Source organism: Pseudarthrobacter enclensis (assembly GCF_030811655.1).
Classification (GTDB): domain Bacteria; phylum Actinomycetota; class Actinomycetes; order Actinomycetales; family Micrococcaceae; genus Arthrobacter; species Arthrobacter enclensis_A.
Map to the genome: position 1 here is coordinate 1 of NZ_JAUSRE010000026.1, position 56,728 is coordinate 56,728.

The following is a 56,728-nucleotide window of genomic DNA, read 5'->3' on the forward strand; positions in this document are numbered from 1 at the left end:
CGCCCCACCAAGATCCTCCCCAATGGCCTCCATAACCCCACTCTGCCAGCCACCACTGACAATGAAGACCACCCAAAACCCCTATGTGGAAAACCTGGGCAAGTAGTGCTTAGGCCGCCGAAGCGGTGGAACCGGAACGGGCCGCAGAGGCTTCTTTTTGCCACGGCCAGCGCCCGGTGATCTCCAGCTCAAGGGAGAAGCTGAGGAACGTCCTGATGAGCACGATGATGGCCAGCACGCCCACGCTGACGAACGTTGGGGTGACGGCGACGGTCCGGATGATGTCGGCGGCGACGAGCAGCTCAAGGCCCAACAGGATGGACCTGCCCAGCAGCTGCCGGTACGAGCGGTAGAAGCTCAGCTTCCCAGTGCCTGGCGGGAGCTGCCGGGGCTGATGACCGCGGATCGCCAGCGGGAGGGAGACCACCGCCCCGATGACCATGACCGCCACTCCTGCGAAGTCGACCAGTTGCCCAACCGTCTCTATGATCTGCCGAAAGTCCATTCCCTGCCCTACCCCGGGCCAGGCGTCTCCGCAACCAGCCCGGCAGTGACTAAGGGAAGGCCGACCAGTTACGGATGGCGGACGCCGTTCCCCGCTATAACGTCCCTGTACCCTTCCCTGAAGGTCGGAAACGCCAGGGTGAACCCGGTGCTGCGCAGGAGGTCGTTGCGGCAGCGCTTGTTGCCCCCACGGGCAGGCCCCGCGTCACCGACCCGCCGTGCCGGAAGGCCGAGTTCGCTTGCCAGGAAGCGCAATACGCTGCCCAGGTCGGCAGGCTCATTGTCCACACCCACGTAGATGGGCGCGGGTGCAGCATCCATGGTGGCAAGGTGAACGAGGGCTGCCGCAGCATCGTCGCGGTGGATCCGGTTGGTGTACCGGACGTCCTCGGGAATGACTGCCGACCCGCTCCGCACCTGGTCGATCAGCCGGGTCCGTCCCGGCCCGTAAATGCCGCCCAGCCTGACCGAGACGCCGATAGTGCTGGTTCCTTCAAGCCTGGCCTTCAACAGTTCCTCGGCTTCTACCAGGACACGGCCGGAGAAACCGCCGGGATCGGCCGGCGTGGACTCATCCACCCATCCGCCGCCCGCATCCCCGTACACCGCCGTCGAGGACACAAAGATGATCCGTTCGGGGCTCACAGCATCCCGCTTCAGGGCAGCAAGGACGTTTTCCACTCCGCGTACATACGCGGCCCGGTATGCGTCCTCAGTGGGTGAATCCGCGGCAACAGCGATTACGACGGCGGTGGCATCCTTGGGGACAGGCGGCAGGTTCCCAGCGGTAAGGTCAGCCGCGGCGCCCTCGATTGCGGCCGGCAGTTTCGCCGGGGACCGGCGCCACCCGACAACCCGGTGGCCCAGGGCTGCAAACCGCAGCCCTGCCTCGGTGCCAAGGTCGCCGCATCCGGCCAAGAGAATCGTCATTGCCTACGGTGCCTCCACCGGGAAGAAGACGCGCGGATCCTGCAGCAGCGCCGGGTAGGCGAATGCGGACCGGTCGACGATCTCGGTGACTTCGAAGTTCCTGCCGAAACGGCCGTCATCGAGGGTGATGGGGCGCCCCACGACCTGTCCCACAGCGAACCTTGCCCCGTTCTCGAACGGAACCGCCACGGGTGTCTTTCCGGGAAGGGTCCGGAAAGCCTCCTCCTGTGCCAACCGCTTGCGCGTGGGTTTCTTCGCCTGCGGCCTGGGCGGTGCCTTCTTTGGGGCGCGGGACGGCCGGCGGGAGCCGTCTTCAACATAGACAGGGGAGTAGCCGTCATCCCCGGCGGTCATTGCCGCAGCGGCGGCTGCGCTCCGGTTCACGGGCGGCAGAGCCACCGTCCTTAGGGACTGGGGGTCGACGTCCTCATGTGGCTCCCGCAGGATCCAGAGAATGTCCTCTTCCGGTTCCTGCGGAAGGAACTCGTGCCGGGGCTCGGGCCAGACGTAGTCCATGTCCGGGATCGCGTCGGGAAAGACAGGGGTGTAGAACTTGGGTTCCTTGTGCACCAACTTGGAGCGGTGGCTCAAATGGAAGTCGGGGTCACCCAGCCACGGCGGCATGACGATTTTGGCCGCGTAGTCCGGGTGGGCTGCCTGCGGCGCGAACTCCGCGATGTTCGCACGGGTGTTGTCCGGATGGCCGCGTTCGATCCATTCGTCCACCATGGCCAGGCCGTACATGGTGAGGGCGGGCACGTGGCCCATCCACATCCGGATGGCCGGGTGGGTTTGCCAGCCGTAGCCCGGAATGACCAGCGCGCGCAGGGTTTGCAGCGCTTCAACCCGCTGCTTGCCCAGCCGTGCGGTGTCCAGGGCTGCGGCGCTTTGGCGGAAGTCAGGGTACGGAAGGAAGGTTTGCATCTCTTCAGTCTGACGGTCCCCGGCGGAAGTGCCAATTGCTGTGCCTGCGGCCACACGCAAGGGTCGCGTATGTCCAAATAATGGACGCCTGCATACGTCTTTCAGGTTAAACCACTAAGATCACCGCAACCACCCCCGCGTTTTGGAAGCTCACTCATGACATCTACACCCAACAAAGCCGTCAGCCCATCCCGCACCGCCCTGCCCCGCTACGGGCAGATGCTGGGCCCGGAAGCCCAGGGAATCCTGGTTCTCGACGAGTTCACCATCGATCCTGCCGCCGCCCGCAAAGACCAGCACCGCTTCCGCGATGGCATGGCCACTGTTGCCAGGACTGTGCGCCGGATAGCCGCCCTCCGCGTTGTCATAGCGCTCGTGGCGATTGGCAACCTGCCCTTGTTCCTGCTGGGAAGTGGCTGGTGGATCTACGGCGTCTCACTGACCCTTGTTGTCGCTGTCCACGCTGCCGTGACGCTGCTCAACCGGCACGAGCCCCGGCTCAAGCAGCGCTCCGCCCTGGAGCTGCACATGCACCGGGAACGGAGCGCCAACTACCGCAAGGTGCGCGACGCCGTGAAGTACATGATCGACACCCCCACCCGCATGAACGAGCACCTCTACCTGGAGCTGCTGGCCGTCAAGCGGGTTGCCTTGAACCTCGCCCACGGCACGGTTGCGCTGCTGGACACCAGCGACGAGTCGGCCTGGAAGGTGCGGATCGTCCGCGAACTGCACGCCAGCTGACCGCAGGCTGGCTGCCTGCTCCGGCAGCGGCTGAGGAATTAAAGAACGACGCCGGCACATCCCTTGTGGGGTGTGCCGGCGTCGTTTTTGGTCAACGGAATTTGTCTATCGCCGACCTGTCTGTGTCGCGTTGAAAAGGCGGTGCGGCCAAGGCCGCTGATGGAACATCCGCTGGTATTAGGCGGGGAGCTGAATGACCTGTCCCTCGAATACGAGGTTCGGATCCGAAATAGTGTCCAGGTTCGCATCCGCGAGGTGCTGCCAGCCGCCCTGGAGGCCCAGCTTCTCGGCGACGATGCTCAAGGTATCCCCGGCCTGCAGGGTGTAAGTCTCGCCGCTGAGCGGAACGGACGTCGCGTGCCGCGGCGCCGGCGCCTGCTTTACCGGGGCGCTCTGGACATGGGCGCTCTGGACCTTGACCGGGGCACTCTGCACCGGAGCGCTCTGGACCGGAGCTCCGCCGCCGCCGCTCAGTCCAAGCTGCGACGAGCAGGACGGCCAGGCGCCCCAACCCTGGGAGGCCTGGACCCGCTCGGCTACAGCAATCTGCTGTTCACGGCTGGCGTTCGCCGGGGACCCGGTTCCGCCGTAGGCTGCCCAGGTGCTGGAAGTGAACTGCAGGCCGCCGGAGAAGCCGTTGCCCGTGTTGATGGACCAGTTCCCGCCGCTTTCGCACTGGGCGAGTGCATCCCAGGTGGATGTGGGGGTGGCTGCGTTGGCCGCCGTGGCTGAGAGTGCCAAACCTGCCGCGGAGACGGCGGCCAAGGTGACTCCGCGGCGTGCGGCAGTACGGAATTTGGTGTTTTTCATGATGGTGATGCTCCTGAAGGCCACCAGCGCTGGTTCCGTCCCCGGAGATCGTCGCGCCACTGCCCGCCCCTGACGAATAGAGGTCACTGTCGGTGGCTGCCGCTGGGCAGTTCTGGTGGAGGCAGCACCGGGCAATCAAAAAGCCCGCCGAACGGGCATGCATTTCACGCTAGGACATCGTTTCTGCGTTATCAAATCGAGATTCCGGCGGGCGTGTTGGGTGTGGGCCGGGACGCCCCCGGCGCCTCCCCTCGTAAGCGCGTTATCGCGCGGGCGGGCGCGAAGCCGGGAGGGGCATTATCCTGTCCGGATGGACAATTTAGCCGCTGGCAGCACCATGCCCGAAACCAACGTGGACGCTGCGGAAACCGCCGTTCCCGCCAAGCCCCTCCCGGTGGCCGAACTCCACCTGCACATCGAGGGCACGCTGCAGCCCGAGCTCATCTTTGCCCTCGCCGAGCGCAACGGTATTGAGCTGCCCTACTCCGGGCTGGAGGAACTCCGCGAAAAGTACGAGTTCACGGACCTGCAGTCGTTCCTTGACCTCTACTACGCGAACATGGCGGTACTGCGCACCGAGCAGGACTTCGCCGACATGACCCGCGCATACCTGGAGCGTGCTGCGGCAGCCGGCGTCCGGCACGCCGAAATCATGATGGACCCGCAGGCGCACCTTTCCCGCGGCATTCCCCTCGAAGCATGCGTCAGCGGTGTGGCGTCGGTGCTCGCGACTTCGGAGGAGGAATACGGCATCTCCACCATCCTGATCGCGGCCTTCCTGCGTGACCTGCCCGAGGACTCGGCCCTGGAAGTCCTGGGCAGGCTGCTGGCCATGAACGCGCCCATCGGCGCCATCGGGCTGGACTCGGCCGAAGTGGGAAACCCGCCGTCCAAGTTCGAAAGGTTGTACGCCAAGGCGCGGGAAGCAGGCCTGCGGCTGACGGCGCACGCGGGGGAGGAGGGCCCGGCGTCGTACATCACCGAAGCCTTGGATATTTTGGGTGTGGAGCGGATCGACCATGGCATCCGCTGCATGGACGATCCCGACTTGGTGGAACGCCTCGTGGACGCGCGGATTCCATTGACCGTTTGCCCCCTGTCCAACGTCAGGCTGCGCGCAGTGGACACCCTTGCGGACCATCCCCTGCCGGCCATGCTCGCTGCCGGGCTGAATGTTTCCGTCAACTCGGACGATCCTGCATACTTTGGCGGTTACGTGGATGACAACTTCGCACAGTTGACCGCTGCGTTCGATCTCTCCGACTTCGACAAGGCACGGCTGGCAGCGAACTCCATCCACTCCTCGTTCGCATCCGAGGAGCGCAAGGCGGAACTGCTGGCGGAACTGAACGGGCGGGAAGTGGCCGACTGACCACTTCTGTGTCATGCGCAACAGCAGGCGTCCGCGCCCGGTAAACTAAGTGCCGCAGGCGTGTCTGGGGAGTGCAGGGCAGCACCCATGTCAGCGCTTGAGGGTTATGCAGACAGCCCTTACCCGAGACCTCCGCCTCACTTGCGGCACCATCCGCTTCACAGTCGGTCACGACACGCAGAGTTAACCAATTAAAGTCGCGCGATTTAACGGGCAGTTGGCAAGATGCCTAAGACCGATCGCTTATATAAGGGGAATCATGGCCAAGTCCACCGCAGAAAACACCTACCTTCGACTCAAGACCGTCCTGGATGTCCTGACCGAAGGCGTGTGGTCCGGCGATGCACTCAATGCTGGCCAGGTCCTGGCGGAAGCCACTGCCCGCGTGCCGTTCAACGAGCACGAGGCCGAACTCCTCAGCGGCGGCATCCCGCGCGGCCACAAGACCCTTACCTCTGCCACCGCGAAGCTGGTCAAGGCCGGCTGGCTGATCAAGGGCCGTTCCGGCTGGACCATCACCGAAGACGGCATGCGCGCAACTGTCGCCTTCCCGGACGTGGATTCCTTCGCCGCAGCGCTCGACGCCGGCACCCCGGTCCCTGCCGACACCCCCGTTCCCACGGCTCCCGAAGGATTCGAGCGTCCCGTTTCCGCCGCAGCCGCGACGCTGGAGGTTCCGGCCAAGGAAGAAGCACCGAAGAAGACCACCCGGAAGGCTCCGGCCAAGAAGGCGGCTTCCGCTGTGGGCAAGGCAGCAAAGGCACTGGAGGATGCCGTCGAGCCGGTGGTGAAGGCCGTCCGCAAGAAGTCCTCCTCGAAGGACAAGGCTGAAGCGGCGGCTCCTGCCGAGGCCGCTGCCGCCGAGCCGTTCGAGGGCCCGGATGTGGAAACCCTTCCGCAGCCTGAAGCTGTGGCCGTTGCCGGTGACTTCAACATCATCCTTGGCGCCCCCGAGAACTGGGCTCCACAGTACGACGAAGCACAGATGGAGTTCGACTTCCTGGACCAGCTGTGGAAGAAGAGCGCGGAGCTTCCCGCCGGTTACTACACCTTCAAGATCGCACTGAACCGTTCGTGGGATGAGAACTACGGCGCGTTCGGAACGTTCGACGGCCCGAACCACGAACTGCACCACGCCGGCGGCACGGTGACCATCCGCTACAACCACGCCACCCGCGACATCACCATCAACTAACCAGCCATTCCACCCAGCCGGGTTGCACGGGCTGCCGTTTCGGGTTCCCGGAACATCGGTTCGTGCAACCCAGCGGGCCAGGGACGCTGTCCTACGAGGAGGCCATTATGGGCCGGCATGAAAGTTCAGCGCAGGACAACCCGGCGCCTGAAGGTTCAGGGCAGAATGTCCGGCTGGCCGCCCGGGTTTTCGGGATGGTTCAGGGTGTCGGCTTCCGCTACTGGACCATGGGCACCGCTGAAGAGCTTGGGCTCTCCGGAGAGGTGCGGAACCTCGACGACGGCTCCGTGTCCGTGATTGCCGAAGGCCCGGAACGCAAAGTCCACCAGCTCCTGAAGTGGCTCAATTCCGACCGGACTCCGGGCAGCGTGGAGCGGGTGGACAGTTCCCTTTCGAAAGCGGAGGGAAACCTCCGGGGTTTCCGCGCGCACTGACGTTCTCCGGGCCGCCTTGCTTCCGAAGACTACTGCTGGGCGGCCCGCTCGTGGGGGCTCAGGCCGAGGAAGGCTCCAAGTTCCTCCAGCGCCGCCGGCTTGTGCGGCATGTAATTAGTGAGTTCCGGGGACCGGATCACCACCGCGCGCCACTGGCCGCGGGAGACAGCAACGTTGATGCGGTTCCTGTTGAGCAGGAACTCTGCTCCGCGCGGTGCTTCGGCCACCGCAGAGCACGCCATGGACACCAACACCACCGGTGCTTCCTGGCCCTGGAACTTGTCCACTGTCCCCACGCGGACCTCGGGCAGTCCCGATTCTGCCAGTTGTTTGCGGATGAGGTGGACCTGGGCGTTGTAGGCGGCCACTACCAGCAGGTCCTGCTGTTCCAGCGGACGCGCCGCGCTGCCGGGGCCGGCAATCCACTTCAACCCCAGATGCCGGCGGGCCTGGCGGACAACTTCATCCGCCTCTTCTTTTGAAGCTGTCGTGTTTCCGCTGTGGGATACGAAGACTGTCTCCACACCGGGCGCGAAGGCTTCCAGTTCGCGGAGGGACGCGGCAGGAGCGGACTTCAGCTTCCCCTCGTAGCTGAGGTTGGATACGGCCCGGCACAGCTCCGGATGCATGCGCCAGGTGTCGGCAAGGAAGTAACCCAGGTTCGGCGGAAGGGTGGCGTGTCCGGCCGCGAGCCATCCCAGGGCGGACTCATCAACTGGTTCCGGATGCGCTCCTTGTGAAACCTGCGGAAGCTGCTGCGGGTCCCCGAGCAGGAGCAGCCTCTTGGCAGAGCGGGACACGGCGAGCGTGTTGGCCAGCGAGAATTGGCCGGCCTCATCAATGACCAGGAGGTCAACGGACCCGGCAGGCACCTCCTTGCCGGTCATGGTCCACGCCGTGCCGCCCACCAAGCAGCCGCCCGGGGCCGACAGCAGGCGGCCCACATCTCCTTCCGCCGTTAGCTGCCACGGAACATCATGAGGAGAACTTAGTTTCTTGCCCACGACAGCCGGGTCCACCCCGCCTGTCTGGATGGCCCGGCACAGGAGGTTTTCCACCACATTGTGGGACTGGGCCACCACGCCGATCTTCCAGCCCTCGGCCACGAGCCTGCCGATCACATGGGCGCCAACGAACGTCTTTCCCGTACCCGGAGGGCCCTGGACGGCCAGGTAGGAGCGGTCAAGGTCCCGCAGGGACTCGGTGATGGCGCCGGCATAATCTGCCTCGGCGTCCTCCCCGCGCGCCACTTCCACCGGCCGCGGGCGGGAGAGGAAACGCGGTGGCAGCTTGCGCAGGATGTCCAATGCCGGCTGAGCGGGAAGGGTGGGCGCCGAGGCTCCCACTACCCGGGCTATGTCAGCTATGGCGGCCTCGATGTTGTCCGTGGGTATCGGGGTGTCCTCGGTCAGCGCTACCGGAAGGTGCGCGTAGGCAGCGACCTTCCTGGACTCCTTCTCGGAGATGGTGATGATGGTGTGTTCCGGGTTGTCGGGAGCTGCCTTGAGCTCGTCGATGCGGGTCTTGAAGGTATACGCCCGGGTGCTCGGCGCTGCGTTTGAGCCGGCCATGCCGTCTGGGGCTGGGGGATCGTACAGCCGGCACCACGTGGAATCGGGACGGAAATCGGAACCCTCCGTCATGGTGCCGCGCAGGTGCAGCACCCGGGTCCGCATCCGTTCGGTGGGCTTCGCCAGCGCCCAGTCGGAAGAGACCTCGGCGGACTCAACGATGAACACGTTCCGTTGGTCTGACCAACTGTCCAGCGGCGCCTCGACGCGGTCGAAGTGCTGCCACCAGAACTGCTTCCGCTCGCGCCGGTGATATCCGGTGGCGGCAGCGACCATGGCAAGGGCCCGCTCGTCGTTCGTCCAAGGCCGGTTGTCCGGCAGTTCGTCCAGGTACTCGCGAAGGCGCCGTTCTTCCTGGGTCTCATTCCGTCCGACCGGGGATCCGTCGGCTGCGGGACCCGCGAGAGGAGCAACTGCCGAAGACCCGTCATCAGGATCTTCCGTGGGGGACTGGGCGCCTGCGGGGGCCTGGGAAGCGATCTGCAGCAGCCAGTCCCGCAGCCGCAGCGTGGAGAGGCAGTCGTACTGGTTGTAGTCGGAGATGGAAGCCAGGATGGCAGCGGCTTCATCCCGTTGCCCTTCATCCCGGGCGGCGCAGTAGGCGGCATAGGCCACAACAGAGGCGCCTGCATCCTTGACATCCCCTGAGCGCAGGTTGTTTCCCATGTACAGCGGTTCGAGCTTCTTGATGGAGTAGGACGCTTCCGAGATGCGGACGGAATGCCGCACCGTGGCGTACAGGTCCACCAGCAGACCCTGTCTCAGCCAGTCGTCCACGATGTCCTCACCGGCCTGGTGGGCCAGGGAGAGGTTGCGGAGAGCCGTCTTCTCGTACGGGGCATAGTGGTAGACGTGCATGTCCGGGTAGACGGCACGCCTCTGTTCCACGTAGTCCAGGAAGCCAAGGAATGCGCGGCGCTCCTCCGAGCGGGAGTGCGCCCAGAACGGCCGGAAGACCGGATCTGTCTGATCCCCTTCAACCGGTGCCTCGATGACGCCGAAGAGGTACTCGATGCCCCATGCGCCGGTGGCAGGGTCCTGCCACAACGGATCGCCTTCGAAGTCGAAAAAGATGTCTCCCCTGCTGGGGGCGGGAAGATCCCGGATGGTGTTGTCCGGAAGGACGGTGTAGGAAACCGTGCGTGTTTCTCCGTCCTTCGTAAACGTGCGGGAACCGGCCACCGAATCCAGGCCCAGTTGCATCCGCGCCTGGGCGCGCAGCCTGACCACGGAGTTTTTTGCCTGGGCGGCGGGCATCGCCGCCAGTTGGTCGATGGTGGTGATGTTCGCTGCATGGAGTTTCCGCCGCTGGACCACGGACATGCCGGCTACCATCAGCAGGTCCCGGTGGAGTTTCACCTGTTCCGCGCAGTAGTCGCACCGTCCGCAATGGACGACGCCGGGCTGCTGCCACTGCACAACTGCCTCGGCGGCGCGGTGGCTGGCCGTGAGTTGGCGGAAGCGCCGCCGTCGCTCGCGGAAGACGGGCAGCAGGTCCGGCAGGGAGTGGCTGCTCCGCAGCCAGTCCTCTCCCACGCGGGTGCCCAGCACGAGCGTGACGACCGGCGAGGGGTCCAGCCCCATGCCCAGTAATTGGTCGCCGTACGCGGCCAGCTGAAGAAGCGCGCCTGCCTTGGCGTGCCGGGCAAGTTTCGTGTCCCAGACTTCGTACCGGCCCGGGTCCCCGGTGCCTGCGGCCTCGTTGACCAGGAAGTCCGCGTAGCCCAGGAATTCGCCATCGAAAAAGGTGGCTTGGAAGACGACGTCCGCTCCCGACCGGAGGGCGAGCTCTGTTTCGGCATGTTTAGCCTGAAGGTCGCTGCGCAGGGTCTGGCCGCGTTCCAGGGCGTAGACGCCCGACCCGCGGCTGGCGTCCCACTCGCCGTATTTCTCTACGAGACTGGCAAGCACCGTGCGCTCGTGCCGGTCTCCCAGCTCGCCGGCACGCTTCTGCATTTCGTCGGCGGGAAACTCGGCCTTGGGGGAGCGTCCCAGCTTTTCGTCCAGTATCCGGAGCGTGCGGTACTCGCATTCGGACGCAGCCACCAGGTCGCTGGCCGAAAAGACCAGGTCCGGCGGGGGACTGGAGCCCGAATCAGTGCCGGCGGCGTCGAGCAGAAACACGTGGCCTCCCCAACTGTTGGCGGGCCGGGGGACGGTTTCCCCAGCCTGGAATCAAACGTAGCAAGAGGGACTGACAAAGGCTCCCGGCCGGGAGTCGGGCCGGCGGCCCTGAAAAGCTGTTGCTAGGCGAGGCGTGTAACGCTCCGTCGTGAAGGGCGCCGTGCGGCGCCATCGGAAAACAGCTCCGGAGTCGCTTCCTGGATGCGTTGGACGTCCTCGAATACGGCACGCAGATGCAGGCGCAGCCTGCTGTCCGCATCGGACAAATTGTGCGCTTCCAGCGCGTCCACAACGGCAGTGTGCTGCTCAATAAGCGTGGAGACAGGCCTGGTGTCCAGCAAACTCAGCCGGCGTGCCCGGTCCAGGTGCGCCTTGGCGGAGTTGACTGCGGCCCAAGCGGACTCATGTCCGGCCAGACGTAGGAGTTCCCGGTGGAAGTCCTCATCAAGTCGGAAGAATTCCTCGACGTCACCGCACGCATCCGCATCAGACTGGGCCCGGAGAATCTCCCGCAGGCCGGTGATGCCTGCGCTGTCCGCGGCAAGGTCTCTTAGGGAAGCGCACTCGATCGCCTCCCGGACGAACTGAGCTTCAGAGACGCGGCCCAAGTCCACTAGGGAGACGAAGGAACCGATCTGCGGGAAGACCTGGACCAGACCTTCCTCGCGCAGAAGTATCAGGCTCTCACGCACCGGCGTGCGACTGACCCCCAGTTCCTGCGCCAGTTCGTTCTCGGACAGCGGCTCTCCGGGGGGCAGCTGCAATGAGATGATCCGGCGGCGCAGCGTTTCAAGAGTCTGGTCTCGCACCGAAAGCCGCCGGGAATCGTCTCGTTTATCGGTTGCCATGGAACCAGTCTAACCTGTTGACACACTAGAATGGTAGTGCTTGTATGGTAGTTGGAATCAAGGTGCTGCTGGTTACTTCCGCCTCGTCCGGGGGCTGAGGCGGGCCCGATCCAGACCACAGCGGTTCAGCTGTTCACTTCTCTCCTCCAATGGACTTAACCCCCTTCGACAGCATCACATGCAAAGGAGCAACTGATGACCGAAAGCATCGCGCCGCCCACCAGTCCACAAGCTGAGGCCGGCAACACTCGCGATCTCGCCAAAGTGGCCGTGTCCGGTTGGCTTGGCACCGCCATGGAATTCATGGACTTCCAGCTGTACTCCTTGGCGGCCGCCATCGTGTTCAACAAGATCTTCTTCCCCGACGTCAGTCCCGTCATCGGCCTGATTGCAGCCATGGCAACGTACGGCGTGGGCTACGTGGCCCGCCTTTTCGGTGCCGTCTACTTCGGCAGGATGGGTGACCGCATCGGCCGCAAGAAGGTCCTCTACATCACCATCGCCCTGATGGGCGCTTCCACTACCCTGATCGGCGTGCTTCCCACCTACGCCATGATCGGCATCTGGGCGCCGATCCTGCTGGTGGCCTTGCGGCTCATCCAGGGCTTCGGCGCCGGGGCGGAAATCGCCGGCGCCACGGTCATGCTCGCTGAATTCGCATCCGCCCGCCGCCGCGGCATCATCTCCTCCCTGGTGTGCCTTGGCACCAACTCGGGCACCCTGGGCGCATCGGCCCTATGGGCCATCCTGGTCGCCTCGCTCTCCCAGGAGGACTTGCTGAGCTGGGGTTGGCGAATACCTTTCCTCGCCAGCTTCCTGATCATGATTTTCGCTATCTGGATCCGCCGCTCGATCAAGGAAAGCCCGGTCTTTGAACAGCGCGCCGATGTCGTGGATGGTGTGGCCCTGACCAAGGACAAGATCAAGAACTCCGCGAAAGCCCCCGCGCTTGCCGGAACCAGCACCATCGAGGCCGCCCTGCACCAGAAGAAAGGCAAGTCGTTCCTCATCGCCCTGGGCCTGCGCTTCGGCCAGGCCGGCAACTCCGGCCTGGTGCAGACCTTCCTGGTGGGCTACCTGGCCACCGTGCTGCTCGCCGACAAGACCGTGGGCACCAACGCCATCATGTACGGCTCCCTGCTTGGCTTCATCACCATCCCCCTGGTCGGGCTCCTGGGTGACCGCTTCGGCCGCCGCCCGCTGTACCTGGTGCTGAGCGCCCTGACCGCTGTGTACGCCGTCCCGATGATGCTGATGATCACCAGCGGCAACGCCGCCGTTATCACTGTCGCCATGGTGATCGGCCTGAACCTCGGCGTGCTGGGCCTGTTCGCCATGGAGAGCGTCACCATGGCCGAGTTCTTCGGGGCCCGGACCCGCTTCACCCAGCTGGCCCTCGCCAAGGAAATCGGCGGCATCCTGGCCACCGCCATCGGGCCCATCCTGGCAGCCACGCTCACCGCAGTCACCGGGCACTGGTGGCCCCTCGCCGCCATGCTGATCGGCTACTCGCTGATCACCCTGGTTTCCGCCGCCGTCGGCCCGGAGGTCCGCGGCCGCGACATGGTCCGCCTTGAGGACGCCGTATGAAAGCCGTTGTCGTCCACGGGGCCAACGACCTGCGCATCGATGAGCGGCCCGAGCCGGCAGCGGGGCCCGGGGAAGTAGTGCTCGACGTCGAATGGGGCGGCATCTGCGGAAGCGACCTTTCGTACTGGCGCCACGGAGCGTCGGGGACGGCGGCGCTGAAGTCACCGCTCGTCCTGGGCCACGAGGTGGCGGGCCGGATCGCTGCGCTCGGCGCCGGCGTCGACCACCTTGAGGTGGGACAGCCCGTCACGGTGCACCCGGCCGAACTGGTGGGGGACGGCACCATGCCGGAGCGCCTGCGGGGACGCACCAACCTGTACCCGCAGATCCGCTACTTCGGCTCGGCGGCCTTCGACCCGCACACGGACGGCGGCTTCAGCGAACGCAAGCTCGCCAAGGCATTCCAGGTCCGTCCGCTGCCCGACGGCGTCGACACCCTCCGGGGCGCACTGGCCGAACCGCTGGCCGTCGCCATGCATGCCGTCAGCCGGGCGGGCAATCTCGAAGGGCGCGACATCCTGGTCAACGGTGCGGGACCCATCGGATCGCTCGTAACCGCGGCCGCCAAGTATGCCGGGGCCCGGACCGTAATCGCCACGGACATCAGCGATGCGTCGCTGCAAATCGCCAAGGCCATGGGGGCGGATGAGGTCCTCAACGTCGCCCGCAATCCATTGCCGGCAGACATGGAACTGGTCTTCGAAGCCACCGGCATCCCGGCAGTGCTGGGCAACGTCCTGATGGCCACGGCCCGCGGCGGCACCATCGTCCAAGTGGGGAATCTGCCCGGCGCGCCCGCGGCCTCCGCGCTGGGCGACCTGGTGACCCGGGAAATCACCTGGATCGGCTCTTACCGGTTCGTGGACGAGATCACCGATGCCCTGCAAGCCATGGCCAACGGCCTGGACGTCTCGCCCGTCATCACCCACACGTTCGGCATCGACGATGCCGAGGAAGCCATGCAGACCGCCGCGGACCCGGCCGTCGGCAGCAGCAAGGTCATGCTCCGTCTCTCCACCAGCCAGCCCAATTAAGTAGCAGTAACTGTCGTTTTGGGGTCCCAAAACGACAGTTACGGCGACCTGCATCGCTCACCACCATTTGAAGGACTCCCAGTGAAGATCACCGACGCACGGGTTGTGGTTTCGTCGCCCGGACGGAACTACGTCACGCTCGTTATTGAAACCGAGGACGGCATCACCGGCATCGGCGACGCCACCCTCAACGGCCGCGAGCTGGCAGTGGCGTCCTACCTCAGCGACCACCTCTGCCCGCTGCTGATCGGCCGCGACGCCCGCCGGATCGAGGACGCCTGGCAGTACTTCTACAAAGGGGCCTACTGGCGCCGCGGACCGGTAACAATGACCGCCATCGCTGCGATCGACGTCGCGCTCTGGGACATCAAGGGCAAAGCCGCCGGCATGCCGGTCTACGAACTTCTCGGCGGGGCCGCGCGCGAAGGCGTGATGGTGTATGGCCACGCCAGCGGCAGCAGCCTGGAGGACCTCAGCGCGGACTTCCAGCACCACCTGGACCTGGGCTACAAGGCGATCCGTGCCCAGGCCGCCGTGCCCGGGCTCGACAAGACCTACGGCATCGCCCCGGTGGACGGAATGCTCTATGAGCCGGCGAGCAGCAACGTTCCGCAGGAAGACGCCTGGGAGACTACCGCGTACCTGGACTTCGCACCGAAGATGATGGCCCACGTCCGCGAGCAGTTCGGCTACGGCGTCCACATCCTGCACGACGTCCACCACCGCCTCACCCCGATTGAGGCGGCCCGGCTGGGCGCCTCGCTGGAGCAGTACCGGCCGTTCTGGATCGAGGACCCGACGCCGGCTGAGGACCAGTCCGCGTTCCGGCTGATCCGCCAGCACACCACCACGCCCATCGCTGTCGGTGAGGTGTTCAACTCCATCTGGGACTGCCAGCAGCTGATCACCGAGCGCCTGATCGACTACATCCGCACGTCGGTCTCGCACGCCGGCGGCATCACGCACCTGCGCCGGATCTTCTCCCTCGCGGACCTTTACGGCGTCCGTTCGGGCTCGCACGGCGCCGGCGATCTGTCCCCTGTCTCGTTCGCCGCGGCGCTGCATGTGGACCTGTCCATCCCGAACTTCGGCGTCCAGGAATACATGGGCCACCGTGACCCGGCCAACGAGGTCTTCACCACCTCGTACAGCTTCAACGACGGCTACATGCACCCCGGCGACGCACCGGGGCTGGGCGTAGAGTTCAACGAGGAAGCCGCCGCGCGCTTCCCCTTCGACCCTAAGTACCTGCCGGTGAACCGGCGCCTGGACGGATCGGTGCACGACTGGTGAACGGGATTCACGACGCTTTCGATGTGGTGGTGATGGGCGAGATCCTCGTCGAAGTCGCCACCGACCAGCCCTTCGGCCACGGCGTGCCCGCACAGCTGGGCATCTCCGGCGACGCCCTTAACGTGGCCGCAGCCGCCGCCGCAGCGGGTGCCAGGGTGGGGCTGCTGTCCGTGCTCACCGACGACGACCTGGGGCAGGCCATTGCAGGCCGGATCGCCGAGCTGGGCATCTCCACCCGCCTGTTGAAGTTCCGCCGTGGGCAGCAGGGCGTCTACCTGGTGCACAGCGACCCCGACGGCGAACGCGAATTCTCCTACGCCCGCAGCGGCAGCGTCGGCTCCACCCTCGGACCGGACGACGTGGACCCCACGGTGTTCAGCTCGGCCGGCGCGGTGGTGGCCGGCGGCATCGCCTGCGCCATTTCGACGACGGCACGCGCCGCCGTCGTTAAGGCCGCCTCGCTGGCCGCCCGTTTTGTCTACGATCCCAACTTCCGGCCCCGGCTCACCACCGTGGCGGACGCGGCGGCGGCACTGACCGAACTTGCCCCGCTGGCGTTCATGGTGACGCCTTCCTTCCCGGGCGAGACGGCAGCCCTGCTGGGGGTGTCCACTCCGTCCGAAGCCGTGGCCACACTGCGCTCGCTGGGGGCCGCCAATGTGGCAGTCACCTGCGGTGCCAAGGGAGTCCAGCTCGACTCGGGCGTGGACTCCGTGTGGGTCCCGGCCATTCCGGCACCCGCGGTGGTGGACCAGACCGGCGCCGGGGACGCGTTCGTGGGCACGCTCACCGCACGCCTGGTGCTGGGCGACGACCTCCCGACGGCGGCCCGGTACGGTGCGGCGGCGTCTTCATTGGTGGTCGGCGGTAAGGGCGGCACCGGCTTCATCCCCACCTTCGAGCAGACCCGTGCCCACGCCGCGGCGTCCGCGCATGCCGTGGAAGGGGCAGTGTCATCGCACTCCTGAGTTCTTCATCCGTTGCCGCCACCGGCCATCAGGTCCTGTTGCCGCGGGAGAAACTGCAGCCCGGGATCGTCCACCTGGGCCTGGGCGCCTTCGCCCTGGCCCACACCGCCGTCTTCACTGAGGACGCGATGCTGGCTGCCAATGATCCACGGTGGGGGATCGTCGGCGTCACCCAGCGCTCGGATACTGTGGCCCGCCAACTGGTACCGCAGGACGGGCTCTTCACCGTTGCCGAACGCGGCGAAGGCGCCGTCCCACTGAGGGTGGTCTCCAGCATCGTCGAAGCCATCTCCGGCCGGGACACTCCCGAACGGGTGGTGGCACGGATCGGCGCACAGTCCACGAAAATCGTCACACTCACCATCACCGAGAAGGGCTACCGGTTCGATCCTCAAACGCGGACGCTCGATGTGGCGGACGAGGATATCCAGGCGGACCTCGCCGGCCGGCCGCCGGTGACCGCCATCGGGCAGATCGTCCGCGGCCTCCAGCAGCGGGCAACGGGCGGCGCCGGACCCGTCACGGTGCTTTCGTGCGATAACCTCCCAGCCAACGGGGAACTGACGGCGACCCTCGCCACGGGTTTTGCGGCGGCCTTGCCCGCGGCCGAAAGCGGACCCCTGCTGGCGTGGATGCGGGACAACGTGACGTTCCCGTCCACCATGGTGGACCGGATGGTGCCTGCCACCACCGAAGGCGACCTGGCCGCCATCGAACATGAACTCAGTGCACGGGACGAGGCGGCCGTGGTGGCCGAACCCTTCAAACAATGGGTCATGGAGGACAACTTCCCCGCAGGCCGCCCGCGCTGGGAGGACGCCGGAGCCCTGTTCAGCGACGACGTCGCCGCCTGGGAATCGGCCAAACTGCGGCTGCTCAACGCCAGCCATTCGATGCTGGCCTACCTCGGCCTCCTCGCCGGCAAGGAAACCATCAGCGATGCCGTGGCCGTGGAGCCGTTCCACACCGCCTGCCGGCGCATGATGCTGGAGGAAGCACTGCCCAGCATCACCCTCCCAGCCGGGCTGGACGGGGAGCAGTACTGTGATGAGGTACTCCGCCGGTTCGCCAACCCGGCGCTGGGCCACACCACGGCCAAGGTGGGCAGCGACGGTTCACAGAAAGTCGGGCTGCGGCTGCTCACCACCGTCCGGGGAACGCTCGACGCCGGCCGCGCGCCACGGTGGGCGGCGCTCGCCGTTGCCGCGTGGATGCACCATGTGGCCGGCACTCCCGCAGCAGACCTGAACGACCCCCTGGCGCAGGGACTTCAGGCCGCGCTCCCCGTGGACCGCACCGCGGACACCGTGGTGCCGGCACTGCTGGGGTTCCGGCCCGTCGTCGACCTTGCCCTCGCGGGGAACGAGGACTTCCGGGACCTGCTGCTCCACTGGTACCGCATCATCGAAACCAACGGGCCGGACGGCCTGGGAAATGAGATCAACCATGGCTGACGCGTCAGGCGTCCTCAGCGTTTCACCGGTCATCCCGGTGGTCACCATCGACGACCCGCAGGACGCAGTGCCCCTGGCACGGGCGTTGGTGGACGGCGGCGTGAAGATCATCGAGCTGACCCTGCGGACCGATTCCGCACTGACCTCGCTGAAACTGATCGCCGAAGAGGTCCCGGACATCCTGGTGGGCGCCGGTACGATCCTCACGCCTGCCCAGGCCGATGCGGCAGTGCAGGCTGGCGCCAAATTCCTGGTCAGCCCCGGTATCACCCCCGCGCTGCTCACCTCCATGCTGTCGCTGGACGTCCCGGTGCTGCCCGGCGTGGCCACCGTTGGCGAAGTCCTGGCAGTCCTGGAAGCCGGACTGGAGGCGATGAAGTTCTTCCCCGCCGGGCCGGCAGGCGGTCCGCCCTACCTGGCCGCCATTGGCGCGCCCATCCCGCACGTCCAGTTCTGCCCCACCGGCGGCATCAGCCTGGCCACCGCTCCGGACTACCTCAAGCTGCCCAACGTGGCCTGCGTGGGCGGCAGTTGGCTCACCCCGGCAGACGCCGTCGCGGCCAAGGACTGGGGCCGGATCACCAGCCTGGCCGGCGGCGCAGCAGCCCTCACCCGTTAGTCAGCGCCCGGCGGCAGCGGCGCGCACCTGGGCCTTGTCATGCTCGGCGTGGGCGCTGTGGATCAGGTCCATGAACTCCGTTTCGTGCCGGACCAGCCGTTTGTACTTCTCGGGAAGCTTGTGGATCTGGTCTTCTTCGCGGCACATTTTGGCGAAGATCCTGTCGCGCTCGGCCATGTCCGTCTCATAGTTGAGGTCCAGGTACTCGGTGGCGTGCCGCCGGGCGCCGGACACTGCATTCTTGGCTTTGCCCTTGGGGCTGAAGATCGACGCAAGGATGGTCACCACCAGAACGCCCAGGATCACGCCCAGGGAAACCCCGGTGCTGACCTCCACCACGTTCACGTGCCCGCCCTCGTTAATGAATGGCAGGGTGTTTTCGTGCAGGGCGTGCAGGATGAGCTTGACCCCGATGAAGCCCAGGATGACTGCCAGGCCGTAGGAGAGGAAGATCAGCCGGTCCAGCAGTCCGTCAATCAGGAAGAACAGCTGGCGCAGGCCCATCAGGGAGAACGCGGTGGCAGTGAATACGATGAACACGTTCTGGGTGAGGCCGAAGATGGCCGGAATGGAGTCCAGTGCAAACAGCATGTCCGTGCCGCCGATGGCCACCATCACCAGCAGCATCGGCGTGAGGACCCGTTTGCCGTTCTCCACTGTGAAGAGCCTGTCGCCGTCGTAGTGCTGCGACGCGGGCAGGAGCTTCCTGGCGAGCCTGACCACCAGGCCTTCGGAATCGTCGTCGTGGTCGTCCGGCTTGAGCAGGTTGCCGGCCGTGACAAGCAGGATGAGCCCGAAAATGTAGAACACCCAGGCGAAGCTGCTGATCAATGCCGCACCGAGGAAAATGAACACCGTCCGGGCGATCAGCGAAAACACGATGCCGAACAGCAGCACCTTTTGCTGGTCCGCCCGTGGCACCCTGAAGCTGGCCATGATGATGAGGAAGACGAACAGGTTGTCCACCGACAGCGCCTTCTCCGTGACGTAGCCCGCGAAATACTCGGTGCCCATGTCAGGGCCGCCGAAGAGCAGTACGCCCAGTCCGAACAACACGGCAATGCCCACGTAGATCGCCGACCAGGCGGCGGATTCCTTCAACTTGGGCGTGTGGGCCTTCCGGACGTGGAAGAAGAAATCGAAGGCGAGCAGCCCTACGATTCCCGCTATTGTCAGGGTCCAGACATACGCAGGTACTTCCACGCCGGGCCTTTCGTTGGAGGTTCCCCCAGCCTACCTAAGCGGGCTTCAGGAGTTTGTTCTCCACGACAGCTGACCGGGACAGCGTCTTGTACCCTTCCTGCTCGAAGAGCACCGTGATGACATCGTCCTCGTGCCGCATCACCAGGCCGGGCCCCCACTCCTTATGGACCACGGCTGACTGAAGCGGGAACGGCTCCTCTTCCCCGGTGCCCGCCCCACCGCCGTCGTACGCCTTACCCTGCTGTTTCCTGCCCCGCTTGTCTTTGGGCTGGTCCTTCTTGCCCTGCCGTTTCCTGCCCGTGGGCTCTCCATTTTCGGGAGCGGAGGCAGCAGCGGCGCACCCATCGCAGTTTCCGCACGGCTCCGGCAGTTCCTCACCGAAGTAGCCCAGCAGGAACTGCCGCCGGCAGCCGTCCGTCTCTGCGTAGGCGCGCATCATGGTGAGGCGGGACTGGTCCACGCGCTGCCGGGCTTCGGCGAGTTCGACGGCGTCACCCACCAGGGTGGGCAGCTTCGCCTTGGACGTCAGCCGGACGCCGCGCTTGCCGACGGCCACCGCGCCGATCTCCTCCAACTGGTTCACGAGGCCGGTGACGCGGCGCGGCTTGAATCCGGTCAGCTCCGCGAGCGAGGACTTGGGAGTGGCCGCATGGGCAGCCTTTAGGGCCTTCAACACGGCGAGCAGGGAATCTGGATCAGGGGAGTGGGTGCCGAAGAATTTGCGGATGCCCAGATCCTCCGACCGGTAGTGCAGCACGGCGGACGCGGGTTTGCCGTCCCGGCCTGCCCGGCCGATCTCCTGGTAATAGGAGTCCAGGGATTCGGGAATGTCGGCGTGCACCACAAACCGGACGTTCGGCTTGTCGATGCCCATGCCAAAGGCCGTGGTGGCCACCACCACGTCCAGCTGGTCGTCCAGGAACAGCTCGTGGATGCGTTCGCGGTCTGCGGCTGACCGGCCGGCGTGGTAGGCCTCCGCCCGCAGCCCTTCCTTGGCCAGCTTGGCCGCGTATTTCTCCGTGTCTGTCCGGGTGGCAGCGTAAAGGAGCCCCTGCCCGTCCCTCGCCAGGGCCGCCACCTGTTCCAGCACGGCCTTGCGCTTGCCCTTGTCCTCATGGTGAGGGACCACGTCCAGGCTGATGTTGGGCCGGTCGAAGCCGTGAACCAGCACCAGTGGGTTCTTCATGGCCAGCCGCTCCACGATCTCGTCCCGCACCGGCGGAGAGGCGGTGGCGGTCAGGGCAGCCACGGGCGGATTTCCCAGCTGCTCCCGCACATTGCCCAGGCCCAGGTAGTCCGGACGGAAGTCGTGGCCCCAGGAGGAGACACAATGTGCCTCGTCAACCACGAAGAGCGAGATGTCCAGTGCTTTGATCCGGTCCACGGTTGACTGCTTGGCCAGCTGCTCGGGGGCGAGGAACACGAACACGGCCCTGCCGTCCTCGGCGGCCTGCCACGCGGCCTCCACTTCGGCGTCACTGTGAGAGGAATTGATGGCCACCGCGGTGTCCGGCCCCAGGTCCTGGGACAGGCTGTCCAGCTGGTCCTCCTGCAAAGCGATCAGCGGTGAAACCACGACGGCGGGACGGCCAAGTGCCTGGTGCAGGTGCAGGGCCGCGACCTGGTAGATGGCCGACTTGCCATAACCGGTGGGCATCACGGCCAGGACGTCGCGGCCATCGGCAAGGGCGGCCATACCGGCCAATTGGCCGTCCCGAAGGCGGGGCAGGGAGAAGGACGAGGCAGCAAGGGCCCGGAGGGCAGGTTCGTCGGACATGAAACGGGACTCCGCACAGAAGAAAACCGCGGCCGCTTGCTTCAGCCGTAGGAACCACCCTACGCCAGCCCCGCCCCGCCGTCGTGCACCCCGGGCCCTGTGTGGAAAGCCCTGGCTACGTGTCGATGGTGGACATGTTGGGGTAGCGGTCACCGGCGGTGGCACCGGCCGGCGCCAACTGGTCCAGCAACTGCAGCTCGTCCTGGCTGAGCTCGACGTCTACGGCGCCCAGGTTCTCGCGCAGCCGTTCACGCTTCTTGGTGCCCGGAATCGGGACGATGTGCTCACCCTGGGCCAGCAGCCAGGCGAGGGCCAGTTGGCCGGGCGTGCACTGTTTCCGGTCGGCCAGCTCCTTTACACGGTCCACAAGTTCGAGGTTCCGGGTGAAGTTCCCGCCCTGGAAGCGGGGGGAGTGCTTGCGGAAGTCGTCATCGGCGAAATCATCCACGCTGCGGATCTGGCCTGTGAGGAAGCCGCGGCCCAGCGGGCTGTAAGGGACAAACCCGATGCCCAGCTCCGCCAGCACGGGAAACACCTTGGTCTCAGGCTCCCGCTCCCACAGCGAATACTCCGTCTGCAGGGCCGTGATGGGGTGCACGGCGTGGGCCCGCCGGATGGTGTCGGCGGAAGCTTCGGACAAGCCCAGGTGCCGGACCTTTCCGGCCTGGACCAGTTCCGCCATGGCGCCCACCGTGTCCTCGATGGGGACGGTCTTGTCCACCCGGTGCTGGTAGTAGAGATCGATGTGGTCCACGCCCAGGCGCCGCAGGCTGGCGTCACAAGCGGAGCGTACGTACTCCGGACGGCCATTGATGCCCACCCAGGAACCGTCCGCGCGGCGTTCATTGCCGAACTTGGTGGCCAGTACCACGTCTTCGCGGCGCCCGGCGATGGCGCGGCCCACCAGCTCTTCGTTGGTGAAGGGGCCGTACATGTCCGCCGTGTCCAGCAGGGAGCCGCCGGCGTCCAGGAATTCGTGGATGGTGGCGATGGATTCCTGCTCATTGCCCTCGCCATAGAACTCGCTCATGCCCATGCAGCCAAGGCCCAGGGCAGAAACCGTCAGTTGTCCAATAGTGCGCGTCTTCATGCGGTTCTCCTCAAAGGTGGAACTTGCCTGGGACCGGTCCGCCGGCGTTCGTTCATCACAGCGGAAACCAGGTGGTGCGGCGTAGGCCACTGTAGGCACCTACCCTGTGGGAAGCCTCGGTAAACAGGGGCCTCCTACCCCTAGACCACTGTGGGGGGCGTGCTTAGACTGGGCGGGTCCCCACCCGGGAACGGGTACCTGACCATGCCAAACATCAGGAAAGCACCATAGGGCCAGGGCTGTTCCCCAACACGAGGGATGTCTCACCTACCCAGATCATGGCCGTCCCACCGGACGCCTGACTATAGGAGCAATTGATGACAGGGAACAAAGCCGTTGCCTATAAGGAAGCCGGCAAGGTTGAAGTAATCGACATTGATTACCCAACGTTCGAGCTCAAGGACGGGCCCGGGGTCAATCCCGCGAACGTGGGACGCCCGGTGAACCACGGGGTGATCCTCAAAACAGTCGCCACCAACATTTGCGGATCGGACCAGCACATGGTCCGCGGCCGCACCACGGCCCCGCCCAACCTGGTGCTGGGCCACGAGATCACCGGCGAAGTGGTGGAAGTTGGCCGCGACGTCGAGTTCATCAAGGTGGGCGATCTCTGTTCCGTGCCGTTCAACATCGCCTGTGGACGCTGCCGGAACTGCAAGGAACGCAAGACCGGCATTTGCCTGAATGTGAACCCGGACCGGCCCGGCAGCGCCTACGGTTACGTGGACATGGGCGGCTGGGTGGGCGGCCAGGCCAACTACGTGCTGGTGCCGTATGCCGACTGGAACCTGCTGAAGTTCCCGGACAAGGACCGGGCCATGGAGAAGATACTGGACCTGGCCATGCTCTCGGACATCTTCCCCACGGGATTCCACGGCGCCACCACGGCAGGCGTTGGCGTTGGTTCCACCGTGTACATTGCCGGTGCTGGTCCTGTGGGCCTCGCAGCGGCAACCAGCGCGCATTTGCTGGGTGCCGCCGTCGTCATTGTTGGCGATATGAACGAAGGCAGGCTGGCCCAGGCGCGCAGCTTCGGCTGCGAAACCGTGGACCTGACCCAGGGTGAGCCGAAGGACCAGATCGAGCAGATCCTGGGCGTGCCGGAAGTGGACTGCGCTGTGGACGCGGTGGGCTTCGAAGCGCGCGGCCACGGCAAGGGAGCGCACGAAGCACCCGCAACCGTGCTGAACAGCCTGATGGACATCACAGCTGCCGGCGGTGCCCTGGGTATCCCCGGACTGTACGTCACCGGCGACCCGGGCGGCATCGACGAAGCAGCCAAGAAGGGTTCGCTCAGCCTTAGCCTGGGCACCGGATGGGCAAAGTCGCTGAGCTTCACCACGGGCCAGTGCCCCGTCATGAAATACAACCGGCAGCTGATGATGGCCATCCTGAATGACAAGGTCAGCATCGCCAAGAACGTCAATGCCAAGGCCATACCGCTCGAGGATGCACCCAAGGGCTACGCGGAGTTCGACGCCGGCGCAGCCACCAAGTACGTCCTCAACCCGAACGGCTACTTGAGCTGACACGACGGCGGACGGGGATCGCCGCCAGGGAACCACCGCTTGCGGAAATAAGTGCCCACCGGGCCGGGTTAGGCTGTGCACGGGCAGCACACCGCAAACGAAGGAGTACCCCTTGAGCGACATCACCGTCCGCCACAACCCGGAGCGCGAACGCTTCGAGATCCTCGACGCCGGCAACGTGATTGGCAAGGCGGCATACAAGGAGTACGACGGCGGGGAGTCGCCGCAGCGCATTTTCTACCACACTGTGATCAATGAGGAATACGGCGGGCAGGGCTTGGCGGGACGCCTCGCCACCGCCGCACTGGACAGTACGGTGGAGGCGGGCATCCGCATAGTTCCGGTCTGCCCGTTCATCAAAAAGTTCCTGGGCAAGCATCCCGACTACCTGCCCAACGTGGTGGCCGTTACCCCGCTGCACCTGGAGTTCCTGGACACGGCACTCGCGGCGCGTACCCGGGGCTAGTTCCACGCGAGCCTGCTGCTGAGAAGGCGCAGGCCGCCTTGGCATGCCATCCCCGTCCGCTGTCCGCAGCAGGATTTTCGACGCGCAAAATTGTTCTCGAAGCGCAGATGACGCGGCGCGGCTGAAATGTGGGCCGCGGAATGTGCTTTGCGGGTCGGGGACGGATTTGCCTGTCGTCAAGGCCACTTCGGGACACTCCGCAAGCCTTCAGGAACCTCCCAATGTCCAGTGATTTAATCGGCATTTGTCAGCGCGGCTCAGTGCCGCGCTGATTGTTTGTTGACAAGCCGAGGCTGGACAGGAGCCCTTGTATGTCCGTGCACCCCGTGGTGCCCAAGCCAGGCCGCGACGCCCCGCCGCCGGCGCCACGCAGGCCGGTTTCCGCGAAGGCTCGGGGTAACAGAAGGCTGCTGATCCTGGCCCTTGTCGTGTTACTCGTCATCGCCGGCACCATCACCCTGGCGGTGGTCCGGTCCGAACCGCGGTCCGGGGCAGTTGTGCCCACGCAGCCGGCCGTGCCCGCGGCCCCCGTGGCGGCAGCTCCGGCGTCCCTGAAGGACAGTGTGGACCATATCCTCAGTGAAGCGGACCAGTACCGGATTGGGCTGGCGCTCGCGGACGTATCCGGCGGCGCCGAGCGAACATTCGGTGACCAGAACACTTTTACTGCGGCCAGCACCGCGAAGATCCTGACTGCTGCCGCCTACTACCACCTGGTGGAAGAAGGGCAGGCCAGCCTGGACGCACCCATGGGAGACTACGACGCCGCCTTCCAGCTCAAGGCCATGGTCAACGACAGCAACAACGATTCATGGCTGCTCCTGATGGATGCCGTGGGCCACTCCCAGCTGACCGCCTATGCGGCGTCCATCGGAGTCACGTACGACCCCGAACAGAATCTCCTGACTGCGGCCGACATGGCCCTGATCCTGAAGGAGCTTTACGCGGGGGAGCTCCTGGACAAGGACAACACGGCGCAACTGCTCGGCTACATGCAGGACACCAACAACGAGGACCTCATTCCGGCGGGCTCCAGGTCCGGAGTGGACGTGCACCACAAGTACGGGGAAGTTTCCGGGGAACTGCATGACGCCGCGCTCCTGAGCTACCAGGGTTCGACGTTCGCGCTGGTGATCTATACGGAGAACCGGGACGGCGTGGCGGATGACGGCCAGGCGGAGGTCATCCGGGACCTCACCCGCGCGGTGGAGGACGCATTGTTCCCGGTGGGCCTGTCCAGCAGCAGCAAGTAGTTAACGCCACACCCTCCCGCAGGCCGCGAAGTCGTCTCCAGCGGCGGCCTTAGGACAGACTGTTACCGTGAGCAACAAACCCCGGACTGCCCTGGCCGTCGCCGGCCTCAGCCTGGGCACGGCATTGAATCCGCTTAACTCCTCCATGATCGCCGTGGCCCTGGTGGTGCTGCGCGCGGACTTCGGTCTCGACGTCGCCGCCGTCACCTGGGTGGTCACGTCCTTCTACCTGGCCTCTGCGGCCGGCCAGCCGGTCATGGGAAGGCTTGCTGACCGGTTTGGGCCGCGGCGGATGTTCATGCTCGGCATGGGTTTGGTTGCCGTTACGTGCGTACTGGCTCCGCTGGCCCCGAACTTTGCGCTGCTCTGCGTGGCCCGGGCGGTCATGGCGCTGGGCACCGCCACGGCGTATCCCAGCGCAGTGGTGATGGTGGGCGCGCTGGCGCACCAGGCCAAGGTGGATACTTCGCGTCCACTGGGGCGGCTGCAGATGGCCAATACGTCGGCAGCGGCGGTGGGGCCCGTCGTCGGAGGACTTCTGGTGGGCTTTGTGGGCTGGCAGTCGCTGTTCCTGATCAACGTCCCGCTGGCCGTGGCGGCGCTGCTGATTGTCCGGAGTGCGGCACCGCCGGACAAGGTCCGGGAGCGCGGCAGCGTTGCCGCGCTGGTGCGCGATTCCGACGTCCCGGGCATTGCCGCGTTCATCGGCGCCCTGCTGCTGGTCATGATGGCCGCACTGAACGTGGCGCCGGACTACCGCTGGCTGATGCTGGCCGCGGGTACCGTCATTGCCGCGCTGTTCGCCTGGCGGGAACTGCGGTTCGCCAAGCCCTTCCTGGACCTGCGACTGTTGGGCCGGAACCGGCCGCTGATGCTCGTGTATCTGGCCTTTGCCGTCTTCAGCAGTGTCTACTACTTCGTTTTCTTCGGCCTGCCGCAGTTGCTGCAGGAAGCCGGCGGCTACGATCCGGGCGTCGTGGGGCTGCTGATGCTGCCCCTGGCCGGCATGTCCGTGATCGCCACCCCGTGGGCGGTCTCCGCGATGGGAAGGTTCGGTGTGCGGCATGTGCTGCTTGCCGGCGTCGTCCTCCTGACCCTGGTGGCGGCACTTATGTGGCTGCTGACCGGGACGCTGGCCATTCCTTTCGTGGTGGTCCTGACTGCCCTGATGGGCGTCCCGTACGGGACGGTGAGCATCGCGTCCAACCAGGGGATGTTCGTCTCCACCCGGCCGCAGGACCGCGGGGTGGCTGCCGGGATTTACCAGACCTGCCGCTACGTGGGCGCGATTACCGCAACGGTGATGATCGGGGTGTTCGCCTCCGGCGGGGTGCACCAGGACAGCTGGATGCGGATGGTCCTGGCCATGCTGGTGCTCTGCGCGGTGACCTTCGGGATTTCGGTTTTCTGGCGGCAGCAGAAGGCGTAGCCGAACCTTTCAGGAAGGGGGCCGGGGCCCCTAGGAAGGCCCGGGGGAGCGTGCCATGCTGGCCCCATGGGAAACATGATGACTCTTGGCAACGCTAAAACCTCCGTCCAGGCGTACGTCAGCGAACCGGCCGGAACGCCCAAAGGCGGGCTGGTGGTGGTCCATGAAGTGTGGGGCCTGGTGGGCCACACCAGGGATGTGGCGGACCGCTTCGCTGCGGAAGGCTACCTGGCGGTGGCTCCGGACCTGCTGTCCGGAGCCGGTGGCACCGCCGACCTGTCAGGTGAGTTGCAGGTGGCGGCGTTCGATCCCGAACAGCGCAGCACCGCCCAGCCACGTCTGCGGAAGCATATGGCGCCCATTCGTTCCCCTGAGTACGCCAAGCACGCCGTGGCCGCCCTTCACGCTTGCTTCGACCACCTGGAAGGCGTGCCCGGGCTGGCGGGCCGGGTGGCCGCGACTGGTTTCTGCCTGGGCGGGACCTACACGTTCTCCCTGGCCGTTGCCGAACCCCGGCTGCGCGCCGCTGTTCCCTTCTACGGCCACGCCGAGTTCAAGGATTCCGAACTGCGCGCCATCAGCTGCCCGGTGCTGGCCTTCTACGGCGAGCAGGACACGGCGCTCATGGAGGAGCTGCCCGGGCTGAAGTCGCAGGTGCGCAAAGCCGGGGTGGACTTCGAAGCCGTGGTGTATCCCGGCGCCGGCCACGCCTTCTTCAACGACACCAACAAGTACACCTACAACGCGGACGCCGCCGCCGATTCCTGGACCCGGACGCTCGCATTCCTGGAACGGAGCCTCGCGGCCTAGGAGCGGCGGCCCCCACTCACGGACAGTAGTGCGCCTCACGGTCGTACTGGACTTTGGTCCCGGTCCGGTGGGAGTCCTCCCGTTCCCAGCACTGCCGGGTGCCGTCCGTGGTCTGCTCCCGGTAGTGCTGGCCCGACTCCACAACCTGCCCGTCGCGGACCAGGATGTGGGAGTGCGTTTGGGTGTGAATGGTGTTTAGGAGAGTTCCGCCGTTCGTCGTGGTCAATGTGTCTGTGTAGTTGCTCGAGCTCGAGTTGGACTGGATACCGCTGGGGGTCGAAACCTGGTGGCTGACAGCCATGCCCGTGCGGCAGGAGCTGTACAAGTCCCCGCTCTGGCAGTCGTTGAACTTGGTGACGTCTGCGCCGTTGCTGCTGGCGGCCTGGGCGGGGGCCGCGAAGGCTGCAGCGCCAAGGGCCAAGGCTGCGCCGATGAGGGCCGTGCGTTTGATGAACATAGCGATGTGTCCTGCCGGGGTAAGGGAGCACGTGCCCTGTGCCCCGATTCGTGCAGCGGAAACAGCCCCCAGCCCCTCCTGGCCCCTTCGGCCAGCCGCCCCTTAACTGTGGCCGCTGGGGGGTGCTGCCTCTAGGGCCATAGGTCCCTGACGGGAGGACGGAGGAGGAATCAAAACGGCGACGCGTTTCGTAAACGGAGCCTTTCGGCGGAAGGCGCGTCCCGCCGTCGTACTTGCCAGCCCTCAGCCGGGTTCCCCGCCAACAGGAGTGACCCGGATGCGGGCGATCCGCAGCCTGTCCATGCTGAGGACCGTCAGGAGGTAGCCGGGAACCTGGACCTTGTCTCCGGCAGAAGGGAGCCGCCCCAACCGGTCCATCATGAAGCCCGCCACAGTTTCGTAATGGCCCTCCGGCAGGGCGATTCCGGAGGCTGCCCTGAACTCCTGCAGGATCAGGCCGCCGTCGACCACGATGCTTCCGTTGGCCGTGGTGACGCGGTCCTCGTGCTCGGCTCCGGTGTCGTACTCGTCGTAGATCTCGCCCACCAGTTCCTCCACCAGGTCCTCGAGTGTGACCACGCCGTCCGTGCCCCCGTACTCGTCCACCACCAGGGCGATGTGCTGGTTGGCCTTGCGCATCCGGGACAGCGACGGCAGCACCCGGTTGGTTCCAGGCAGCGGCATGATGTCCCGGGCGATGCTCCCCACAGGCTGCTGGTCCTGCAGCTCGTCGCGGGGCATCAGGTCGCGGATATGCACGAAGCCCAGGACATCGTCCGGGCTCCTCCCAATCACGGGGAACCGCGAATACGGACCGTCCCTGACCATCCTCCGGGCGTCGGCGATGGTCATGGCACTGTCGATGAACGTCACCTCCGTGCGTGGGCGCATCACTTCCTGCAAAGTCCGGTCCCCGGCGCCGAACACATCAGCCAGGATGTGCCGGCTGCTCTCTTCGAGCAACTCGTTCTCTGCCACCATGTCCCAGAGCTCCTCCGAGCTGATGCCCTCCCGTTTGGCGCGCGGATCACCGCCCAGGAGCCTCACTACGGCGTCCGTTGACACTGACAGCAGCCAGATGACCGGCCGCATGGCCCGTGAAAGGGCGATCAGCGGCGGAGCCAGGAGCCGGGTGAAGGCGACCGGCCGCTGCAGCGCCAGCCTCTTGGGCGCCAGTTCGCCCAGAACCAGGGACAGGTACGCCACCAGCAGGGTCATGCCAATGAAGGCCACGGGCGCGGCGGCAGCACCCAGCCCAATGCTTTCCAGGAAGGGCACGACGTCGGGCGCGATCGCCGAGGCGCCATAGGCCGCCGAGAAGAACCCGGACAGGGTCACTCCGATCTGGACCGTGGAGAGGAACCGGTTGGGGTTCCGCGCCAGGGCGGCAGTGCGGGCGCCGGTCTCGCCCGACCTCTCGATGCGGCGGACCTGGCTTTCCCGCAGGGAGACCAGGGCCATCTCCGCCCCCGCGAACACCCCGCCCAGCAGCACGAAACCGAGAACCAACGCAATATTGACCAAGGTGCCGCTGTCCATGACAAAACACTACCGACCTGCGGATCGATTGGCCCCTGCCGCCCGCCTTAGGAAGCGTCAGGAGGCGGCAGTCCGGGGGCGGAGCCGAAGAGCCTGCATCCCGCCGTCCACTGCCAGGTCCACCCCGGTGGTTGACCCGGAGAGCGGACTGGCAAGGTAAACCACCGCTGCCGCAACTTCTTCCGGCGAGACAAGCCGGCCGTGCGGCTGGCGTGCCTCCAGCGCCGCCCGCTCGGCCGCTGGATCCGGTGCGGTGGCGAGGAGCCGGCTGATCCAGGGAGTGTCGGCAGTCCCTGGATTCACGCAGTTGACCCTGATGCCTTCCTGCAGGTGGTCGGCTGCCATGGCCAGGGTGAGCGACAACACCGCACCCTTGGTTGCGCTGTACAGTGCGCGCTGGGGCAGTCCGGCGGTGGCCGCCACCGAGCACGTGTTGACTATTGCTGCGTGGCTCGAGCGGCGCAGGTAGGGCAGGGCAGCCCTTGAGACCCGAACCATTCCCAGCACGTTGATGTCGAACACCCGGTGCCACTCGTCGTCGTCATTTGCCTCGATGGTGCCCTGGGCACCTACACCGGCGTTGTTGACCACGACGTCGATTCCGCCCAGTTGCTGTGCAGCCTCATCGATGGCCTGGCGAACGGAAGCGTCGTCGGAGACGTCGCAGTGGACGGCTTTTACTCCCGCCGGCGCCTGGTCGGGGTTGAGGTCCAGGACGGCGACGTCAGCCCCGCGGTCCTGGAGCAGTGCCGCTGTCGCGGCCCCAATCCCCGAGGCCCCACCCGTAACGATTGCCTTGATTCCGGCAAACTCCATTGTTTGTTCCTTCCGCTTGTTCGGGCTTAGCCCTGGACGAATTCCTGCCGTTGCCGGCCCAGTCCTTCCACTTCAATTTCCACCACGTCGCCGTCCTTCAGGTAGGGGAACCGTCCTGACAGGGCCACTCCTTCAGGGGTGCCGGTGCAGACCAGGTCCCCCGGTTCCAGGACCAGGAACTGGCTGAGGTCGTAGATGATCTGCTCCACGCCGAAGATCAGGTCGCGGGTGGAGGAATCTTGGCGGGTTTCGCCGTTGACCCAGCTGCGCAGCCGCAAGTTCCCGGCATCCACCTCGTCGGGGGTGGCGAGGTACGGGCCCGTGGGGCAAAAGCCGGCGCAGCTCTTGCCCTTGGACCACTGGCCGCCAGACACTTCGAGCTGGAAATTGCGTTCGGAGAGGTCGTTGACGGTAACGAAGCCGGCGATGTAGTCCCGGGCCTGCGCGGGGGACTCCAGGTAGGAGGCACGCCGGCCGATGACCACGCCCAGTTCCACTTCCCAGTCGGTCTTGGTGGAACCGCGCGGAATGGCTACGGGATCGAACGGGCCGCCTACCGTATTGGGCGCCTTATGGAAGATGATGGGCACGGAAGGGGGAGCAGAACCTGATTCGGCGGCGTGGGCTGCATAGTTCATCCCAACGCAGATGACGGAGGACGGCCTGGCGATCGGAGCGCCGATCCGGATCCCCTCGGACGGCAGTTCGGCCAGTTCCCCGGCGGCGAGTGCTGCTGCCGCCCGTCCAGGCCCGTCGGATTCCCAAAAGTCCGCGTCGATGTCCTTCGCTATCTGTTCCAGGGAGTAGTACTTCTTGTCGTGCAGCAGGGCGGGGACTTCCTTGCCCAGAGCACCCATGCGTGCAAATTGCATTCGTTTCTTCTTTTCTTAGTTGAGGGGTGCGTGGGGTCAGCTGATCAGACCGCGGTCCCGGAGGTCAGCCCACAGCTGGTCAGGGACGGACTGCGAGGCCAGGTCCAGGTTTTGCTTCACCTGGGCCGGCGTCCGCATGCCCAGGACCACGCTCGTCACGGCCTGGTGCTGGTACGGGTAGTGGAGGGCGGCAGCCGGAAGCGTGGTTCCGTGCGACTCGCAGATGTCCGCCAGCAGGTTGGCTTTGGCCAGCAGTTCCTGCGGCGCCGGTGCGTAATTGTAGGTGGCGTTGCCTGCCGGCCGTTCCTTGGACAGGAGCCCGGAGTTGAAGACCCCCACGTTGACCACGCCGACGCCGCGTTCCACGCACGCGGGGAGCAGGTGTTGCGCCGCGCCCTGCTCCAGGAGTGTGTACCTCCCCGCGAGCATGACCACGTCAATGTCTGTTTCGGTGACGAACCGGTGGAGCATTTCGGACTGGTTCATGCCCGCGCCCCAGGCTCCGATCACGCCTTCGTCGCGCAACGCTGACAGTGTGGGGGCGGCGCCTTCAACAGCCTCGGTCCAGTAGTCGTCGGGGTCATGGATGTAGACGATGTCGATCCGGTCGGTGCCCAGCCGCTCCAGGCTTTCCTCGATGGAGCGCAACACTCCGTCGCGGGAGTAGTCACGGACCCGGTGGAGGTCATCCGGGACGTCGAAGCCCTCGGTGTCCTTGCCCTGCGGTGACGGGTTGGGCCGCAGGAGCCGTCCAACTTTGGTGCTGAGGAGGTAACTGCCGCGGTCCTGCCCGGCCAGCGCGGCGCCCAGGCGGCGTTCCGACAGGCCCAGCCCGTAGTGCGGCGCGGTATCGAAGTACCGGACGCCGCCCTCCCAGGCCGCAGTGACGGCGTCGAGCGCTTCCTGCTCCGGAACCTGCCGGTAAAGGTTACCGATGGGCGCTCCGCCGAAGCCGAGCACCGGAAGCTGCACGCCCGTGCCAGGGATGGTGCGGGTTTCTGCTTGCATTGTCAGTCCTGTTCCTGGTTCGTGGCTGTTTGTTCCGGGTCTTCCGCGAGTTGGTAGACCCGGGTGGCCGTTCCGTGTGCAACGCCCGCGCGCTCTCCGTCGGACGCCCCCGCCAGCGACCGTTCCACCAGAGTGATCCAGGCCTGGTAGTCGGCCGGGCTTGTCAGGGAGACGGGGAAATCGCTGCCGACCATGCAGCGTGCCGCCCCAAAAAGCTGAAGGGTTTCCTGGATGACGGGCAGCGCCTGCGGCGCCAGGGGCCGGTTCGGGTCCGCCTCAGCGCCGGCCCCTGAAAGTTTGACGACGACGTTGGGGCGCCTCGCCAGTTCCCGCATCCCGGTGCGCCACACTGTGAGGTCCCCACTGGCTATAGGCGGCTTGCCCATATGGTCCAGCACGATGGGCAGGTCTGGAACGCCGTCCGCGAATTCCGCCAGGGCCGGCAGCTGCCGGGAGCGGATGCACGCGTCGAAAACCAGGCCTGCCCGGGCAACCTGCCGTGCACCCGCCAGTGTTGTCCGGTCCAGCATGAATGATTCGTCCCGGTCCTGGAACAGCTGCCTGATGCCCCGTACCAGGGGGCGTTCCAGCAGCTGGTCCAGGTCCTCCGCTACAGTGTCACCGTGGCTGATGGGGGCGAAAGCCACAATCCCCGCCAGCTGCGGCCAGACTGCGTGGAGACTGGACACCCAGTCCACTTCCTTCAGGGCCTGGTCATCACGGCAGTCAGCCTGGACAAAAACGGCCCCGCGGGTGTTTGCCCCGCTGTGTGGGAGGTGTTCCGGCAGGAACGGCTTGTTCAGGGTAGGTGCATCCGCAAGCCAGGTGTAGTCGAGCGCCGCGGGATCCCAGATGTGGACGTGCGAATCAACCACCCGCAATGAAGGCGTTCCCATCACGACGTGCCGTCGGGCCGGACCCCGATGGTCAGCAGGAGGTTCGCATAGTGCCGCGTATCGCCACTGGCAATGACGACGGCGACATCGGCTGATCGCGCGGCATCATAAAACTCAAAGCGCTGATGGGATTCGATGGAAACGTTCGTGCCAAGGGTGCGTTCGTAGCCTTTGACGGCCTCCGTCCAGTTGCCGTCCGGGGGTGTCATCACCGCTGCTGCCTCAAGGGGGACGGCATCCACCAGTACTTCAAGGATTTGGTCGATGGTCAACAGCCCGGGCCGGAGGTTCAGCGCGATGCGCCGCGCGGAGGCAGGTGCCCCGGTATTGTGCGGGTAGTTGGCGTCGGCGATGAGGATTTTTGAGCCGTGGCCGGACTCGGCGAGGGCTGCCAGGAGCCCCGGGTGGGTGAGGGTGTAGTTGATCATGCCTGGGCCTCCAGCCGTGCGCTGGCGAAGGCAACGCGGCCGGGCGGGTTACTGGCCCGCCATGCCTGTTCTGCCCTGCCGGAGCCGGTTCCTGCCCAGTAGCTGCCGTAGGGAAAGGCGTATTCCTGCAGCGTCTGCTCCTTGAGCTCGGCTGAGTATCCCGGATTTGCCGGCATGGCATAGGCGCCGTCCCTAACGATGCAGGGGTCCACGAAGTGTTCGTGCAGGTGATCAACGAACTCTGTGACGCGTCCGGCCAGGTCGCCCGAGACGGCGATGAAGTCGAAGATGGAAAGGTGCTGGACCAGCTCGCACAGCCCCACCCCGCCCGCATGGGGACAAACCGGGATACCGAATTTCGCGGCCATCAGCTGAACGGCCAGTACTTCGTTGACGCTGGCGAGCCGGCAGGCATCCAACTGGCAGTAGTCGATGGCTCCCGCCTGGAAAAGTTGCTTGAAGAGGACCCGGTTCATGCCGTGCTCGCCGGTGGCGACTCCGATGGGCTGGACCGCCCGCCGGATTTCAGCGTGGCCGAGGATATCGTCAGGGCTGGTGGGTTCCTCGATCCACAGCGGATTGAACTCGGAAAGCTGCTTGACCCAGTCGATGGCCTGCGGGACATCCCATACCTGGTTCGCGTCGATCATGAGGTTGCCGTCAGGGCCGATGACATCACGTGCGATGCCGAGGCGGCGGATGTCGTCCTCCAGGGACGCGCCCACTTTCAGCTTGATGTGGCGGTATCCCTGGTCCACCGCCTCCTGGCAAAGCCGGCGGAGTTTCTCGTCGGAGTACCCCAGCCAGCCCGCGGATGTGGTGTAGCACGGGTAACCGGTTTGTGTCAGCTGCCGGATGCGTTCTTCCCGGCCCGGCGCAAGGCGTGCCAACAAGCCCAGCGCCTCGTCCCGCGTCAGGGCATCCGAGAGATAGGTCAGGTCGGCAGCGTCGACAATTTGCTCCGGGCTCATGTCCACCAGGAGCCGCCACAAGGGCTTGCCCGCGCTCCGCGCTGCGAGGTCCCACACTGCGTTCATCACGGCACCGAGGGCGAGGTGCTCCACCCCCTTGTCCGGCCCGAGCCAGCGCAGCTGGGTGTCGAGCTTCATTTCCCGGTACGTCTCCCCGAGGTTCCGGCAGATACGGTCGGCGTCCTGTCCCAACAGGGGGCGCGCCCGCAACTCAATTGCCGCCGCGCACACCTCATTGCCGCGGCCGATGGTGAAGGTGAACCCGCAGCCGTAAACGGCAGGGTCGTCCGTCCTCAACACTATGTAGGCGGCAGAATAGTCCCCGTCCTTGTTCATTGCATCCGAGCCGTCCGCGGACAACGAGGTGGGAAACCGCACGTCAAACACGTCAAAACCGGTGATGTGTGGCATGGTGAGCCCTCCAGATTCAGGCTAAGAAGAGGACGCTCCAGCAACGGTGCGAGCATCATCTGATGTATTTGGAAGTATTTGATGAGAATATAAGAGCAGGCTGGATTTTCCAAGCAATAGATCAGATGAAAGTGGATTTCTGTAGCGGAAACCTGCTGACGAAACACAACGAAGGGCGGTAGCGATGACGAGCGGCGCACCCAATGGTTCGATGTCCCAGACCGATGTGGTGATCACGGGCGTGAAGCGGATGTTGTCCTCCCGCCGGCTCCGGCCGGGGGACCGGCTGCCAATCGAGAAGGACCTGGCGGCAGAGCTGCAGGTATCGCGCGGCTCACTCCGGGAGGGTGTGCGTGCACTCTCTACGATGGGCATCCTGGAAACCAGGCAAGGTGCCGGAACCTTCGTAACCCGCCTGGAACCATCGGCACTCCTGTCTGCGATGGAATTCTGGGTGGGACTTCAGGACGGTGAGCGGGCAAACCAGGTACATACCGTCCGCAGGGCGTTGGAGACCGAGGCGGCTGCCGCCGCGGCCATCTGCATCGGGAAGGACCAGCTGGATCAGGCGGAACGCATCCTGGAGCGCGCCCACTCCGCGATCCACGCGGCACCCGTCCAGCATGACGCGGCGATGCAGTGCGACGTGGAGTTCCACCGGTTGATCGCCGAGGCGTCCGCCAACCACGTGCTGTCCGCGTTGATCGAGACCGTGTCCACCAACACAATCCGGGGACGGATGTGGCGCTCGATCCATGACAACGAGGGCCTGCTGGCCACGCACCGCGAACACCTCGGCATCCTGGAAGCGCTGCGCCGGCATGATGTGGACCGCGCCCGGACGCGGATGGCAAACCACCTGTACGCCGTGGAGGACTATGTAATGGCCATCCCCGAACCGGACCTGGAGGGGCAGGTGGGGGATGCGGACGCGGTCCCCGGTGACCAGGAAAGCATGCCTTAGACATCATTCGTCTGATCTTGTTCTCAAAAATACCCTGAAAGGCTGGCTTCTCTGTCACTTTGGATCAAATTATCCAACAAAGATCAGATGATTCCTTGACTTACTGAGATGACCGGGGTCATTCTGTTGGAACGGGGGTTGCGGAAATCACACCAGGCAGGCCACGAGGACGTCGCCGGGCAACCCTTGTCCCCAGATATGAAAGGACATCATCGTGTCGAACAACCGCGTTACCGGCCGCCTGCTGACAGCGGCAGCGGTGGCAGCCCTCGCAGCGGGCACCCTCAGCGCCTGCGGTTCAAGCGCAGGTTCATCGTCGGACGGGGGCAAGGAAGCCTCATCGATGTACACATGGATCAGTAATGAAAATGACCGGGCGCAATGGCAGGCCTTCGTGGACGCGGCAAAGAAGAAAGACCCCGCGTTCAACCTCACCCTCGAGGGCCCCAGCTTCAACGACTACTGGACAAAAGTGAAGACGCGGTTGTCCAGCTCCGGTGCGCCGTGCATCATCACCACGCAGGCAGCCCGCGCCCAGGAACTCAAGGACCTGACGGTGCCGCTTGACGACATGGTCAAGAGCAACAACGTGGACGTGTCCATGTACAACAAGGCGATGATTGATGGCTTGACGGTGGACGGAAGCCTCCGCGGCATCCCGTACGACGCCGAGCCGGTAGTTCTCTACTACAACAAAGACCTCCTGTCCGCAGCAGGAGTGAAGGAGCCAACGCTCAATTACACCACCGCCCAGTTCACATCGGACCTGAAGGCACTGACGAAGGGCGGCGTTACGGGCTTGGCCGTGCCGCCGGGCTTCGGCGCCGGCCCGGGGCTGCCCCTGGCTTTTGCCAACGGCAACGAACCGGTCAAGGACGGGAAGCTGGACCTGACCAACCAAGGTCTGGTGCAGGACCAGCAGTTCGCTTTTGACCTGGCCGCCAAGGAAAAAGTGGCCACTGCTCCCCAGGCATCGGACGGCAGCGATGTCCCGGAGCAGCAGTTCATGAGCGGCAAGGCGGCCATGATCATCGACGGCCCCTGGATGTACGACACACTGACCACGAAGACGCAGGGCAAGGTGGGCATCGCCGTCATTCCTTCGACCTCGGGGCAGGGCATCGGGATGATCCAAGGCTCCGCCTTCGCCATCGCGGCGTCCTGCAAGGACAAGGAAACGGCCTTCAAGAACATCATGAAGATCACGACGCCTGAGGTGGTTGGAGCCGTCGGGGCAGCCCGCGGAACGGTGCCGTCCGTGGAGTCCGCGATCAAGGACTGGGCCGGTAACAAGCCGGCGGCCGACGTCGCCGTGGTCGAAGCGCTGCTGAAGTCCGGGCGCCCCCTGGTGACGACACCCACCTGGAACCAGGTGGAAACGAACTTCACGCAGTACTCCGGCGACGGGTTCCGCGGCACCAAGTCAGCCCAGGACATCCTCTCCACCATCGCCAACTCAGCCAAGTAATCCTCCGGGGGCGGGCTCCAGCCTGGAGCCTGCCCCGCCCAAGGAATAGGTCAAAGATGACTGCTTTACCGACGCTCGCAGTAAAGAACGCAAAGAAGCCGGCCAGGGTCACCGGCCACGGGAAGCTCGCCGCTGTGTACCTTGCCCCCGGCATGCTGGGGTTCCTCATCTTCATCGTGGTTCCGCTCGTCGCCTCCCTGGTGATCAGCCTGTTCGACTGGCCCCTGTTCGGTACACCCAAGTTCGTCGGACTGGAGAACTACACCCGCATGCTGACCGGTGACCCGGTCTTTTGGACGGTCCTGGGCAACACGCTGTTCTTCGCTGTTTCCTACACCGTGCTGAACCTTGTCCTGGCACTTGCGGTATCGACGTGGCTGCACACCCTGGGGAGCTGGGGCCCGTTCTTCCGCGTCCTGTTCTTCATCCCGGTTGTCACGCCGATGGTGGCCAACGCGCTGGTATGGCGACTCATGCTCACCGATGACGGCGTCGTCAACAGCTTCCTGGCCACTTTCGGCATCCACGGACCGTCCTGGCTCAGCAACAGCCAGTTGGCCATGGGCTCGCTGATCGCCATGTCCCTGTGGCAGGGAATCGGCTACAACATCATCGTCCTCGGCGCGGGGCTCAACGGGATTTCACCAAACCTGCTGGAAGCAGCCCGCATTGACGGAGCCGGGGCGTGGCAACGGTTCTTCCGCGTGGTGCTGCCGATGCTCTCGCCGTCGCTCTTCTTCTGCACGGTGATGACCATCATCGGATCCTTCAAAGTCTTCACCCAGCCGTACCTGCTCACATTGGGCGGCCCCGGTGAATCCACCAACACCATCGTGCTCTACCTGTACCGCAACGGATTTTCCTTCGACAAGCTCGGCTACGCATCAGCGCTGGCCTGGGCGCTGTTTGTGATCGTCATGCTTATCACCGCACTGCAGTTCTCCCAGCAGAAGAGGCTGGTCAACTATGACAACTGAAACCATGGCCAAGGGCGCCACCCCGAACACCGGCGCCCTGAAGCGCCAACCCCCTGTGCGCCGCAGGAAGAAGAGGCCCGGTACCTACATCAGCAGGGCAGGCATCATCCTTGCAGGGCTCATCTTCTTCTTTCCGTTCCTCTGGATGGTGGCTACTTCCCTGAAGCCGACTTCCGAGGTCTTCTCCACGGGTTCGAACTTCCTGGCTTCCCGCGTGGAATGGTCCAACTATGTCACCGCCTGGACCGCCATACCGTTCGCACAGGTGATCGCCAACAGCTTCCTGGTGTCCATTGCCGGAGCAGTCCTGACCACCGTCGTGTCGCTGCTGTCCGCATATGCCTTTGCGCGGCTGCAGTTCAAGCACCGCGACAAACTGTTCCTTGTCTTCCTGGGCACCCTGGTGCTGCCGCAGGAGGTCCTGGTCATCCCGCTCTACATCATGATGAACAAGCTGGACCTGGTGAATTCCCTTCCGGCGCTGATCGTTCCGTTCGCATTCGGTGCGTTCGGTGCGTTCCTCATCCGGCAGTTCCTGCTTTCCCTCCCGGTCGAATTCGAAGAAGCCGCGCGGATAGACGGTGCGGGGTCCCTCCGGATCCTCTGGAGCGTCATCCTGCCACTGGTCCGCGCACCGCTCGCGGTGGTGGCTGTGTTCAGCTTCATCGATTACTGGAGCAGCTTCCTGTGGCCCCTGATCGTCATCAATGACGTCTCGCAGGCGACGATTCCGCTCGGCTTGTCCATGTTCTCCGGTGAACGCGGAACGGACTGGGGGCCACTGATGGCCGCAGCAACCGTAGCCGTCATCCCCAGCCTGTTGGTCGTCATCCTCCTGCAGCGCCAACTGGTCAAAGGCGTCAGCATGGGCGGATTCGGCGGCCGTTGAGCCCCACCCTGAACCACAAGAATTGCCAAAATCACCTATCTGAAATTGGAGCGCAGCATGACTGACAGCACAGCCACGCCCGAAGACTGGAACAAGTTGTCCCGGGCCGTGCCGGAGTGGTTCCAGAACGCGCCGTTCGGCATCTTCATCCACTGGGGCGCCTACTCCGTTCCCGCCTGGGCCGAACCCATCGGCGCGCTGGGCACCATAGAGGACCACGAGTGGTTTACCCACAACCCCTACGCGGAGTGGTACTACAACACCATCCGCATCGACGGCAGCCCTGCCCAACAGCACCACCGGGAGGTCTTCGGAGGAGAGGACTACGACGCCTTCCTGGACCAATGGAAAGCAGAACAGTTCGATCCGGCGGACTGGGCTGAGCTGTTCAAATTCGCCGGTGCCGACTACGTGGTGCCCACCACGAAGCACCATGACGGCATTGCGCTCTGGGACGCTCCGGGAACAGGGGAACGGAACACGGTCCACCGCGGACCGCGCAGGGACCTGATCGGCGAAATCGCCCGCGCTGTGGACGACAAGGGCCTGAAGCTGGGGCTGTACTATTCCGGCGGCCTCGACTGGCACGTACGTCCCTTCCCGCCGCACGTCACCAGCGAAAGCGTCCACGACACGTCCCGCCCCAAGGACGCCGGCTACGCCGAGTACGCCTACAACCACGTGGTGGACCTGGTGGATAAGTACCAGCCGGACGTCCTGTGGAACGACATCGAATGGCCCGACGCCGGCAAGCACTTTGGCGAGCACGGCCTCGGCACGCTGTTCGAGCACTTCTACTCGATCAATCCGCAGGGCGTGGTGAACGACCGTTGGGGCGCCACCCACAAGGACTACGCCACCAGCGAATACGAAGCCGCCAGGGAGAACGAGTCCGAATCCGAGTGGGAGAACTGCAGGGGAATCGGATTCTCCTTCGGCTACAACCAGGTGGAAGGTCCGGAGCAGTCGTTGACCGGCCGGCAGTTGGCCCGCCACCTCACAGACGTGGTGTCCCGCGGCGGCCATTTCCTTTTGAACGTGGGTCCCCGGGCCGACGGGACCATCCCTGAGATCCAGCGCCAGGCCCTGACAGGTCTCGGCGAGTGGATGGCCACTGCCAAGCAGTACCTTGTGGGGGCCCGTCCGCTCCAGGATGGAATGGCGGCAAGCAGCGAGGACCCCTGGATCCGCTGGGTGGACCGCGGAACGGAGGCCGTGGCTTTCGTTGACTCGCCGGGCGGGGGAACGGAAGCTGCCATCAAGCTGGACGCGGGCAGGTTCTCATTGTCACAGGCGGTAGCGGAAGGTGCCGGCGGAACGGTCGAGGCTACCGGGGACGGGCTCAATGTCACCCTGTTGCCTGACCGGCCCGGCCCTGCCATCATCCGCGTCCCCAAGGCGTAGTCCCGGAAGTAACGTCGACGGCGGCGGCTGACCCACCAAGGGGGCCGCCGTCGTGGTGCCTCAGCTCAAGATCCGCCGCTTACGTGTACATCAGCGAGCCGGGCGTAGTGAGCTTTTCGCCGGTCTCCAGCCAGGTCTTCAGGCCGGAGAGGATCATCGGCCAGCCGCCGTAGAGCTGCTCATTGGCGCCTTCACGCAGGTCGCTGTGGGTGACCGTGAGGTGGCAGGAATCGCCTACCGGCTCGATCTCCCAAGTGATTTTTGACGTGCCCTCGGCCTTGACGTCCTCGCCCCACAGCGCCCGCATGGTCTGGACGAGCCTGCGCGGCGGATCCACTTCCAGGTTCTCGCCCTCGCCCAGGGCCGCACCCGCCTTCGGGTTGCCCATGACGAACTTTCCGTCGGGGGACCAGTCGGCCTCGAGCGTGTTGCCGAACTGGTACTTGCTGCGGATGTCGCTGTCCGTGATGGCTTCCCAGAGCTGTTCGGGCGTGGTCTTGATGTAAATTTCGAAGATCTTTTCCATGGGACTTTCCAATCTGGATTTGAGGTCGCTGAGGGCAGCGGCCCATGGTTCTGCGTATTTGCTGACCCAGCGGTCGTGGACCAGCCGGATGGGGACGGGGTTCAGGAAGTGCAGCTTTTCCCGGCCCCGCCGGCGGGTGACCACCAGGCCCGCGTCCTCCAGGATGCGGAGGTGCTTTGCGATCCCGAACCGGGACATGGTGAACCGTGCTTCAAGCGCGCTCAGGGTCTGGCCGTCCTCGCGGAAGAGCTCGTCGAGCAGGTCTCTGCGGGTGGGGTCGGAGAGTGCCTTGAACACGTCGTCCATGCACCCATGATAGGTGACTAAATGGTCACCTATCAAGGGTTTAGTTCCGCGAAGCCAGGTTCCGGTCCCGCTCCTCGAATACCTCTTCGCCGGGACCAGTGAAGGCGCGGGAGCGTTCCACAGCCTCGATGGAGCCCGTGAACAGCTGCGATTCATGCGGGTCCGCGGGGGCCGGCGACGCACCGGACCCGGACGCACCCGGCCGCCGCAGCGGTGCCTTGCGCTGGCTGGCCGTGCCGGCGTCGTGCGTGTGTTCCCAGCGCTGGTGCGGCAGGGCTTCGGGGTGGTTCTGCTGGAGGAACGTGACCATGGTTTCGCGGACCAGGCAGCGCAGGTCGAAGAGGGCAGCGCTGTCAGCGGCACTGACCAGGATCCGGATCCGGACGAAGCCGCCGGTGGCATCGGTGATCTGCAGGACGCCCACGCGCTCATCCCACAGTTCGGTTCCGGCCAGGACCCGGCGCAGCTCGGTGCGCATGTCCTCCACCGGGGCGCGCCAGTCGAGGTCGAACTCCACGGTGCCCATCACCTCGGACTGGCGCCGGGTCCAGTTTTCGAAGGGCGTGGTGGTGAAGTGCGTGGACGGCAGGATCAGCCGGCGGTCGTCCCAGAGATGCACCACCACGTAGGTAAGCGTGATCTCCTCGATCCGGCCCCACTCCTTCTGGACCACCACCACGTCATCCACGCGGATGGCATCGGTGAACGCAAGCTGCATGCCGGCGAAGACATTGACCAGGGATGTCTGTGCGGCGAGCCCGGCCACGATGGAAATCACGCCCGCGGACGCCAGGAGCCCGGCGCCGAGCGCCTGGATGGCGGGGAATGTCAGCATCGCAGTGCCGACCGCGAGCACCACCACCAGTGCCACGGCGATCCGGCGAGCCAGGATCATCTGCGTGCGCAGCCGCCGCGCCCGGCGGTTATCGGCAACCTCAACGCTGTGCCGGTTAAGCACCACCGCCTCCACGATGAGCAGCACCGCGATGGCAAGCCAGGCCACCGCGCCGATGAGGGCGATCAGCAGTAGATGGTCGACGCCGGCATGCCAGCTTTCGCTTCCCGCCGTCAGCCCCAGCGCAATGCGGACGCCTACCAGGCACAGTGCCAGCCGCAACGGCTGGCGGGCCACCCGGGACGTGGCCTGCAGTTCCGGGCGCTTCCGGTTCAGCTTCAGCACGGTCTTGCGCAGCAGCCAGGACAATGCCAATCCGGCCACCACCGCCAGGGCCATGGCGATGAAAGGCAGGGCGGGGTTCAGGAGCTTGAGCATTCTTTAAGCTGTATCAAGCCTGGGGCGCCCCTCCGAAATCGGGGCAGGAAACTGGCCCGATGCGGAAGGAACCCGGGTAGCCTTGGGCGCATGCAGAAGATATCGATCGACGCGCTGGCCCGTCAGCAGCTCGAGGCGGCTGTCACCTCCACCAACGGCCGCGCTGCAGACACCGTGTACGGCGGCCACGAAAAGATCCTCCGGCAGACCGTCATGGCCATGAAGGCCGGAACCCAGCTGAGCGAGCACCAGAACCCCGGCGACGCCACGGTGTTCGTGATCCAGGGCTGCGTCAGCCTCAAGGCCGGCGGTGACTCATGGCAGGGCAAAACCGGGGACCTGCTGATTGTCCCGCCCGGACTGCACAGCCTTCACGCCGAAGAAGACTCCACCTTCCTGTTTACGGTGGCCAAGTACCGCGACTGACGCCACCAGGGCACGGCTGCCGGGCTTCCCCCAGCGGAAGTCCGGCAGCCGCCGTCGGTCCCGCAGCAGCGCCCGTCGCGGCGGGCTTCCCAGTGCGGCCTGTCAGTGCGGGTCCCTCAGTGGGGTCCCTCAGCGCTGCGGGTCCTGCTTGGTTGGTGTGGGACGCGGGGCATCGGTGGTTTGGGTGTCCGGGCGCCTGGTAGGCGTGGCCTCGCCCGGCTGTTCCTGCCTGATGGCGCCGGGTGCATCAACTCCTGCTGCGACACCCCCGGGTTGCCCGGCGGCATCCTTCCCCCCCTGCTCCGCCGGCCCGCGCGCAGCATTGGTTCCCCCGCCCGGACTCTCCGGAAAGGCCGCCGGTGCCCCCTGGCCTTCCGCCGCGCCGGGGTCCCCGCCCGTCGGTACCTGTCCCAGTTCGGGGTGTGGCACCACTGGCGGCGAAGGGACCGAATGCGGTCCACCGGCCGGGGAAGGCACGACGGCGGCACCAGGGCCTGGTGCACCGGCGCCAGTCGGGGGAGGCGTCGGCGGGGCTTGGGTCGCAGGGTCACGGATCGGCGGTGCCGCGGGACCTTGTGGGGTCAGTGACCGGACGATAGTGCTGATGGTTCCCTCCGCACCTCGGCGGATGGTCTCGTTGCCAGCCGCCGCAGTGCCTGCCACGCCGAGCGACGCGGCCACGGCGAGGGCCGTGAGGACCGCGCGTGGCCTGCTGCGCTCCGTTCCTGGTTTGTGCGGTGTCCTTCGCTGGTCCAGGGGGACGATGCCTGCTGTTGCAGGCTTCCCCATGAGGGCAAGGAGTTCGGCGGAGGGCTGCGGGACGTCAGGATCCCGCAGGGTCCTCAGCTGCAGCAGCACCTGCCGCAGCCCGGCATCGTCCGGGAAGCCTGCATCGGCCAGGAGTTCGTCCACGGCATGTTCGTCATCCGGCCGGATCCCGGTGCCATTGTTCCTGCTCGTCATGACCGGTCTTCTTTCAAATACGGGCGCAGCTTCCGGAGCCGGCACAGGGCCCGGCGCTGCAGCTGCTTGATTGCGCCGGGAGTCTTACCCATGATTTCGGCTGTCGTTTCCACGGAGAGGTCGGCCACAACCCTTAAGGCGATGACTTCCTGCTGGTCAGGTTGGAGTGTTTCAAGCAGTTGCCTGACATTGGATGCCCCTTCAACTGCCAGAAGCTGGTCCTCCGCGGAGTCGCTGCAGCGGGGGTCGGCATCAGGGTTGTAGTCCGTGGTGGCTGGTGCCTTGAGGCGGCGGCGGTGCTCGTCCACGTACCGGGCGTGGGCAATCGAAAAGAGGAGGGACCTTGCCCCCTTCATCCCCCCGCACAGTTTTCCCAGTTGAGGGTACAGCGCCAGGAAGACCTCCTGGGTGAGCCCCTCAGGATCCTCCACGTTCCGGGAACGCAGGTAGCTCAGCACGGAAGGTGAGAATTCCCGGTAGATGTCACAAAACAGGCCCTCGTCCGGCTGTTCGGGCGCCGGGGCTTCGTCCTTGACCCTCTCCATCCGCCCCCCTGCGGCAGGTCCCCCTTGCGGGATCTCCTTGGAATGGGCGGCCGCTCCGTCGTGGTTTACTGCTCCCGGAGCGGCCGCTGAACGTCGCGGCAGGTTACCGCTGGCCGCCGCCGGAGTGCCTGGTTCCGGGGTTGGACTGGTGCTCCGCGCCTCCGTTGGCGGCGCCTGTTTCCTGGCCCTGCTCCTTTACCTGCTGCTGTTGCGCCTGGTGTTGCTCCGGCGCTGCGGGGCCCGCACTGTCGTTGTCGGCCTGGCCCGTGGGACCGGTGACCGTTGCGCAGTAGGAGCCGACGCCGTCCTCGCTGCCCGCAGCCCGGACCAGCGCGGTGTAGGCGGTGGAGGATGTGCCCAGGCCGCCATTGGCAAAAGCGGTGCACAGGCCGAATGCTGCAGGTCCGGTGGCGTCGGGCCCCGCAGCGGTCGACGTCGGCGCAGGATCAGCAGTCTCGGTGGGCGCCGGGTCCGGAGCTTCGGTTTCCGTCTCGGTGGGCGCCGGCTCCGGAGCTTCGGTTTCCGTGGAAGTGGGGTCGGGGGATTCGGTTTCCGTCGCCGTGGGGCTGGGCGACGATGATTCGGTTTCGGTGGGGGCAGGCGACGGCGACTCCGTGCCTGCCACAACCGTCGGACCGTCGGGCAATGATTCGGCCATGGCTGCCACACCCGTGCCCCCGACTGCCAGGGCACCGGCAGCCAGCACAGTCATGGCCAGTTTGTTGCCTGAAAACGTGAAGAACGACATGAGACCCTCCGTTGACGAATTTCAATGATTGCGATCAACTTCGCGGGATACCCCCGCACTTAATGGATCGAACGACAGGTCATGGAGGTTACGGCTTTGTGGGACTCTTTTGACTAATTTGTCACGTTCGTCCCTTGGCCGGGGGAGGAACGGGTCAGGCGTCCTTGACCTTGTCCGCAACAGGGCGGGGTTCCAGCCAGATCCGCTCGCGCGGGCCGGGTGGGTATGCGTACCTTTTCCCGGCAAGGGTGATGACAAACGCCGCCACCACCGGAATGGCTGCCGCGGCCGGAACCAACAGCGGGCCGCCCACCACCAGTGCCGCAGAACCGTACAGGGCGCCAACGGTGATGCCCAGCTGGATGGTCAGGACCGTGAGTCCGTTGGCTGCCTCGCTGTATTCGCCGCCCGCGCGGAGGATTGCCGACTGGTTGTAGATGCCGATGGCACCCAGGCCGGCTCCCCAGACGGTCATGAGCACCAAAGCCACGACGAGGTTCCCCACTGCGAAAGGCAACAGGAACATCGATGCGGCGATGGCCGCCGTCGTGAGCAGCAGTGAACGGCGGGGGCGCGAATCCACGGTGAGCCCGGCAACCCAGATGCCCAGCAGGCCGGAACCACCCAGCACCGTGAGCGAGAGGCTGGTGGCGTAATCGGGCAGGTTCGCCTCACGGATGAACGGAGCGATGTAGGTGAACAGGGCAAAGTGGGCCAGGACCAGCAGTGGCCAGGCAACGGCCACCGATTTCACGCCCGGCTGGCCGACTGCCTTGCGGAGGGAGGGGCGGGCGGCGTCGCTGATCCGCTTGACGCGGGGGAGCAGCCAGAACGCCAGGACCGTCAGGACCACACCGAATCCTGCGAGCACCAGGAATGCCGAACGCCAGCCAAGGAAACCGCCCAGGGCCGTTCCCACGGGCGCGCCGATGGCCAGGCCAAGACTGTTGCCGCTGAAGACGATCGCCAGGGCTTTGCCCACTTTGTCCGCCGGTACCACCCGGGAAACGAACGGCGCCATGGTGGTCCAGAGCAGGCCGTGCGCCAGGCCGCCCACCAGCCGGGCAACCATGGCCGCGGTAAAGTCCGGTGCCAGGCCCACCATCGCATTGCTGAGCGCGAAGGTCAGTACCAGTCCCACCAGCAGGGCATGCCGCGGAATTTTCCCCAGCAGCCGCGCCGCGGGAACCACTGTGACCACAATGACGGCGGCGTAGGCGGCGGCAAGGTAGCCGGCTACCGGCTCGGAGACGCCCAGACCGGTGCTGATCTGGGGCAGCAGCCCGGATGGGAGGAGCTCTGTGGTGATGGCGGTGAACGCAATGGTGGCAAGGACCGCCATGGCGGCGTAGGGAAAGCGGGCAGGTTCCGGCGCTGGGATCGCGGAAGACATGGCGGAGTGATCCATTCAAGGGAAAGGGGGACGGATTGCGGCTCTGCTCGCCTGCAATTCCTCCCTTAAATCTACCGGATGGAAGGACGTGTCACAGACGTGACACGTCCTTCCCCGACCGCCCTGCTGTCGTGCAGTTTCGATGCCCGCCGATCCCCGCCACCGGCGGGCACCGGTGTCCTTTGTTAGGCGTTGATCCGTGCGTCCAGCAGGCCTGCCGCCACTGCCGGGGCCAGCCCGGGCGCCAGCGGAAGGCGGGGTACCACCAGGCAGTGCCACAGGTGGTAGATATCGGCTTTGCCCGACCATACGGTGGAGCTGACATTTCCGTTCTCGTCGAGTTCCTGCTTCCAGGACCCGTGCTCGTAGTCGATGAACCAGTCCCGGGCGTGGTCCCAGATCCGCTCGTACCAGTCCGCATACTTCTTCTCTCCGGTGGCGATGTAGAGGGCTGCCGCGCCTCCGATCGCCTCTGCAGGTACCCACCGGATGCGGGTGGTGACCACCGGCTTGCCTTCCCAGTCCACGGTGTACACGAATCCGGGATGGCCGTCCGGTTCCCACGCGTCGCGGATGGCGGCGTCGAACAGGCCACGCGCGTCCTCCAGCAGCCACGCGGGGACGTCCAGGCCGCGGGCTTCGAGCCCGGCGCGGAGGTGCAGGAGCAGTCGTGCCCACTCCACCCAGTGGCCCGGGGTTCCGCCGTAGGCCCGGAACTGGCTGGCCCGGTCATCGGTGTTGTACTCCGGCATGGGGTTCCACTCGGGGTCGAAGTGCTCAAATACGCGGTAGTTGTTGTTACGCGCAAAGTGGTGGATGAGCACCTCGGCGATGTGCAGCGCCCGTTCGATCCAGCGGTTCTCCCCGGTCACGTCGGCGACAATCAGGTAGGCCTCCACCGAGTGCATGCTCGCGTTGCCGCCGCGGTATGCCTCGGTCTCGGTGAAGTCCCGGTTCCAGGAGTCGAAGCACATGTTGGCATGGTGGTCCCAGAACTTCGTGTCCGCTATCCGCAGTGCTTCGTCGAGCAGTTCCCGGGCGCCCGGGCGGCCTGCAGCGACCGCGCTGGCAGCAGCGAGGAGCACGAAGGAGTGCTGGTAGCCGGACTTGGTGTCATTTACCGGGCCGTTGGCGTCCACCTCGGCATACCAGCCGCCGAACTCGTCGTCGTGGAGGACCCCGTTGAGCGCCGCGATGCCGTGGTCCACAAGGGTGGCAGCACCGGGCCGTCCCATCAGGGCGGCGACGGCAAAACTGTGGGTCATCCGCGCGGTGATCCACAAGTGGGTTGGTTTGTCGGCGAACACCTTGCCGTAGTTGTCCAGCCAGCCGAAGCCGGTGGGGACTTTGGAAGCCTCGGCGAAACGGATCAATCGGTCCGTTTCCGCTTCAAGCCATCGTGCGTGGGCCGCACTGTCGAGCCACGTCATGTTTAGTTCCTCTCTAAGGTGCAGGTGAAATGTCGGGTCAGGCAACTGCGTCGGAGATGCCGCGGATGATGGTGGCTGCCGCCCCCAGGTAGGCCAGGATGATCAGGAGAATCTGTGCTGCCCGGGCCGGGACGTGCTTGGAGGTGAGGTCGCCCAGGACCAGGCCGGCCAGGCAGGCGACGGCGACGGCGAGCCACATCGCCAAGGGCAGCACGGGGAAGGTCGCGGGAGCCGTGATGGCCTTCGAGATCAGCGAGAACGTTCCGATGGTGAAGAAGTACGGCTGCATGGTGGCCGCGAAGGACTTGTGCTGCCACCGGGTGGCGATGGAGTACATGCTCACCGCCGGACCGCCCACGCCTGCCGCCGTATTCATGAAGCCGCTGAGGCCGCCGGCGGTCAACAGGTAGCGGCGCCGCTGGGGCAGTGTGGCGGACTTAAGGACCAGCAGGACCGTCAGCCCGACGGCGAGGATCACCCCGATGGAGATCTCCAGGACAGGTGCCGGAATGAGCCGGATCAGGATGGCTGCCGGAATGATGCCCAGCAGCGCCGAGGCCGCAAGGGCTGCGTAGCGCTTCCAATCGATGTCCTTCACCACCCGGACGATGATGGCCCCCGCCGTCACCGCGCCGCACACGTTCACCAGCACCACGCCTTCCACCGGGCCCAGGAGCAGGACCAGGAAAGGGGCTGCGACCAGCGCGAATCCCATCCCGGTGACGCGCTGCATTCCGGCACCCATGACGACGGCGGCCAATACCAGCCCGGTGGTCAGCACTTAGGGCCTCCAGGCCACGTACTGGACCTCCTCGAATTCTTCGAGGCCCAGGCTTGATCCTTCCCGGCCCAAGCCTGATTGCTTGGCGCCGCCCATCGGGGCGAAGGCAACGGAGGGCAGCGGGTCGTTCACGCCCACGATGCCGGCCTCAAGCCGCTCCGGAATCTCCCAGCCACGCTTCGGGTTGCTGCTCCAGACGTACGCAGCCAGGCCCATCTCGGTGGTGTTTGCCTTCCGGACGGCTTCTTCCTCCGAGGAGAAGGTCACGACGCCGGCCGCCGGGCCAAAGACTTCCTCGGTCACCAGGAGAGCGTCGTCGGGGACGTCGGCCAGCAGAGTGGGTGCCATAAAGGCACCTTCGCCGGGCACGGAAGTCCGCTCGGTGACCCGGCGGGCGCCGCGCTCCAGGGCATCGTCCACCAGCGCCTGGACCGCGGACACCCTGTCGGCGTCGATGACGGGACCGAGGTCCGGGACCGGTGCGCCGCCGTCGGGAACTCCGTGCCCGATGCTCATGGCATCAAAGCGGGCGCCGAGCTTCTGCGCGAACTCCTCCGCGATGCTGTCCTGGACCAGGAAGCGGTTGGCGGCCACGCAGGACTGGCCGGTGTTGCGGAGCCGGCCCAGGACGGCACCTTCGACCGCGGCGTCCAGGTCGGCGTCCTCGAAGACGATGAACGGGGCGTTGCCGCCCAGCTCCAGCAGGGGCCGGACCACGCGTTCCGACGCGGATGCCATGATCTGGCGACCCACTCCGGTGGACCCGGTGAAGCTGACGGCGCGAACCGCGGGGTGGGACATCAAGGCGCCGGTGATCTCGCGGGAGGGGCCGTGGACCAGGTTGACCACGCCTGCGGGGAAGCCTGCGTCGTGCAGGACTTCGAACAGTCCGGTGGCGGCAAGCGGGGCCTTCTCGGACACCCTGCCCACCACGGTGCAGCCGGCGGCGAGCATCGCTGCGAGCTTCCGGGCCTGGATGGAGACAGGGAAATTCCACGGTGTGAGGCTGAGGGCCACGCCGATCGGCTTGCGGCTGCTGAGGTGGCGCCGGCCCTGCAGTTCGGGCGGGCTGATGGTGCCGGTGGCGCGGCGGGCTTCCTCGGCGAACCAGCGGAAGTACTCCACCGAGAAGTCCACTTCGCCCTGCGCTTCGGGGAGCCGCTTGCCCGCTTCGAGCGCCAGGGTATGGGCGAGTTCATCGCGGCGTTCGGCCAGGAGGTCGGCTGCGGCGCGGAGCAGGTCGGCGCGGTGGCGGGCGGTGGTGCGGGACCAGCCGTCGAAGGCTTCGGCGGCGGCGTCCGCGGCCTTGGTGGCGTCCCCGGCGGATCCCCAGGCCACCTCGCCCACGGTGCTGCCGTTGCCCGGATCAGTCACGTCCCTGGCGGTTCCGGCGGTGTGCCAGGAGCCGTTGACAAGGTGCCTGGCTGATTTGAGGTTCATGGATATTGCCTTTCGTTGGGCTGGGATGGCACCGCCGGTGCCGCCCGTCGTCTTCGTACTCATCCCTTGCTTGCGCCTGCCGTGATGCCGGCCACGAAGTAGCGCTGCAGGAAGACGTAGGCCACCACCACGGGCAGGGACGCCAGGATGACGCCGGCGAACAAGAGCGGGTAGTTGGTCTGGAATTCGCCCTGGAAGCTCAGCAGTGCCAGCGGCAGGGTGCGGTTTCCGGGGGTCTGGATGAACAGCAGCGGGTAGAGGAGTTCGTTCCAGTGGATGACGAACAGGAAGATGGCGGCCGCGGCGATGGACGGTGCGGACAGCGGCAGGGCGATGGAGGAGTAGGTCTTCCACGGCCCGCTGCCATCAATGGAGGAGGCTTCGTAGAGTTCCTTGGGCAGGGTCCGCATGAACCCGCCCAGGATGAACACGGCGATGGGAAGCGTGGACACCACGTTGGCCAGAATCAGGCCGGCCAGATTGTCCAGCAGGCCCAGCCGGCCGAACAGGACGTACAAGGGCACCATGTTGGCCTGCGCCGGGATGGCCATGCCCAGGACCAGGAAGCCGAAGATGGCCCAGGACATGAACCCTTTCAGGCGGGACACCGCGTAGCCGGCCAGGCTGGCCAGGAACAGGGTGAGCGGTACGGAGATGCCGGTGACGATCACGCTGTTCATGAAGGACGAGCCCAGGTTCTGGCCGCCCACCACTTCGGTGAAGTTGTCGGGGGCGAGGGAGTGCGGCAGGCTGAAGGGCCCGGCGAACAGTTCCTGCGTGGATTTGAAACTGCCGAAGGCCACCACGGTCAGCGGAATAATGATGATGACCGCGTAAATGGCCAGGATGGCGCGGCGGCTTACTGAGGCGAGCATGCTGCTAGTCCCCCTTCGGGGTCAGCCGGAGCAGGCGGCGCTGGAGCCACGTGACCAGCGCGATCATCGCCATGAAGATGATCGACTGGGCGGCGGCGTAGCCGAACTCCGAATTGGCAAAGGTGCTGTAGATGCGGGTGGACAGGATGTCCAGCGCGGCCTTGGGCGGGTTGCCCGCGATGCCGAGGATGAGGTCGAAAGCCTTGAACGACTGCACGGTGGTGTAGGCCACCACAATGGACGTGGCCGGGGCCACGAACGGCCAGGTGATGGACTTGAACTGCTGCCATTTGTTGGCACCGTCCATCTCTGCCGCTTCGTAGAGTTCCTTGGGGATGGCCTGCAGCCCCGCGATGTAGACCACCATCATCTGGCCCGAGTGGAACCAGACCTGGGTGACGGCCACCCAGTACAGGGCCTGGGCGTCGTTGCCAAGGTAGGCGCCGCCGTCCACCCCCACCGTGCGAAGAACGGTGTTCGCCAGGCCGAAGTTGGGGTCGTAGATGAACTTCCAGATGAAGGCCACCGACACCGAGGACAGGATGGTGGGGAAGAAGAACAGGGCCCGCAGCAGGATGCTGCCCCGCGAGTTCTTGGTCAGCAGCAGCGCCAGGACCAAAGAGAACGCCGTCTGGGCGATCACCACCAGGAGCACGAACTTCAGGTTGTTGGTCAGGGCGTTGGTGAACAGCGAGTCCTTGGTGAACGCGCGGATGAAGTTATCCAGGCCCACATAGTTGAACGCGGCCGAGAAGCCGTTCCAGTCCGTGATGGCGTACTGGAAGGCCTGCAGCGTGGGCATCACCAGGAAGAAGGCGATGACGGCGACGGCGGGCAGCGGGAACAGGTACAGTGCCGGATTCACCCTGGTGGGGGAGCGGCGGCGCACTTTTGCAGGGTTTGCGGGGGTATGGCTGTCCGGCGCCTTGCGCTTGGCAGCCGTTCCGGGATGGATGCTCATAGCCGTTCGTCAACAATCTTCTGGGCGGCAGCGGCTGCCTGCTCCGGGCTGGTGCCGGAGATGACGGCCGTGGCGCTGGCCTCCACCGCGTTGCGGACATCGAGGTTATTGAACTGGAACCGGGCGGCGAGCGCTGTCTTCTTCTGCAGCCAGGGGCTCAGGCGCTTCAGGTCCGGGTTGGTGTACTCCACCTTGTCCACGGACACATGCTGGGCCGTCTGGTTGGCGTAATAGCCGGCGTTTTCCGGCTCGGAGAGGAAATCGATCCAGGCTGCCGCGGCGGCCTGGTTCTTGCTGGCCGAGTTGACGCCCAGGATGAAGGTGGCGTTGTAGGCGCCCTCATACTTGCCCTTGCCGTCGGAGGTGGTGTTGGGGAACACCAAGTCGATGGGGAACTTGGCTCCCAGGCTCCGGACGGCCGCGAGGTGGTACGAACCGGTGGCCAGCATGGCGGCCTTGCCCTGGGAGAACAGGTTCTGGGCCGGTTCAACCGCGGTGCCGGTGGCGTTGGGCTGCACGAAGGGCTTCAGGTCCTTGTACTGGTTGAGCATCCTGATGAACCAGTCGTCGGTGCACTTGAGCTTGCCCTGTTCGATCTGGGCGCACATGTCGTCCACGGGGGCGTTGTTGGCGATCATGCAGTTGAACAGCTGGCCGCCGTTTCCGACATCGCCGCCTGGCCAGGAGATGGGGATGACCCCGGCGGCGGCGAGCTTTTCGCACATGCCCAGGAAGGCGTCCCAGTTCTTCGGGGCGGTGTCCGCGCCGGCCTTGTCGAAGAGGTCCAGGTTGGCCATGGGCATGGGGAATACCACCTGGTAGGGCAGCCCCAGCTGGCTGTCGCCGTTCTGGCCGGCGGACAGGAGCCCCTTCTGGTAGTTCTTCACCGCCTGGCTGTCCTTGAGGTCGGTGTAGATCCCGGCCTCGGTGAAGTTCTTGAACTGTGCGCCGCGGAAGGTGGCGAACGCGTCGCCGATGGCGCCCCCGCGCAGCTTCTGCAGGGCCTGGGCGTTGTAGTCGTTGGAGGTGGAGATGTCCTGGGCCACCTCGACGCCATCGTGCTTTGCGGTGAAGCGCTTGATGAGTTCGTCGAACACGGCCTTGTCCTCGCCGCGCCAGTGGGCGAAGGACACCTTGCCGGTCACGGCTCCGGTGGAAGGCGCAGCCGGTCCGGTGGCCCCTCCGGGCTTGGTGGAACCGCCGGGTCCGGCGCACGCTGCGGCAGCGGCGCCAAAGCCCATGGCCCCGAGAAGGGCGACTGCCTGCCTGCGTGAAATCTGACTCACAATAATCTCCTCGTTGAGTGGTTGCTGTGCCTTGCTTGCTTACTGGTGGGCTTGCTGACTACTGGACGGGGGCCAGGCCCCCGTGACGGTGCTGTGGTGCGGCAGAAGTGCCTAGGCGTTGGTCCTTTGGGCGGACACGACGTCGTCCACCACGGCGCAGAGGCGCTGCAACCGGCGGACGGCATCGGTGGACAGGGACTTGACGACGTCGGGCTCGCCGATGCAGGACGCCCAGACGGCGCGTCCGGAGAGGAAGCCGCTGGCACCTTCCAGGCAGGCCCGCCGGACGGCGTCGGGGAAGACGTCCTCGGGAACACCGGAGGAGAGGACCACCCAGGGGCCGTCAATGGCCTTGGTCAGTTCGGCGCATGCGGCGCGGACCTCATCCTCGGAGGCCTGCCCCTTGAAGGGGACCTCGGCCTTGTAGAGGTCGGCGCCCAGGCTGCCGAGTTCCTTGGCTGCGGCCAGGATTCCGGCGTTCCAGTCGAAGTCGCCGCCGGCAAGGGGCTTGCGGGAGACGGGTTCAATGATGCTGATCAGCCCGGCGGACCGGCAGCTCTCCACGAATTCCCGGACCATCGCCACGCGGCCCTCGGAGGGCTCATCGGGCCGGTAGAGCACCAGCAGCTTGAGGGCCTTGACGCCCAGGGCCTTGTACTTGTGCGGGTCCACGAGACGGTCGATGGTCACCTCGCCCACCAGCTCGCCGTGTGCGGACTCGAAGTGGTCGGCGGAGGCAATAAGACCGCAGCTGGGATCCACCACGCCCGCTTCGATGGCCTGGTCGAGGGCGAACTGGCGGTCGATCAGGATACCCGAGGCGTAAGGGGTAAGGATCCGGGCGGCTTCGAGCTTGAAGTCGCGCAGGTCCTCGTCGGTGACGGGCTGGTCGGTGTGCTCGGCGAACATGTTCCGCATTGCTTCACGCTGGTCCACGGCGAGCATCGCAAAGGCGCCTGACGGGCGCTGGAGGGGGGAGAGGTCTGTGGGGCTCATGGGCTGCTTCTTTCAGCTGGTTCAGATGGATGCTGGGACGGAATTGATGATTTGGTGCGGGATGGCGGAGCGGCCGTCGAGGCCGCCGCACGACGCGGCGGCGGTGCGGCCGGCGAATGCGGCGGCGTCCACGAGGGGAAGGCCGGCTGCGACGGCGGCGAGCAGGGCGCCGTGGTACACATCGCCGGCCCCGAGGGTGGACACGATGGTCCCGGGGGTTGCGGGTACGTGGACGGGTTCGCCGCCCCGTTCCAAAACCCAGGCACCGTCTGAGCCAGCGGTGGCGACGACGGCGGAGGCGCCGCCGTCGAGCGCTTTCTGCAGGAGCGCTCCAGGGGAGAGGTCCTCGCCGTACTCTGCACGAAGCCTTTCAATGGTGGGGACATAGAGGGCGACGCCGCGGGGGCTGAAGTCCGGGATCGGATTGCCGGCGTCGACGCTGATGTTGAGGCGGGCGGGACGGCCGGACGCGTTAGCCACGGCGTTCCAGCCCAGGTGGTCGGTGTGGACCCACACCGCGGACTGCAGCAGCTCGAAAAAGGTGCTGCCTGCGGGGAAGCTGACCGGCGGCACCGGGCGGGTGACGATGGCCCGGCTTTCGGTGGCCCTGCTGACCACGATCACGCTGGCCCCGGTTTTGACGCCGGCGTCCCTGACCACGGCGGACGTGTCCACGCCCTCGGCCTCAAGGCCGTGGATGATGCGGTCACCTTCCTCGTCCATGCCCAGGACGCCCGCAAAGGCTGTCCTTGCCCCTGCCCGGGCCGCCGCCACAGCTGCGGTAGCCGCCGGGCCGCCACCCGCCGTCGCAAAATCCGCGGCGACCGTGCGGCTGTCCGCAGCCGGGTAATCCTGCACCAGGGCAATGGAGTCAAGAGTGGCGCATCCTACGAAGAGCAGGGTTCCAGTTGTCGGTTGGGGCACGATCCACCTCGTTGTAGTTCCGGCTGGTACTGAAGAAATATACACACGCTATGTTGGAAAAACAACACTTTCTGTATAGTTGTGTTTGGGAAGCAACGCCGCGGTCCCCCCACTCAACGTAGAGAAACGGAGCAGTTCATGTCATTGCCTACTGCGGAATCAGTACGGACAATCCGGTACGGCCTGATCGGGGCCGGCCATATGGCCCGTGAACATGTCAGGAACCTCGCCCTGATCCCGGGAAGCACGATCACCGCAGTCTCGGATCCGACGCCCTCGTCCCTGGCGGAGACGGCCAAGGAAATCGGCTATGAGGTGCAGACCTTTTCCAACCACAACGAACTGCTGGCCTCCGGCCTGGTGGATGCGCTGGTCATCGCCAGCCCCAACGACACGCACCTTGGAATCCTGAAGGACATCTTCGCCAGCGGAACCAACCTGCCCGTGCTCGTGGAAAAGCCCGTATGCACCAGCGCGGAGCAGGCCGACGAACTGGAGGCGCTCGCCGCCAATTACCCCGCTCCGGTATGGGTGGCCATGGAATACCGGTACATGCCCCCAGTCCAGGAAGTCATCCAGGCAGCGCATGGCGGCAAGCTGGGCAACATCTACATGCTCTCCATCGTGGAACACCGGTTCCCGTTCCTGCACAAGGTGGATGCATGGAACCGCTTCGCCGAGCGGACCGGCGGCACGCTGGTGGAAAAGTGCTGCCACTTCTTCGACCTGATGCGGCTGATCCTGCAGGACGAACCTGTCCGTGTTTACGCCAGCGGCGGCCACG

53 protein-coding genes (1 of these 53 cut by a window edge) are annotated in these 56,728 nt (G+C 65.6%); 22 read left to right on the top strand and 31 right to left on the bottom strand.

Annotated elements, in window-relative coordinates; translation table 11 throughout:
• Positions 1-109: 109 nt before the first annotated feature.
• The 3 genes from J2X98_RS19250 to J2X98_RS19260 all read right to left on the bottom strand — a co-directional run bounded on the left by J2X98_RS19250 (position 110) and on the right by J2X98_RS19260 (position 2,358).
• A complete protein-coding gene (locus J2X98_RS19250) occupies positions 110-505 on the bottom strand; it encodes a DUF1622 domain-containing protein (protein ID WP_307311424.1) in 396 nt (131 codons plus the stop codon).
• Between the two features lie 68 nt (positions 506-573).
• The gene (locus J2X98_RS19255) at positions 574-1,434 is read right to left on the bottom strand and encodes an NAD-dependent epimerase/dehydratase family protein (RefSeq protein WP_307311426.1); all 861 of its coding nucleotides are present in this window, start codon (positions 1,432-1,434) and stop codon (positions 574-576) included.
• A gap of 3 nt (positions 1,435-1,437) precedes the next feature.
• Positions 1,438-2,358, bottom strand: coding sequence for an MSMEG_6728 family protein (locus tag J2X98_RS19260; RefSeq protein ID WP_307311428.1), 921 nt, complete (start codon positions 2,356-2,358; stop codon positions 1,438-1,440).
• A gap of 156 nt (positions 2,359-2,514) precedes the next feature.
• Here J2X98_RS19260 and J2X98_RS19265 point away from each other — a divergent pair, with 156 nt between their 5' ends.
• Complete coding sequence (locus tag J2X98_RS19265; protein ID WP_141943352.1) at positions 2,515-3,102, top strand: hypothetical protein; 588 nt, start codon at positions 2,515-2,517, stop codon at positions 3,100-3,102.
• Positions 3,103-3,279: 177 nt separating this feature from the next.
• On the opposite strand, the gene J2X98_RS19270 is transcribed toward J2X98_RS19265, so the two are convergent.
• Entirely contained in the window at positions 3,280-3,912 is a 633-nt protein-coding gene (locus J2X98_RS19270; RefSeq protein WP_307311432.1) for a LysM peptidoglycan-binding domain-containing protein, read from the bottom strand.
• Positions 3,913-4,222: 310 nt separating this feature from the next.
• Here J2X98_RS19270 and J2X98_RS19275 point away from each other — a divergent pair, with 310 nt between their 5' ends.
• From J2X98_RS19275 to J2X98_RS19285, 3 genes are all read left to right on the top strand, one after another.
• Positions 4,223-5,284, top strand: coding sequence for an adenosine deaminase (locus J2X98_RS19275; RefSeq protein WP_373460928.1), 1,062 nt, complete (start codon positions 4,223-4,225; stop codon positions 5,282-5,284).
• A 259-nt stretch (positions 5,285-5,543) separates the two neighbouring features.
• Complete coding sequence (locus tag J2X98_RS19280) at positions 5,544-6,479, top strand: pullulanase X25 domain-containing protein (RefSeq protein ID WP_141943345.1); 936 nt, start codon at positions 5,544-5,546, stop codon at positions 6,477-6,479.
• A gap of 62 nt (positions 6,480-6,541) precedes the next feature.
• Entirely contained in the window at positions 6,542-6,913 is a 372-nt protein-coding gene (locus J2X98_RS19285; RefSeq protein ID WP_373460929.1) for an acylphosphatase, read from the top strand.
• Between the two features lie 29 nt (positions 6,914-6,942).
• Here the strand turns inward: J2X98_RS19285 and J2X98_RS19290 are convergent, their stop codons facing one another.
• Together J2X98_RS19290 and J2X98_RS19295 are read right to left on the bottom strand one after the other, a co-directional pair.
• Positions 6,943-10,608, bottom strand: a complete 3,666-nt coding sequence (locus tag J2X98_RS19290) for a TM0106 family RecB-like putative nuclease (RefSeq protein WP_307311436.1) — start codon at positions 10,606-10,608, stop codon at positions 6,943-6,945.
• Between the two features lie 122 nt (positions 10,609-10,730).
• Positions 10,731-11,456 carry a GntR family transcriptional regulator gene (locus J2X98_RS19295; protein WP_307311438.1) on the bottom strand — a complete coding sequence of 242 codons (726 nt, stop codon included), beginning with the start codon at positions 11,454-11,456 and terminating at the stop codon, positions 10,731-10,733.
• A gap of 195 nt (positions 11,457-11,651) precedes the next feature.
• On the opposite strand from J2X98_RS19295, the gene J2X98_RS19300 reads away from it, so the two are divergent.
• The 6 genes from J2X98_RS19300 (at position 11,652) to eda (ending at position 18,414) form a co-directional block, all read left to right on the top strand.
• Positions 11,652-13,046: an MFS transporter gene (locus J2X98_RS19300; protein ID WP_307311440.1), complete on the top strand. Its 1,395-nt coding sequence runs from the start codon at positions 11,652-11,654 to the stop codon at positions 13,044-13,046.
• Complete coding sequence (locus J2X98_RS19305) at positions 13,043-14,080, top strand: L-idonate 5-dehydrogenase (RefSeq protein WP_307311443.1); 1,038 nt, start codon at positions 13,043-13,045, stop codon at positions 14,078-14,080. Before J2X98_RS19300 ends, J2X98_RS19305 begins: the two co-directional genes overlap by 4 nt.
• 81 nt (positions 14,081-14,161) lie before the next feature.
• Positions 14,162-15,373, top strand: coding sequence for a D-mannonate dehydratase ManD (gene manD, locus J2X98_RS19310; RefSeq protein ID WP_307311445.1), 1,212 nt, complete (start codon positions 14,162-14,164; stop codon positions 15,371-15,373).
• A 32-nt stretch (positions 15,374-15,405) separates the two neighbouring features.
• A complete protein-coding gene (locus J2X98_RS19315) occupies positions 15,406-16,341 on the top strand; it encodes a sugar kinase (RefSeq protein WP_307311570.1) in 936 nt (311 codons plus the stop codon).
• Positions 16,342-16,379: 38 nt separating this feature from the next.
• Positions 16,380-17,795: a mannitol dehydrogenase family protein gene (locus J2X98_RS19320; protein WP_307311448.1), complete on the top strand. Its 1,416-nt coding sequence runs from the start codon at positions 16,380-16,382 to the stop codon at positions 17,793-17,795.
• Positions 17,788-18,414 (top strand): bifunctional 4-hydroxy-2-oxoglutarate aldolase/2-dehydro-3-deoxy-phosphogluconate aldolase, encoded by a 627-nt coding sequence (gene eda, locus J2X98_RS19325; RefSeq protein ID WP_307311451.1) that lies wholly within the window; start codon positions 17,788-17,790, stop codon positions 18,412-18,414. The genes J2X98_RS19320 and eda overlap by 8 nt, the downstream gene beginning before the upstream one ends.
• Here the strand turns inward: eda and J2X98_RS19330 are convergent, their stop codons facing one another.
• The 3 genes from J2X98_RS19330 to J2X98_RS19340 form a co-directional block, all read right to left on the bottom strand.
• On the bottom strand, positions 18,415-19,617 hold the full coding sequence (locus tag J2X98_RS19330; RefSeq protein ID WP_307311454.1) for a TerC family protein: 1,203 nt from the start codon (positions 19,615-19,617) through the stop codon (positions 18,415-18,417).
• A gap of 34 nt (positions 19,618-19,651) precedes the next feature.
• Positions 19,652-21,394 carry a RecQ family ATP-dependent DNA helicase gene (locus J2X98_RS19335; protein WP_307311457.1) on the bottom strand — a complete coding sequence of 581 codons (1,743 nt, stop codon included), beginning with the start codon at positions 21,392-21,394 and terminating at the stop codon, positions 19,652-19,654.
• 115 nt (positions 21,395-21,509) lie between these two features.
• On the bottom strand, positions 21,510-22,484 hold the full coding sequence (locus tag J2X98_RS19340; RefSeq protein WP_307311459.1) for an aldo/keto reductase: 975 nt from the start codon (positions 22,482-22,484) through the stop codon (positions 21,510-21,512).
• A 317-nt stretch (positions 22,485-22,801) separates the two neighbouring features.
• Here J2X98_RS19340 and fdhA point away from each other — a divergent pair, with 317 nt between their 5' ends.
• From fdhA to J2X98_RS19365, 5 genes are all read left to right on the top strand, one after another.
• The gene (fdhA, locus tag J2X98_RS19345; protein ID WP_141943331.1) at positions 22,802-24,013 is read left to right on the top strand and encodes a formaldehyde dehydrogenase, glutathione-independent; all 1,212 of its coding nucleotides are present in this window, start codon (positions 22,802-22,804) and stop codon (positions 24,011-24,013) included.
• Positions 24,014-24,125: 112 nt separating this feature from the next.
• Positions 24,126-24,479, top strand: a complete 354-nt coding sequence (locus J2X98_RS19350) for a GNAT family N-acetyltransferase (protein ID WP_307311461.1) — start codon at positions 24,126-24,128, stop codon at positions 24,477-24,479.
• 311 nt (positions 24,480-24,790) lie between these two features.
• Positions 24,791-25,732 carry a serine hydrolase gene (locus J2X98_RS19355; protein WP_307311463.1) on the top strand — a complete coding sequence of 314 codons (942 nt, stop codon included), beginning with the start codon at positions 24,791-24,793 and terminating at the stop codon, positions 25,730-25,732.
• A 67-nt stretch (positions 25,733-25,799) separates the two neighbouring features.
• Complete coding sequence (locus J2X98_RS19360) at positions 25,800-27,161, top strand: MFS transporter (RefSeq protein ID WP_141943325.1); 1,362 nt, start codon at positions 25,800-25,802, stop codon at positions 27,159-27,161.
• A 66-nt stretch (positions 27,162-27,227) separates the two neighbouring features.
• A complete protein-coding gene (locus J2X98_RS19365; RefSeq protein WP_307311469.1) occupies positions 27,228-27,971 on the top strand; it encodes a dienelactone hydrolase family protein in 744 nt (247 codons plus the stop codon).
• A 16-nt stretch (positions 27,972-27,987) separates the two neighbouring features.
• On the opposite strand, the gene J2X98_RS19370 is transcribed toward J2X98_RS19365, so the two are convergent.
• The 8 genes from J2X98_RS19370 to J2X98_RS19405 all read right to left on the bottom strand — a co-directional run bounded on the left by J2X98_RS19370 (position 27,988) and on the right by J2X98_RS19405 (position 35,369).
• On the bottom strand, positions 27,988-28,428 hold the full coding sequence (locus J2X98_RS19370; RefSeq protein WP_307311471.1) for a hypothetical protein: 441 nt from the start codon (positions 28,426-28,428) through the stop codon (positions 27,988-27,990).
• 243 nt (positions 28,429-28,671) lie between these two features.
• Positions 28,672-29,967, bottom strand: a complete 1,296-nt coding sequence (locus J2X98_RS19375) for a hemolysin family protein (protein ID WP_307311474.1) — start codon at positions 29,965-29,967, stop codon at positions 28,672-28,674.
• A 57-nt stretch (positions 29,968-30,024) separates the two neighbouring features.
• On the bottom strand, positions 30,025-30,783 hold the full coding sequence (locus tag J2X98_RS19380; RefSeq protein ID WP_307311478.1) for an SDR family NAD(P)-dependent oxidoreductase: 759 nt from the start codon (positions 30,781-30,783) through the stop codon (positions 30,025-30,027).
• A gap of 26 nt (positions 30,784-30,809) precedes the next feature.
• Entirely contained in the window at positions 30,810-31,655 is an 846-nt protein-coding gene (locus J2X98_RS19385) for a fumarylacetoacetate hydrolase family protein (protein WP_307311481.1), read from the bottom strand.
• A gap of 36 nt (positions 31,656-31,691) precedes the next feature.
• Positions 31,692-32,663 (bottom strand): aldo/keto reductase, encoded by a 972-nt coding sequence (locus J2X98_RS19390; RefSeq protein WP_307311484.1) that lies wholly within the window; start codon positions 32,661-32,663, stop codon positions 31,692-31,694.
• A 2-nt stretch (positions 32,664-32,665) separates the two neighbouring features.
• The gene (locus J2X98_RS19395; protein ID WP_307311488.1) at positions 32,666-33,559 is read right to left on the bottom strand and encodes an amidohydrolase family protein; all 894 of its coding nucleotides are present in this window, start codon (positions 33,557-33,559) and stop codon (positions 32,666-32,668) included.
• On the bottom strand, positions 33,559-33,987 hold the full coding sequence (locus J2X98_RS19400) for an RbsD/FucU family protein (protein WP_141943312.1): 429 nt from the start codon (positions 33,985-33,987) through the stop codon (positions 33,559-33,561). The genes J2X98_RS19395 and J2X98_RS19400 overlap by 1 nt, the downstream gene beginning before the upstream one ends.
• A complete protein-coding gene (locus J2X98_RS19405) occupies positions 33,984-35,369 on the bottom strand; it encodes an L-fuconate dehydratase (RefSeq protein WP_141943310.1) in 1,386 nt (461 codons plus the stop codon). The genes J2X98_RS19400 and J2X98_RS19405 overlap by 4 nt, the downstream gene beginning before the upstream one ends.
• A 184-nt stretch (positions 35,370-35,553) precedes the next feature.
• On the opposite strand from J2X98_RS19405, the gene J2X98_RS19410 reads away from it, so the two are divergent.
• From J2X98_RS19410 to J2X98_RS19430, 5 genes are all read left to right on the top strand, one after another.
• Positions 35,554-36,333: a FadR/GntR family transcriptional regulator gene (locus tag J2X98_RS19410; RefSeq protein WP_307311493.1), complete on the top strand. Its 780-nt coding sequence runs from the start codon at positions 35,554-35,556 to the stop codon at positions 36,331-36,333.
• Positions 36,334-36,547: 214 nt separating this feature from the next.
• Positions 36,548-37,801, top strand: a complete 1,254-nt coding sequence (locus J2X98_RS19415) for an ABC transporter substrate-binding protein (RefSeq protein ID WP_307311495.1) — start codon at positions 36,548-36,550, stop codon at positions 37,799-37,801.
• A 56-nt stretch (positions 37,802-37,857) separates the two neighbouring features.
• A complete protein-coding gene (locus J2X98_RS19420) occupies positions 37,858-38,778 on the top strand; it encodes a carbohydrate ABC transporter permease (protein ID WP_307311498.1) in 921 nt (306 codons plus the stop codon).
• Positions 38,768-39,667, top strand: a complete 900-nt coding sequence (locus tag J2X98_RS19425) for a carbohydrate ABC transporter permease (protein ID WP_307311501.1) — start codon at positions 38,768-38,770, stop codon at positions 39,665-39,667. Before J2X98_RS19420 ends, J2X98_RS19425 begins: the two co-directional genes overlap by 11 nt.
• Positions 39,668-39,724: 57 nt before the next feature.
• Positions 39,725-41,071 (top strand): alpha-L-fucosidase, encoded by a 1,347-nt coding sequence (locus J2X98_RS19430; protein ID WP_307311504.1) that lies wholly within the window; start codon positions 39,725-39,727, stop codon positions 41,069-41,071.
• Positions 41,072-41,150: 79 nt separating this feature from the next.
• Here J2X98_RS19430 and J2X98_RS19435 read toward each other — a convergent pair whose 3' ends face one another.
• Positions 41,151-41,903: an ArsR/SmtB family transcription factor gene (locus J2X98_RS19435; RefSeq protein ID WP_307311507.1), complete on the bottom strand. Its 753-nt coding sequence runs from the start codon at positions 41,901-41,903 to the stop codon at positions 41,151-41,153.
• Positions 41,904-41,943: 40 nt separating this feature from the next.
• Positions 41,944-43,176, bottom strand: a complete 1,233-nt coding sequence (locus tag J2X98_RS19440; protein ID WP_307311510.1) for a mechanosensitive ion channel family protein — start codon at positions 43,174-43,176, stop codon at positions 41,944-41,946.
• Between the two features lie 90 nt (positions 43,177-43,266).
• On the opposite strand from J2X98_RS19440, the gene J2X98_RS19445 reads away from it, so the two are divergent.
• Entirely contained in the window at positions 43,267-43,602 is a 336-nt protein-coding gene (locus J2X98_RS19445) for a cupin domain-containing protein (RefSeq protein WP_141943298.1), read from the top strand.
• Positions 43,603-43,731: 129 nt separating this feature from the next.
• Here J2X98_RS19445 and J2X98_RS19450 read toward each other — a convergent pair whose 3' ends face one another.
• The 12 genes from J2X98_RS19450 to J2X98_RS19505 all read right to left on the bottom strand — a co-directional run bounded on the left by J2X98_RS19450 (position 43,732) and on the right by J2X98_RS19505 (position 55,944).
• Positions 43,732-44,565 carry a hypothetical protein gene (locus tag J2X98_RS19450; protein ID WP_307311512.1) on the bottom strand — a complete coding sequence of 278 codons (834 nt, stop codon included), beginning with the start codon at positions 44,563-44,565 and terminating at the stop codon, positions 43,732-43,734.
• Complete coding sequence (locus tag J2X98_RS19455; protein ID WP_307311515.1) at positions 44,562-45,110, bottom strand: RNA polymerase sigma factor; 549 nt, start codon at positions 45,108-45,110, stop codon at positions 44,562-44,564. Before J2X98_RS19455 ends, J2X98_RS19450 begins: the two co-directional genes overlap by 4 nt.
• 103 nt (positions 45,111-45,213) lie before the next feature.
• Positions 45,214-45,858, bottom strand: a complete 645-nt coding sequence (locus J2X98_RS19460; protein ID WP_307311520.1) for a protein tyrosine phosphatase — start codon at positions 45,856-45,858, stop codon at positions 45,214-45,216.
• A gap of 154 nt (positions 45,859-46,012) precedes the next feature.
• Positions 46,013-47,251, bottom strand: coding sequence for an MFS transporter (locus J2X98_RS19465; protein ID WP_307311522.1), 1,239 nt, complete (start codon positions 47,249-47,251; stop codon positions 46,013-46,015).
• A 185-nt stretch (positions 47,252-47,436) separates the two neighbouring features.
• Complete coding sequence (locus J2X98_RS19470) at positions 47,437-48,681, bottom strand: AGE family epimerase/isomerase (RefSeq protein WP_307311525.1); 1,245 nt, start codon at positions 48,679-48,681, stop codon at positions 47,437-47,439.
• 37 nt (positions 48,682-48,718) lie between these two features.
• Positions 48,719-49,462: a sulfite exporter TauE/SafE family protein gene (locus tag J2X98_RS19475; RefSeq protein ID WP_307311527.1), complete on the bottom strand. Its 744-nt coding sequence runs from the start codon at positions 49,460-49,462 to the stop codon at positions 48,719-48,721.
• On the bottom strand, positions 49,463-50,902 hold the full coding sequence (locus J2X98_RS19480; protein ID WP_307311530.1) for an NAD-dependent succinate-semialdehyde dehydrogenase: 1,440 nt from the start codon (positions 50,900-50,902) through the stop codon (positions 49,463-49,465).
• 59 nt (positions 50,903-50,961) lie between these two features.
• Positions 50,962-51,777: a carbohydrate ABC transporter permease gene (locus J2X98_RS19485; RefSeq protein ID WP_141943284.1), complete on the bottom strand. Its 816-nt coding sequence runs from the start codon at positions 51,775-51,777 to the stop codon at positions 50,962-50,964.
• Between the two features lie 4 nt (positions 51,778-51,781).
• A complete protein-coding gene (locus tag J2X98_RS19490; protein ID WP_141943282.1) occupies positions 51,782-52,738 on the bottom strand; it encodes a carbohydrate ABC transporter permease in 957 nt (318 codons plus the stop codon).
• Positions 52,735-54,024, bottom strand: coding sequence for an ABC transporter substrate-binding protein (locus J2X98_RS19495; protein ID WP_307311534.1), 1,290 nt, complete (start codon positions 54,022-54,024; stop codon positions 52,735-52,737). Before J2X98_RS19495 ends, J2X98_RS19490 begins: the two co-directional genes overlap by 4 nt.
• A gap of 111 nt (positions 54,025-54,135) precedes the next feature.
• On the bottom strand, positions 54,136-55,020 hold the full coding sequence (locus J2X98_RS19500; RefSeq protein ID WP_307311537.1) for an aldolase: 885 nt from the start codon (positions 55,018-55,020) through the stop codon (positions 54,136-54,138).
• Positions 55,021-55,041: 21 nt separating this feature from the next.
• Positions 55,042-55,944 carry a PfkB family carbohydrate kinase gene (locus J2X98_RS19505; protein ID WP_307311540.1) on the bottom strand — a complete coding sequence of 301 codons (903 nt, stop codon included), beginning with the start codon at positions 55,942-55,944 and terminating at the stop codon, positions 55,042-55,044.
• A 138-nt stretch (positions 55,945-56,082) separates the two neighbouring features.
• Between J2X98_RS19505 and J2X98_RS19510 the strand changes: the two genes are divergently transcribed.
• Positions 56,083-56,728, top strand: partial view of a Gfo/Idh/MocA family protein gene (locus J2X98_RS19510; protein ID WP_141943274.1) — the 5' portion only. Its footprint extends 497 nt past the window's final position; 646 of the gene's 1,143 nt are visible here — the first part of the coding sequence; its start codon is at positions 56,083-56,085; its stop codon lies beyond the right edge, outside the window.

Coding starts and splice junctions, on each gene's coding strand:
- J2X98_RS19375 (WP_307311474.1), bottom strand. CDS start 29,967: ATGGACAGCGGCACCTTGGTCAATATTGCGTTGGTTCTCGGTTTCGTG.
- J2X98_RS19480 (WP_307311530.1), bottom strand. CDS start 50,902: ATGAACCTCAAATCAGCCAGGCACCTTGTCAACGGCTCCTGGCACACC.
- J2X98_RS19255 (WP_307311426.1), bottom strand. CDS start 1,434: ATGACGATTCTCTTGGCCGGATGCGGCGACCTTGGCACCGAGGCAGGG.
- J2X98_RS19470 (WP_307311525.1), bottom strand. CDS start 48,681: ATGACGTGGCTCGACAGTGCGGCCCACGCACGATGGCTTGAAGCGGAA.
- J2X98_RS19400 (WP_141943312.1), bottom strand. CDS start 33,987: ATGATCAACTACACCCTCACCCACCCGGGGCTCCTGGCAGCCCTCGCC.
- J2X98_RS19425 (WP_307311501.1), top strand. CDS start 38,768: ATGACAACTGAAACCATGGCCAAGGGCGCCACCCCGAACACCGGCGCC.
- J2X98_RS19260 (WP_307311428.1), bottom strand. CDS start 2,358: ATGCAAACCTTCCTTCCGTACCCTGACTTCCGCCAAAGCGCCGCAGCC.
- J2X98_RS19270 (WP_307311432.1), bottom strand. CDS start 3,912: ATGAAAAACACCAAATTCCGTACTGCCGCACGCCGCGGAGTCACCTTG.
- J2X98_RS19445 (WP_141943298.1), top strand. CDS start 43,267: ATGCAGAAGATATCGATCGACGCGCTGGCCCGTCAGCAGCTCGAGGCG.
- J2X98_RS19280 (WP_141943345.1), top strand. CDS start 5,544: ATGGCCAAGTCCACCGCAGAAAACACCTACCTTCGACTCAAGACCGTC.
- J2X98_RS19250 (WP_307311424.1), bottom strand. CDS start 505: ATGGACTTTCGGCAGATCATAGAGACGGTTGGGCAACTGGTCGACTTC.
- J2X98_RS19300 (WP_307311440.1), top strand. CDS start 11,652: ATGACCGAAAGCATCGCGCCGCCCACCAGTCCACAAGCTGAGGCCGGC.
- J2X98_RS19490 (WP_141943282.1), bottom strand. CDS start 52,738: ATGAGCATCCATCCCGGAACGGCTGCCAAGCGCAAGGCGCCGGACAGC.
- J2X98_RS19295 (WP_307311438.1), bottom strand. CDS start 11,456: ATGGCAACCGATAAACGAGACGATTCCCGGCGGCTTTCGGTGCGAGAC.
- J2X98_RS19465 (WP_307311522.1), bottom strand. CDS start 47,251: ATGTCTTCCGCGATCCCAGCGCCGGAACCTGCCCGCTTTCCCTACGCC.
- J2X98_RS19410 (WP_307311493.1), top strand. CDS start 35,554: ATGACGAGCGGCGCACCCAATGGTTCGATGTCCCAGACCGATGTGGTG.
- J2X98_RS19370 (WP_307311471.1), bottom strand. CDS start 28,428: ATGTTCATCAAACGCACGGCCCTCATCGGCGCAGCCTTGGCCCTTGGC.
- J2X98_RS19395 (WP_307311488.1), bottom strand. CDS start 33,559: ATGGGAACGCCTTCATTGCGGGTGGTTGATTCGCACGTCCACATCTGG.
- J2X98_RS19455 (WP_307311515.1), bottom strand. CDS start 45,110: ATGGAGAGGGTCAAGGACGAAGCCCCGGCGCCCGAACAGCCGGACGAG.
- J2X98_RS19430 (WP_307311504.1), top strand. CDS start 39,725: ATGACTGACAGCACAGCCACGCCCGAAGACTGGAACAAGTTGTCCCGG.
- J2X98_RS19390 (WP_307311484.1), bottom strand. CDS start 32,663: ATGCAAGCAGAAACCCGCACCATCCCTGGCACGGGCGTGCAGCTTCCG.
- J2X98_RS19500 (WP_307311537.1), bottom strand. CDS start 55,020: ATGAGCCCCACAGACCTCTCCCCCCTCCAGCGCCCGTCAGGCGCCTTT.
- J2X98_RS19315 (WP_307311570.1), top strand. CDS start 15,406: ATGGGCGAGATCCTCGTCGAAGTCGCCACCGACCAGCCCTTCGGCCAC.
- J2X98_RS19440 (WP_307311510.1), bottom strand. CDS start 43,176: ATGCTCAAGCTCCTGAACCCCGCCCTGCCTTTCATCGCCATGGCCCTG.
- J2X98_RS19335 (WP_307311457.1), bottom strand. CDS start 21,394: ATGTCCGACGAACCTGCCCTCCGGGCCCTTGCTGCCTCGTCCTTCTCC.
- J2X98_RS19435 (WP_307311507.1), bottom strand. CDS start 41,903: ATGGACGACGTGTTCAAGGCACTCTCCGACCCCACCCGCAGAGACCTG.
- J2X98_RS19380 (WP_307311478.1), bottom strand. CDS start 30,783: ATGGAGTTTGCCGGAATCAAGGCAATCGTTACGGGTGGGGCCTCGGGG.
- J2X98_RS19450 (WP_307311512.1), bottom strand. CDS start 44,565: ATGACGAGCAGGAACAATGGCACCGGGATCCGGCCGGATGACGAACAT.
- J2X98_RS19365 (WP_307311469.1), top strand. CDS start 27,228: ATGGGAAACATGATGACTCTTGGCAACGCTAAAACCTCCGTCCAGGCG.
- fdhA (WP_141943331.1), top strand. CDS start 22,802: ATGACAGGGAACAAAGCCGTTGCCTATAAGGAAGCCGGCAAGGTTGAA.
- J2X98_RS19355 (WP_307311463.1), top strand. CDS start 24,791: ATGTCCGTGCACCCCGTGGTGCCCAAGCCAGGCCGCGACGCCCCGCCG.
- J2X98_RS19275 (WP_373460928.1), top strand. CDS start 4,223: ATGGACAATTTAGCCGCTGGCAGCACCATGCCCGAAACCAACGTGGAC.
- J2X98_RS19305 (WP_307311443.1), top strand. CDS start 13,043: ATGAAAGCCGTTGTCGTCCACGGGGCCAACGACCTGCGCATCGATGAG.
- eda (WP_307311451.1), top strand. CDS start 17,788: ATGGCTGACGCGTCAGGCGTCCTCAGCGTTTCACCGGTCATCCCGGTG.
- J2X98_RS19340 (WP_307311459.1), bottom strand. CDS start 22,484: ATGAAGACGCGCACTATTGGACAACTGACGGTTTCTGCCCTGGGCCTT.
- J2X98_RS19420 (WP_307311498.1), top strand. CDS start 37,858: ATGACTGCTTTACCGACGCTCGCAGTAAAGAACGCAAAGAAGCCGGCC.
- J2X98_RS19460 (WP_307311520.1), bottom strand. CDS start 45,858: ATGTCGTTCTTCACGTTTTCAGGCAACAAACTGGCCATGACTGTGCTG.
- J2X98_RS19405 (WP_141943310.1), bottom strand. CDS start 35,369: ATGCCACACATCACCGGTTTTGACGTGTTTGACGTGCGGTTTCCCACC.
- J2X98_RS19485 (WP_141943284.1), bottom strand. CDS start 51,777: ATGCTCGCCTCAGTAAGCCGCCGCGCCATCCTGGCCATTTACGCGGTC.
- J2X98_RS19265 (WP_141943352.1), top strand. CDS start 2,515: ATGACATCTACACCCAACAAAGCCGTCAGCCCATCCCGCACCGCCCTG.
- J2X98_RS19385 (WP_307311481.1), bottom strand. CDS start 31,655: ATGCAATTTGCACGCATGGGTGCTCTGGGCAAGGAAGTCCCCGCCCTG.